The sequence below is a fragment of the Mycobacterium neglectum genome, from assembly GCF_002591975.1.
Classification (GTDB): domain Bacteria; phylum Actinomycetota; class Actinomycetes; order Mycobacteriales; family Mycobacteriaceae; genus Mycobacterium; species Mycobacterium neglectum.
In genome coordinates this window covers 1-57,671 of the sequence record NZ_NVQE01000008.1, presented here as the reverse complement: position 1 = coordinate 57,671, position 57,671 = coordinate 1, and the positions used below count along the sequence as shown (strand labels likewise).

The window sequence follows — 57,671 nt, the reverse complement described above, 5'->3', positions numbered from 1 at the left end:
GATCGTTGAACAGCGTGTGTCCCGTGCCTTTCTCCACTACACGTGCCAAAAGGTCACGCAGTGTTTGTTGCTCCTCCGACGTCAAGACCCCGAAGACCGCCTCATGGGCCGCGATCGCGTCGCTGACGACCGCCGATGCGACTTTCCTCCCCCGCCCGGTGAGATAGGCCTGCAGGATCCTCGCGTGTTGCGGGTCCTGCTTGCGCTCCACCAGGCCGCGACGCTCGAGTTCCTTGAGTGCGAGTTGCACCCCCTGCGGCGTGATCAACAACCGGCGCGCGAGTTGGGCGCCAGATAGTCCGGGCTCGTTGGCCAACTGGCGCAGGATGCCGATCTGCGCGGTGCTGACGCCGTGCTGACTGACCGCGTCGTTGACCGCCGTCAGCGAGAAGTACCAGGCCTGCTTGAGATGCCAGAGCAGATTGTCCGCCAGTTCCATGCTTGGGTCAGATGCCATGGCGCTACTTCCCGTCGTGTCTGTAGACGCGGCCGTCCTTCATCACGAATCGCACATCGAGTGTGGTGGCGATGTCGCGTGACGGGTCGCCCGGCACGGCGACGATGTCGGCGAGGTAACCCGGTGCGAGACGGCCTAATTCATTCTCGGCTTCGATGAGCTCGGCACTCGTGACCGTCGCCGCGCGGATCGCCTGCATCGGAGTCATGCCGCGGTCGACCAGCGCACACAATTCCTTGGCGTTCTGCCCGTGCGGTATCGCCGGGGCGTCGGTCCCGCAGGCGATGCGCACACCTGCCGCAATCGCCTTGGGCAGCATCGCCTGTGCTTGCGGGAAGACGACTTCGGCCTTCTTGCGAAGCTCTGGGGCAATCCGATCAATGGCCATCGCCTCGGTGAGATAGGTGGTCGACACCAGGAACGTGCCGGTATCGGCCATCAGCTTGATCGTGTCGTCGGTGGCGAGGAAGCCGTGTTCGATGCAATCGATGCCCGCGCGGATGCACGCACGGATGGCGCTGTCCCCCACCGCATGCGCGGCCACCCGGACCCCTGCGCGGTGGGCTTCGTCAGCGATAGCGGCGAACTCGTCGTCGGAGTACTGCTGCGCTCCTGGCGCTGTGCTGTGCGACATGACACCGCCCGACGCGGACACCTTGATCAGCTTTGCCCCGTGGCGGACCTGATATCGCACACACGCGCGGACTTCGTCGACGCCATTTGCGATCCCCTCGGCGACCGACAGCGGCATGATGCCCGGAGCCAGGCGCTGGAACACCGTGGGATCGAGATGCCCGCCGTAGGGTGTCACCGCATGCCCGGCCGCGTAGATCCGAGGGCCGACATGCCAACCCTGGTCGACGGCTCGCTGCAGGGCGACGTCAAGAAGATAGCCGCCCGTCTTGACCATCAATCCCAGATTGCGCACCGTGGTGAAGCCGGCTTCCAGCGTGGTGCGCGCGTTCACCGCACCACGGAGCGTGCGGTAGGCGGGGTCGTCCTGCACGCCGTGCATCGGGTTCGGCAGCCCTTCCGGACCGCCGGGACCGCCGATGAGCAGGTTGAGTTCCATATCCATCAGACCGGGCAGCAAGGTGACGTCACCCAAGTCGATGTCTTCGTCCGGATTCTGTGGCTCATCAACGGGATTGACCGCAGAGATCCGGTCTCCGTCCACGACCATCACGGCTGGCGACCGCACCTCGCCGGCCTCCACATCGGCCCACCGCGATGCGCGTAAGACGATCGTCACGGCACGGGCTCTGACACGCAGTCCAGCGTCGTCGCGCCCGAGTCGGGAACCTTCGGCTGCTTCCAGCACTCGACCGGAAACGACGCCTGGATCATCGAATAAAGTAGGTGCATCAGGTTGAGCACATCGTCGGGCAGGTCGTCCAGTGCGAACTTGTCGCAGTAGGCGATGGCTTCCTCGGCACGCGCGGTGATCGCATCGTAAAAGGCCTGCATCTCCTGCATCGGAGTGTCCAGCCTCTTGGCGTAACGCTCGGCCTCTGTACCCAGACACCAGTCCGAGTACTCCTCGAGGTCGGCGAACTCGGTTGGCAGCCTGTGTGATTCAGCGGTTGTCATGTCACACCACCGCGGTCTTGCGTCGGTACTCCTCCACCCACGCCGCGGTCTCGGCGTGGAGATGACGGATGAGCACCTCCTGGTCACAGAGGAGGAAGTTGTCGAGAACGCGTGACTCGACCATCGTCTGAGTGGCTTCGAGGGTGTTGGCGTCCTGCAGCCCGTACTCCTTGAAGGACACTGCGGCCAGTTCCTGCGCAATGCGCTCACGTGGTGTTCTCGCTTGCGGAAAGTACACCGTTCCCTCGAAGAGGTGCGTGTTGTGCGACGTCGGCCAGTAGTGATAGGTCAGGTACCAGCCCTGCCCCCAGAACAGGATCACGAAATTCGGGAACAACTGGAATGAATCCAGCCCCCACGGATCACATTTCGCGGGGTTGAGACCCACCGGCATCTCGCCGAGATCCGGCTGGTCCCACGGCCCGAAAAGCCCGCTCTGACAGATGTCTTCGATCGGTTTGCGCATCTCGTCGGCCATCTCCCAGGCTCGGATACCTGAGGTGCTGACCAGCCGATGCGGGCCCTCGATGCGGTAGTGCGGCGCCTCGAACCCCGCTTCCGCCGCGGCCTTGGAATAAGCGGTCGGCGACTGGTTCGCATGGAGCACGGGTGCGTGGTAGAACTCCTGAAACGCGTCCATGTAGAGCTTCCAGTTGGCCTTGACTTCGGAGCGGTAGTAGAACCGCGATGTCATCCGGTCAAATGGATAGCCTTCGAGGTTCGTGATCATCGGCCCGAGGAAGTCACGGAGCGACTGCTCGGGTTCGGGCGCGAAGTTGACGAAGATGAAGCCCTCCCACACCTCGCAGTGCACGGGCACCAGACCGTATCGGCTCTTGTCGAGGTCGAAGAACTCCCCCTCCTGCTGCACGAACGTGAGATTCCCGTCGAGGTCGTAACGCCACGCGTGGTATTTACAGGTGAACTGGCGGCACACCCCGCTCGTCTCTTCCAGCGGCATGTCGTTCCACACCAGCTTGTTGCCGCGGTGACGGCAGATGTTGTGGTACGCCTTGACTTCTCCGTTGGTCGTGCGCACCACGATGATGGAGGTGTTGACGACCTTGAGTTCCTTCGTGAAGTAGCTACCCTTGCGCGGAATCTGTTCGACGCGACCGACGTTCAGCCATGCGCGCCGGAAGACAGCTTTGCGCTCGACTTCGTAGAACTCGGGGTCCACCGAGTCCTCGTAGGACACGGGACCGGTCCCCAATTGCGGATAGTGCTCTGTCCAACTGCCTTCGGGTGGTTTGGGGAATCGCGCCATCGCCTGTTCCTGTCGATATCGCTGGGGCGTGCACGCGGAGCGCAAAGATGCCGTGCACGCGACGAGCAATTCTTATGGGCCCTGTAGCTGTGACGGTATATGGTCAATACCGCAATCGCAAGTAGTTGATACAGAAGATGGCAGGCCACGTGGGGATGACAAGCACCTCTGAACGCGAACCGAACTTCGCCCAACCATGGGCGCCCCATCGAGCGCGAATCTATCTCGGGGTCGCGATATTCACCGCCGCGGTGTTCATTCTGATGACCATCGCAATCAGTCTCGGACTCATCCCGCCGTCGTTCACCGTCGATGTCATCGCGAACCTGCTGTTCGGCATTCCGGTGATCCTGCTGCCGTTCGTCATCCTCTGGGATGCGCCGGGCGAGAAACGGTCTCGGCTCGACAAGGCCGCGGAACTCACGCTGTTCTACCTGCCCTACACAGCGTTCAGTCAGATCGGGTACGAATTGATGTTCCTGATCGGCCATCCGCTCGGAATGTGGGCGCCGACCACCGACCCCGGATGGAAATGGCTGTGGTGGCAGTACGGGTTGGCCGATACCCGCTATGTCAGCGGCAACCCATGGATGTTCGCCCTGGAGGTCGTCGGGGTCACCACCGGCATCGTCGTCATCACCATGTGGACGCGACTCATCCGGCCGAATCTGGAGACCGAGTCACGCATCCGGTGCCTGTGGGTGACGTTCGCCGGCATCGCGGTGCTGATGAGCAGCACTGCGGTGTATTTCCTGGCCGAGGTGGGCGCCGGGTTCAACGACATCGGACAAGGCGCATACGGGCTGTGGTTCAAGTTCATCGGCGAGAACATTCCGTTCATCGCCCTGCCGCCGCTGGTCCTGTACTCGATCCACCTCCAGATCGACTACCTGACCCGGCGGGCGGGGGCTCGAACTCCGGAAGCGGTGCGCGTCAAGGCAATTTGATTGCCGAGGTGTACATCTCGATGATCGGCCGGTAGAGGTCGACGTCGTCGAGTTCGCTGCCGAGCACCACCGCATCACTGGTGGCGACGAGCACCTGAGCGAAGGTCAACGGCGGGATCAGCAGGGTGCCCCCCAGCCGGTCCATACCTTCGACGATGAACTTCGCCAACGCTTCGACCACTTCTTGCCTTTTGGCAGCCACCCGGTCCCGCGCTTCGGGATTGCGCAACAGGTAGAGCGTGAACTCGTGACCAAGCGCAGCGTGCTCGGCGCCGCGATCGCGGCTCAACGTGCGCCATCGCTTCGCGATCTCCTCGAATTCGCGCGCGCCGACCTGCTTCGCCGACGCCATCACCTCGGCGAAGTTGTCGAAATAGCGACGCCAGTACCGGTCGCTCACCGCCAGGAAGAGCTCTTCCTTGGTCGCGAAGTGTTTGTAGATGGCGCCCTTGGTGTAACCCGCCGCGCGTGCGATGTCATCGAGACTTGCTGAGGTGAAACCCTTTTCGGCGAACACTTCTTCGGCGGCATCGAGCAGCAGTACGCGGGTGTGTTCGATGCGTCGTTCGCGCGTCCACCGCTCCACCATGACGGAAGTCTGCCACAGAATCTGAGAAACCCATTGGATACTCAGATACTGCCTGGTATCTTTCCGGCCATGTCCCTATCGCCGAGCCAGGAGACCTCGTGAGCGAATTGTCGAAGAAGTCCCCGGCCACCGAATCGACGAGTCGCACCGCGGTCCTCGGCACGGAGATCCCGCGTTCATCGAACGCCATCAAGATCTGGGCGACGGTCGGCGGCGTGTTCCTGGCGCTGACCCTGTACTTGTTCATCCGGTGGGTTTCCGGACCCTTCTTCGAGCCGGTGGCGGGCGGCCCGAGCGAGCCACCGCTGTACATGAAGATCCCGTTGATGGCCAATGCCGTCGTGCTCTGGATCGGCCTGCCGTTCGCGCTCTGGTTCTTCCTCATTCGACCCTGGTGGCGGGAGAGGCGCATCACTCTCGACGGCATGCTGTTGGTGTCGATGGGCCTGATGATGTTTCAGGATCCGATGCTCAACTACTACAGCACCTGGTGCACGTACAACGCGTGGCTGTTCAACCAGGGTTCCTGGGCACCGTACTTTCCCGGGTGGGTGGCACACGAAGAGCCGGGCCACACGGTGCCCGAGCCGCTGCTGACCAACATCCCGGGCTACATGTACGGCGTCCTGCTGCTCACCATCGTCGGATGCGCGGTCATGCGCAAGATCAAGAACCGTTGGCCGGGAATCAGCAATCTACGGCTGATCCTGGTCACCTATGCGATCGCGATCGTCTTCGACTTCATCATGGAGGGCCTCATCCTCCTGCCGATCGGCTTCTACTCCTACCCCGGCGCAATCCAGTCGTTGTCGATCAACGCCGGCACCTACTACCAATATCCGATCTACGAAGGCTTCATGTGGGGTGGTGTCCAGGCGGCGCTCTGTTGCCTGCGCTTCTTCACCGATGACCGAGGTCGCACTGTGGTCGAACGCGGACTGGACGGCATCCGCGGCGGAGTCGTCAAACAACAGTTCATTCGCTTCCTGGCGATCTTCGGCGGTGTCAGCGCGTGCTTCTTCCTCTTCTACAACGTGCCCGCGACCTGGCTCGGCATGCACGGCGATCCGTGGCCGGAGGATGTACAGAAGCGCTCGTACTTCAACCCGGGCATCTGCGGCGAGGGGACCGACCGACCCTGCCCGAATCCTGATCTGCCCCTGCCAACCAAGCATTCGGGATACATCAATCACGACGGTGAACTCGTGCTACCGGAAGGGGTGGAGATCCCGCCGGTAGTGCCGATTCAACGCGCGAACAGCGATGACGGTCAGTAAGTTGCGACCGATCGTCGAAACGGATTCACCGGCGCCGTTCTACCGCGCGGTCGGTGACGAGGTCGAGGTCTTCCTGGCGGCGGCCCGCCGCGGTTCGCCAGTGCTGCTCAAAGGACCCACCGGTTGCGGAAAGACCCGGTTCGTCGAGGCGATGGCTCACGAACTCGGTCGTGAGCTCATCACCGTCGCCGGCCACGAGGACATGACCTCGGCAGATCTGGTCGGTCGCTTCCTACTCAAGGGCGGTGAAACCCTCTGGGTGGACGGGCCCTTGACGCGGGCCGTGCGTGACGGCGCGATCTTCTATCTGGACGAGATCGTGGAAGCGCGGCAGGACACCACTGTGGTGATCCACCCGCTGGCCGACCACCGCCGTGAGCTTCCCATCGATCGGCTCGGCACGACGTTGCCTGCAGCGCAAGGGTTTCAGTTGGTCGTCTCGTACAATCCCGGATACCAGAGCGTCCTGAAGAACCTCAAGGAGTCGACGCGCCAGCGGTTCATTGCGATCGAACTCGGGTTTCCGCCTGCGGAGATCGAGACGGAGGTGGTGGCGCGCGAAGCCGGCGTCGACGCCGATACCGCACGTGCTCTCGTCCAGCTGGGCAACGCGATTCGCAACCTCGACGGCTCACCGTTGCGCGAGGTCTCATCGACGCGGATGTTGGTTCTCGCTGGTGGCCTAGTCGCCGAGGGCCTGAACCTGCGCAGTGCGGTCCAGTCAGCGGTCGTGCAGGTCCTGTCCGACGACGCGGATGTCGTCCGGGCGCTCGGCGAACTCGTCGACGCCGTCCTGCCCAAACGGTGAGCCCATCCAGCCCGGAACGGTTCCGGATCGTCGCCTCGTTCATTGCGGGCCGGTCGCTTGACATCGCCGAGGCACCCGCCGGCCAGAGCGCGCACACCAGCGGCAGGCTCATCTTGGTTTCGGCCGGCGCACCCGTCGAGCAGCAGCGCCGCGAGGTGCTCGTCCAAAGTGCGCTGCTCGGTGCGGGCAGTCTTGATGTGGGCTTGCTCAAGGGTTTACGGGGCCGACCGTCGGTAGCACGGCGATACCTGGCTCTGGAGGGCCGGCGAGTGCTGCGCGACCTCGCCGACCGGTTGCCTGGCACCGACGTGAATCCTGACGAGGACCCCGCCACTGCGACGGCCGACGAGTCACTCGATCTGGCGCGGACCCGCAGGAACATCGCCGATGCGCCGCCGTGGTTTGGCGCGCTCAGACCGTCGCTGCTGTTGAGGTCACCGGGAGATGCCGGCTCGTCCCCGAATGATGGAGATATGCGTCTGGAGTTCACCGCCGCGGAACCGGCTGAGGACGACGAAGACAACGAAAGCGACGACCCCACGCAGAGAAGCAAGATCCTGAAGATATTCGAGACGCCGGTCGTCACGACGGATGCGGTCGCGAACTTCCTGCGCAAGATCCTGGGCAGCTCGCGCTCGGAGGGCAGCAGCGACACCGCAGGTAGCGAAATGCAGATCCGCTCCGTCCGACGGACACCGTCGGCAGGTCCGAACGCCCGACCGCTTCCCACCAGGATCCGCTTCATCGACGACGGCAAGCCCGGTGCGGCAGTGGGCATCGGCGGAGCGCTACATCCGGAGTGGGACGTCTTCGGCAACCGGTACCGGCCCGACTGGTGCCGCGTCATCGCGTTTCCCCTGACGTCGGCCGCGGATGTGAGCTCGGCCGGTGTGACGCAGGACGACGTACTCCGGCGGCGGTTGTCTCGCATCGGTCTCGGCCCGAAGGTGTTGCGCGCCAGACCTGATGGCGACGAGCTGGACATCGAGGCGCTCATCGACCTGTTCGTCGATCTGCGCTCCGGATATTCACCGCCGGAACATGTGTATACCGAACGCCGCAAGCTGGCTCGCCATCTGGGCGTGCTCATTCTGCTCGACGCGTCCGGTTCGGCCACCGATACCGACTCCGAAGGCCTTGCTGTACACGAACATCAGCGGCGGGCGGCGGCGACTCTAGCCGCCACGCTCGAAGAGCTCGGTGACCGCGTCGCCGTCTACGCGTTCCGCTCACACGGCAGGCATGCCGTCCACCTACCCGCCATCAAGACCTTCGACCAACGGTTCGGTGCCGTCGGTCGGGCCCGGCTCAACCAACTTCGACCGTCGGGATACACGCGTCTCGGCGCCGGCATCCGTGGCGCAGGCGAGATCCTGAAGAATGATGCGGGTACCCCGAATCGGCTGCTGGTCGTCCTTTCGGACGGATTTCCGTACGACGATGGCTACGAAGGCCACTATGCGGAAGCCGACGCCAATAAGGCACTCGAAGAGCTGCGCACGGACGGCGTTGCCTGCCTTTGCCTTTCCATCGGATCCGACGCTGCCACCGATGCACTCGAACGCGTCTTCGGCTCCGCCGGCCATGCCAGCGCCGCGGTGCTGGCCGACTTGAGCCCGCGCATGGACGAGTTGTTTCTGGGCGCGCTTCGGGAACTCGCCGTGCCGAGGTGACTCAGCGCGCGGGAAGTCCCAACACGTGCTGGGCGATGATGTTGCGCTGAATCTCCGAGGTACCGCCCGCAATCGTCCCGGCGAAGCTGCCGATGTAGCGTGCGAACCAGCCCGCGGTGAATTGGCCCGGGCTATAGGGGTTGTACGGCGCGGTCATCGCCGGATCTTGCAGGCTGACGGCGCCGGTCGCGTCCAGCACGTGGCGATAGGCACCCTGTTCGGCCTCCGAACCCAGCACTTTGAGCACCGACAGCGCCGCGGTCGCACCCTCACCGCGGGCGGCCCGCGCCAGCGCAGCGGACCCGAGCAGACGTAGAGCCTCGTGGTCCATGGCGATCGTGGCGTAGCGATCGCGGTTCAAATCGCCGACTGGCCGATAGCTTTCGAGCGTCTGGCCCAATCGGTCGGAGAACGACATCCACATCATCGTGCGTTCGTGACCCAGCGATCCATTGGCCACCTGCCATCCAGCGTGCAACGGCCCCACCAGATTGGCCGCAGGGACCGTCACGTCGGAGAAGAAGACCTCGTTGAAGTCGAGGTCGTCGCGGCGGTACACCGACGCGAACGGTCGGCGCTCCACCCCCGGCGAGTCGGTGGGGATGATGAGCGCGCTGATGCCTTTGTGTTTGGGCGCATCCGGGTCGGTCCGGACGAACGTGAGGATGACGTCCGCATCATGCGCGCCCGAGGTCCAGACCTTCTGACCGTTGACGACGAAGTGGTCGCCGTTGAGGACGGCGCGCGTCGTCAACCCCGCCAGATCCGACCCCGCGCCCGGTTCACTCATGCCCAGCGATGCCGACATCTCGGCGCGCAGGATGGGCACCGCCCACCGCCGCTTCTGGTCCTCGGTACCGAAGGAAAGCAACGACGCGGCAATGATGCCGACACCCTGCGGGTTGAACGCGTGATAAATACGGCGTCGCGCGAGTTCTTCGCGGTGGACGAACTGTTCGAGGATGCCTGCGTTGCGACCGCCGAACTCGGGCGGATTACCCGGAAGCAACCACCCGTGGTCGAACTGCAGACGCTGCCACCGGCGCGACCACTCCGGCACGTGCGATGTCGAACGGGACCGCTCGGTCGCGGCCTCGGCCTCGGGCGGCAAGTGCTCGTCGAGGAATCTGACGAACTCCTCGCGAAACGCCTCGACCTCGGCGTCGAAGGTGAGCTGCACGAATCAACAGTATCAAGTACTTAACATTTGGTTCGTGGTGCGCTATGACTGGAAGGATGCTCGATTCAGAGAAGATCCTGATCACCGGCGCGACGGGCAAGATCGCATTCCCGATCGCGCGGGCGCTGGCGCAGCGCAACGAGGTGTGGGGTGCGGCTCGACTCAGGAATCCGGGCGATCGCGACAAGCTCACGGCCGCAGGAATCACCCCGGTCGCACTCGACATGAGCCTCGGTGACTTCTCAGCGTTGCCCGCCGATTTCACGTACGTGTTCCACGCGGCCGTCGATACCGGCTCAGACGACTGGCGGCAATGCGTCGACACCAACGCACAGAAGTCCGGCGAACTGTTGTACCACTGCCGCGCCGCAAAGGGTTTCGTCTTCTGCTCCACGGGCTCGGTCTACGGATATCAGGGACAACGGCCGCTACGGGAGTCCGATCCGCCCGGTGTTCCACTCCGCCCGAACTACAGCTTCTCCAAGATCGCCGCCGAGGCGGTCTGCACGTGGATCGCCAAGCAGTACGACATACCGCTGACGATCATCCGTATCTGCTCGACCTACGGACCCGAGGGCGGTGCACCTGCCGACCGGTTGGCCATGATGCTGGCACACAAGCCAATTCGACTCCATCCCGATAGACCCAACAACTACAACCCGATCTACGAGGACGACTACGTCGAGTTGGGCATCCGCGCGATGGAGGTCGCGGCGACACCGCCGATCGTGGTGAATTGGGCCGGCAGCGAGACGGTCAGCGCCGAGGACTACTGCGCCTACCTGGGTGAGCTCGTCGGTGTCGAACCGATCTTCACCTACACTGCCGACGCGCACACCCCGTTATGGCCCGACGTCACGTACATGCACGAGATACTCGGGGTAACCAAGGTGGGATGGCGCGACGGGTTCCGGCGCATGATCGCCGCTCGTCATCCTGACATCGCACTACTCGAACCCCCGGCGCCGTAAGGACATCCGATGGAACTGCCCGGCACACCGTCCGACGAGATCGACGACGTCCTGGCCACCGGCCGTGGCGACATCACCACCTTGTTCGTATCGATGGCCACCCGGCACCCCGACGGGGCTGACGCCGAGTACCTCCGCTGGCACACCCTCGATCACCGTCCCGAACAGCACCGGCTGTCGGCGGTGCGCGCTTCCCTCCGGTTGGTGTCCACACCCGCGTGCCGCGCAGCCCGCGCAGCGGAGACCGGCCCCTATTCCGCGATCGACCACGTCATGACGTACTTCTTCACCGACCCCGGCGGCATGGACGGCTTTCTCGCACTGGCGAAGGCGCTCATCGGTGGCAAGCGCAAGCTTCCGCTGCTGCCGCCGGTTGAACGCGGCGTCTACGACGTGCAGCGCAAGTCGTCCGCACCACGCGTCAAGGTCGGCGCCGACGTGCTGCCGTGGTGGCCGGTCAAGGGCGTGTACCTGCTGCTCGAACGCGGCGATGCGCGGCCAGATTCGTTACTCGCCGTCGACGGCGTGGCGGGAGTCTGGTCGGCGACGACGCTTGATGTCGATGCGAGGCTGGCGAGCGCACAGGTGGGCCAAACGATCACGTACTGCTTTCTCGACGACGACCCGCTGTCCACGGCGGAGAGGTTGGGACCGGTGTTGACGTCGCGATGGGGCCGGGGCGGCGTCGCACCGCTGCTGGCCGCTCCCTTCTACCTCGTCGTACCGCACGAATGGGATCGCTATGTGCCGTAGGAGGCTTTCATGCGGATCGGCTTGATGATCGGCTCTGACAAGGAACGCTCGCGCGCCGATCGGCTGGCCGGGCTTCTCCACGACGGAAAAGCCGCCGAGAGCGACGGTTTCGCGTCGTTCTGGATTCCCCAGGTGCCCGGCTACCTCGATGCGATGACAGCCGTCGCTCTACTCGGTCAGGTCACCGACCGCATCGAGATCGGCACAGCGGTGGTGCCCATCCAGACCCGGCACCCGCTCATCATGGCGCAGCAGGCGCTGACCACGCAGGTGGCCTGCTCCGGGCGGTTCACGCTCGGAATCGGGCCGTCACACCACTGGATCATCGCCGACCAACTCGGACTGCCCTACGACAAGCCGGCACTGCTGGTGCGCGACTACCTCGACGTGCTGGATGCGGCGTTCGCCGGTCCCGGTCCGATTGCAGTGGACAACAACAACTTCCGCGTGCACAGCCCGGTGGACGTCACCGAGGACTTCGACATGGGCGTGCTGGTCGCCGCGCTCGGACCCGCGATGCTGCGGATCGCAGGCGAACGCACTGGAGGAACCATCCTGTGGATGGCCGACGAACGAGCCATCGGCGACTATGTGGTGCCGCGCATCATGGACGCGGCGAACGCCGCCGGGCGCACCAAGACCCGCGTCGTGGCGGGTGTGCCTGTCGCACTCTGTTCGAGCAGCGAGGTCGATGCTGCCCGTGAATACGCCAGCGAGGTGCTCGGTCATGCCGACTTCTCCCCCAACTACGTCCGACTGCTCGAGCACGGCGACGCCGAAGACGTCGGGGACACCATGGCCGCGGGTGACGAATCGGCTGTCCTCGCGCGCCTGCGCAGCTACCGCGATGCCGGTGTCACCGATCTGGCCGTTCGAGTGGTGCCGCTGGGCCAGGATGCGGACGCTCGCAGCGCCGCTCGGCGCCGCACTCAGGAGTTCGTCGCCTCGTTGGTGGAAGAGTTGGCTTCTGGCGCATAGGCGCCCATGAACTCCATGGGCACGCCGCCCATGGTGCAGAAGAACAGGTCGACGCCCGGAATACCTGTGTCCAGTGCGGTGACATCGTCGGCGAACGTACTCGCCTTTTCCATAGCGCTCCCGAAGTCGTCGGTCATGAACGACAGCGCGGCAAGGCCCTCGGGCGCGATGTCGCGCAGGTGTGGCGGAACGTCGAGCACCTCGACCAGACCTGCGTCGCCGCTTCCGAGCATGGTGACATCGGCTCCGTCGGACGGCGGCCAGCCCAGCGTCTTCTCGAGGATCTCCCCCGGCACTCGCATCTGGAACTGGACCTCCATACCGACGACATCGGTCAGGAACGCAACGAACGTCTGCGCCGAATGGCTGCGCATCACCACGTGATGCAGGTGGGCAGGCACCGTGTACCCCTATGCGCCCAGCATGACGAGGCCGCCGTCGACGGCCACCAGTTGTCCGGTCATGAAATGTGACGCCTCACTGCAGAAGAAGACCAACGCCGGCCCCAGGTCGCCCACCGGGTCCCCCAGCGCGCCGCCGAGCGGAATGGTCCTCTTGATCTCGTCGTCGATGAACTTCGCGGCCGCTGGTCCGAGGAACTCGCGCAGCCGGTCGGCCCCGGGGGTCTGCACGGCAGGCGCGAGTGCGATCGCCGACACCTTCTCGGCCGCCCACGCTTTCGCGATCGACCGGGTCCACGCGGACACCGCCCCCTTGGTCGCGGCGTAGACGGCCGAGATAGGACTGCCCATCACGGCCTCACCCGATCCGAAGTTGATGATTCGGCCACCACCGTTGCGGCGCATCACCGCATAGGCCGCCTGGTTGGTGAAGATGGTGGCCTTGATGTTGGTGTCCATGAGGTAGTCGATCTCGTCGCCGGTGATCTGGCCGGGGATGCCCGGCTGCCACATGCCCGCGGCGTGCAGCAGCACATCGAGACCACCCATCTGCCCGACGGCCGCGGCCACCATGTCGTCGACGGCTGCGGCGTCACGCACGTCGCACTGCACCCACGACACACCGTCGACATCGGGCGGGGGCGTCGAGTGATACGTCGCCACCACCCGCGCGCCGGCACCGCTGAGCACTTCGACGGCCGCCGCGCCGATACCCGTCGCACCGCCGGTCACCAGTATTCGTCTGCCGTCCAGGTAACCTGTCACTCCTAGATAGTTAGACAAACGTCAACTATTTTCAAGCCCCAATTTAGCTGTTAGAGTGCGCCTGTGCCCAAGCCAGCCGTGGCAAATAGCGTTGACAGTGGTCAACGTCGTGCCTCTTTTCAGCGAGCGCGGTCGCACGAGACCAAGCGCGCCCTTGTGCAGGCGGCCATGGCACTGTGGCGCACCAACGGCTACGCACACACCACCGTCGCCGACATCTGCCGGGCCGCGGGCGTCTCCCGCGCACTGTTCTACTTCTATTTCCCCGCCAAAGAGGACGTGCTGTTCGAGGTCGGACTGCTATCGACGAGGGCGGCGCAGAAGAAGGTCCGCGCGATGCTCGACACCGACTACCAGGTCGAGAATGTGGTCGCAGCGGCATTGCGCAGCCTCGAGCGGTCGATGGCCCGCAATCCGAGGGACCTGATCGTCGAGACCATCCTCGAGGGGTACCGGCACGAGCACCGGATACTGGCAGCCGCCGAGCGCAGCGACATCGATGCCGACATGTTCGGCGATCTGTTCGCGAAGGCTCAAGCCGACGGCAAACTGGCGGCCCAGGTCGATGTGAAGCATCTGTCGCACCTCGCCGGGATGCACGTCAGCGAGGGTGTACGCCACTGGGCGTCAGGCAGTTTCGGTGGCCGGTCATTCTCCGAAGTGGTGACCGACGACATCGCGGCCCTGATCGCCGGATTCAACCTCAAGGCGCAGCAATGAAGGCGACCGTGATCACCGCACCCGGCGAAACCCGGGTGGTCGACGTGCCGAAACCAACGGCCGGGCCGAACGATGTACTGGTCCGAATGCGGGCGTGCGGAGTCTGCGGATCCGACGGGCTGTATATCTCGATGGGCGGTTTCGGCAAGGGACACATGCCGCTCGGTCACGAGCCTGCGGGTGAGATCGTCGAGATCGGCAGTGCGGTAGATGGTTTGACGATCGGCGACCACGTCGTCATCAACCCGATGGTCGCGCCCGGCGGAATCATCGGCAATGGCGGCCCCAGCGGCGCGCTCGCCGAGTATCTGCTCATCGAGGACGCCGTCCGCGGCAAGAGCCTGGAGGTGGTGCCCGACCACATCCCGTTCGAGGTGGCCGCACTCAACGAACCGATGGCAGTGGCCCGCCACGGTGTCAACCGGTGTGAACCGAAATCGTCGGACACGGTGGTGATCTTCGGTGCGGGCCCGATCGGATTGGGCGCCACCATCGGATTCAAATCCGCGGGTGTCAGCCATGTAGTGGTCGCCGACCTGATTCCCGCGCGACTGGAGAAGGCACTCGCCGTCGGTGCCGACGCCGTGATCAACTCCGCCGACGAGGACGTCGCGGCGCGGCTGGTCGACCTGCACGGTTCCGGCGAATCGATGTTTCCCGGGAAGGCGGGCACCGATATCTATTTCGACGCAGCGGGCGCTCCAGCGGTGATCAATGCGGCGCTCGGTGCAGCCAAGGCCGGTGCGCGGCTTTGCGTCGTCGCGGTGCACAAGGAACCCGTGACAGTCGACTTCCTCAACCTCATGAGCAACGAGATCACCATCGTCGGATCGATCGGCTACCCGGACGAGATCTTCGAAGTCACCACCGACCTCATTGCGAACTGGGAGAAATACGCGCTGATCGTCAGCCACACAATCCCGTTCGCCGAGGTCGACGAGGCGCTGAGGATGGCGTCCACCCCTGGGGCGGCAGACAAAGTCGTTGTCGTTTTCAACTGAGAGGAGCGCGCACATGGCGTGGGATTTCGAAACCGACCCCGAGTACCAGAAGGTGCTGGACTGGGCCGACGAATTCGTCCGCGAAGAGGTCGAGCCACTCGACCTCGCGTTTCCACATCAGCAGTTCGTGCCGCTGGAGGGCAAACGCCGCGATGCGGTCGACCCGCTCAAGGAGGAGGTCCGACGTCGTGGGCTGTGGGCCACCCATATCGGGCCCGAACTCGGCGGGCAGGGTTACGGGCAGCTGAAACTCGCACTTCTCAACGAGATCCTCGGCCGTTCGCAGTGGGCCCCGATCGTGTTCGGCTGTCAGGCCCCCGATACCGGAAATGCCGAGATCATCGCCCACTACGGCACCGATGAGCAGCGTCAGCGTTACCTGATGCCGCTGCTCAACGGTGAACTCTTCTCCTGCTACTCGATGACCGAACCACACGCAGGCGCCGACCCCACCCTGTTCACGACATCGGCGGTGCGCGACGGTGACGATTGGGTGATCAACGGTCAGAAGTTCTTCTCCTCCAACGCCAGCACGGCGTCGTTCCTGATCGTGATGGTGGTGACGAACCCCGAAGTCAGTGCCTACCAGGGCATGTCGATGTTCCTGGTCCCGACCGACACCCCGGGGGTGAAGATCGTCCGCAATATCGGGTTGTACGGCGAGCCCGAGGGCCAGGGCTCGCACGCGCTGATCCATTACGACAACGTCCGGGTGCCCGCCGAGGCACTGCTGGGTGGCGAGGGTCAGGCGTTCGTCATCGCCCAGACCCGTCTCGGCGGCGGACGCATCCACCATGCGATGCGGACCATCGGCATGTCGCAGCGGGCGCTGGACATGATGTGTGAACGCGCGCTGAGTCGCGAGACGCAGGGCAGCCGCCTTTCGGACAAGCAGTTCGTGCAGGGTTACATCGCCGACTCCTATGCGCAGCTGCTGCAGTTCCGTTTGATGGTGCTCTACACCGCGTGGGAGATCGACAAGTACAACGACTACAAGAAGGTCCGCAAGGACATCGCGGCGGTCAAAGTCGCGATGCCGACCGTGCTGCACGATATCGCCTGGCGGGCAATGCAAGTACACGGCGCGCTCGGCGTCACCAACGAGATGCCGTTCCTCGGGATGGTCACCGGCGCCGCAGTGATGGGGCTTGCCGACGGGCCGACCGAGGTGCACAAGATGACTGTGGCCAAGCAGGTGCTGCGGGACTACCAGCCCACTGATGACATGTGGCCCACCGAATGGGAGCCGCGCAAACGTGAAGCGGCGCGGGCGAAGTACGCGGACTATCTCGAGAATGAGGTGGGCAATCTGTGACCGACGAGAATATCGACACCGCTCGGCTCGCCGACTGGATGGACGGCGCGGGGCTGCCGGGTAAGGGTGAACCGCTCGAGGCGAGCTTCCTCTCCGGCGGCACTCAGAACGTCATCTTCCGGGTCAGCCGCGGTGAGAACGTGTGCGTCCTGCGCATGCCTCCCGCGGGAGCCCCGCCCGACAGGGACAAGGGCATCTTGCGGGAGTGGCGGATCATCGAGGCTCTCGACGGCACCGACGTACCGCATACCGCTGCCGTCGGCGTCTGCCCGGAAGCTTCGGTTCTGGGCCGTCCCTTCTATCTGATGGGGTTCGTCGACGGCTGGTCGCCGATGGACCAGCACGGCAAGTGGCCGGACCCGTTTGACGGCGACATGTCGGCCCGTCCGGGACTGTCCTATCAACTGGCTGAAGGCATTGCGCTGTTGTCGAAGGTCGACTGGAAAGCCAAGGGACTGGAAGACCTTGGCCGTCCGGACGGGTTTCACGAACGCCAGGTCGATCGCTGGACCACCTTTTTCGAACGGATCAAGGGCCGCGAAATCGACGGCCTTGACACTGCTACGAAGTGGCTGCGGAACCACCGCCCACTCGACTTCATCCCCGGCCTGATGCACGGCGACTACCAGTTCGCCAACGTCATGTATCGCCATGGCGCCCCGGCGCAGATGGCCGCGATCGTCGACTGGGAGATGGGCACCGTCGGCGATCCGAAGCTGGATCTCGGCTGGATGGTGCAGAGTTGGCCGGAGTCGACCGACGAACCGTCGGCGATGAGTTACGTCGACATGCGCGGGATGCCGTCCCGTGCCGACGTAGTCGAGCACTACGCGAAGGTGTCCGGCCGACAGGTCGACGACCTCGACTACTACCTGGTGCTGGCCAAGTGGAAGCTCGCGATCGTGCTGGAGCAGGGTTTCCAGCGCGCCGGCGACAACGAGAAGCTATTGGCCTACGGACCTGTCATCACATCGCTGATGCAGTCGGCGGCCGATCTCGCCGAGAGCAGCGACTACCGGTGAGAGCAGCGGTCTGCCCGGCGTACGGACCGCCGGATGTGGTCCGCATCGAAGAACACCAGTCCCCGGCCGTCGCGGCGGGGCAGGTCCGCGTTCGCGTCGGCGCCGCCGCGGTGAACTTTCCCGACGTGCTCCTGATCGCAGGCCAGTATCAGATCAGCGTCCCCACACCGTTCGTTCCCGGCAGTGAGTTCGCCGGCATCATCATCGAAATCGGCGAGCAAACAACCGGTTTCGCGGTCGGTGACCGGGTCACCGGCACCGGCATGTATGGAGCGTTCGCCGAGGAGGTCACCGCAGCCGCGGCTACGCTCGCCCGGATACCCGACGGCATCGACGACCACACCGCCGCGGCGTTCGGCGTCGCCCACCGCACGGCGTATCACACACTGCGTTCGGTGGCGCGGGTGCGATCAGGCGATGAGGTGATCGTGCTCGGTGCGGGTGGCGGAGTCGGCCTGGCGGCGGTTCAACTGGCGGTGCAACTCGGCGCATCGGTCACCGCGGTGGCGTCGTCGGCCGAGAAGCTCGACGTGGCAGCGTCCTACGGCGCCCGGCATCTGATCAATCATCGCTCGGCTCCGTTGCGGGATGCGCTGCGCGAGGCCCTCCCCGACGGCGCCGACGCGGTTGTCGATCCGGTCGGCGGCGAGCTGTCCGAACCCGCGCTGCGCTCGCTGCGGCGGGGTGGACGGTTCGCCACGGTGGGCTTCGCCTCGGGCGACATCCCCCGCATCCCACTCAACCTGGTTCTGGTGAAAGGCATTACGGTGCTCGGGTTCCAGTTCCAGGATGTCCCAACCGACGAGTTCACACGCAACGAGGACGAACTACGCAGCCTGCTGGTGAGTGGCAGTGTGCGCCCGCACGTCGGGGCTGTCTATCCGCTTGCTGAGACGGTCGACGCGCTCAAGCACGTCGCCGACGGCCGCGCCATCGGCAAGATCCTGATCGACCTGACCTGATCTAGCTGGCGGGGACCAGGTCGGCGGCGACGGAGGCCATCATCCCGCAGCGGAACGTCTCGCTGGCGGTGACGGAGTTGGCTTCCGGATCGTTGGCCGCCGCGAGCGCGCGAGACTTGAAAGCCCTTGCTGCAGAACTCAAGTGGTGCTGCGCGGAGTCGACGCTGTCATCGAGTTCGGCGGGCAGGCTTTCGCCCCACAGCGTCACCTCGGTGGCACCCTGATCGAGCGCGTTGCGCACATGCTGCAGCACACGGGGGTCGCTATCGAAAAGGTCGGCAGCGACAGCGACGGTCTGCGGGTGGGGCCGGTCTTCCCACTCATCCAGCACCGTCTGCAGATCGAGCGTCTGCGCGCCGAGGATGTACAGCGGACGCAGGTTGTCGGAGTTGCCGACGAGAACGGTGACGTCCCACCCGGCCATCACCCGGTCATAGATCCAGCCGCCCGCGCAGCGCACCGCGTCGAGCACCGTCGGCGCCACGACGTCGAGTCGGTACCTCACGTCGAGCTCCGCGGCGACAAGTCGCGCCCCAGCGACTCCGCGTACCCCTTGAATACCTCGACCAGCGGGATTGTGGGATCGAGTAGCCATAGGGTCTCCATTCCATTGATAAAGGCGAGTATCTCGACGGCCTTGTTGGCCGCGTCGACATCTGGGCGGTACCGGCCGTCGCTCTGGCCTTGTTTGATGAGATCGATGATGATGTTCACCGCTTCGCGGTAGCGGTGATGCAGTCGGTCGTGCAGCGGCGCATCGGGGGCGATGTTCTCGACCAGCAGCACCGTGAAAGTGCCGACCAGTTCGGGTGCTCGGTCGAACCGCTCGGGCACGCGGCCGAGTTCGGTGACCAGGTCGCCGGAGCGGTAATCCGCGTGGATCTCGTCGTCCGCGTCGCGGGCGTCGAGCACGGCGTTGAGCAACTGCTCCTTGGATTCGAAGTGGTGCAACAGTCCGGCCGGCGTCACACCGGCGTCCTTGGCGATCTGCGCCAGCGACGTGTTTCGCCAGCCTTTGCGCGCCAGCAGCCGCTCAGCCACGCCGAGTATGCGCTGCCTGCGATCCTCGCCTTTGGCGAGCAGGCTGTCATAAGGCCTGCGAAGAGCCGAGGACTCCTGGGCTGACACGGGGCTCCTTCGTTGAACCAACCTAGTGAACACACAGTAGGTAGGTTTACTCGCTGTGACAAGGGTCTCAGCGATATTGATCGCGAATTCGGCGCGCCAACCGACCGTCAGCGTGCGTGAACGCGCCGGATTCGCCAGGTCAGAGGCGTCTAGAGGCCGAGCGACTTGGCGATCATCACCTTCATGACCTCGCTGGTCCCGGCGTAGATCCGGGTCACTCGCGCATCGGTGTACAGCCGAGCGATCGGATACTCCATCATGTAGCCGTATCCGCCGAACAGCTGCAGGCAGCGGTCCACGACCCGCTGCTGCATCTCGGTGCAGAACAGCTTCACCCGCGCCGCGTCGGCGGGCAGCAACTCGCCATCGACATGCAGCATGATGGCCCGGTCGAGCATCGCCTGGGCCGCCTCGACCTCCGTCGAGCAGGACGCCAACTCGAACTTCGTGTTCTGGAACGAGGCGACCGGCGTGCCGAACGCCTTGCGGTTCTTGGTGTAGTCAATCGCCGCGGCGATCGCCGACCGCGCCTGCGACACCGATCCGACCGCGACGGTCAGGCGCTCCTGGGGCAGGTTGTGGCCGAGGTAGCCGAACGCCTCACCCTCGTCGCCGAGCATGTTCGCCGCGGGCACTCGCACGTCGACGAAGGACAGCTCGGCGGTGTCCTGCACCTTGCAGCCCATCTTCTCCAGCTCACGGCCGCGGGTGAAGCCGGGCATACCGTCCTCGACCACGAACAGCGTCAGCCCCTTGCGGCGGTTGTCCGGATCTGTCGCGGTGCGGGCCACCACGATCACCAGGTCGGCCTGCATTCCCCCGGTGATGAATGTCTTGGCGCCGTTGATGATCCAGTCCCCGCCCCCTGAACCGTCGCGCACCGCGGTAGTCCGCATTCCCGCCAGGTCCGAACCCGTGCCCGGTTCGGTCATCGCGACTGCGGTCAGCAGTTCGCCCGCCGCCAGCCCCGGGAACCACCGCTTCCGCTGCTCTTCGTTCGCATAGTGCAGGAAGTACGGCAGAATCACCTCGAGTTGGGTGCGCACCGTCGACAGGGTGACCAACGCGCGGGCCGCCTCCTCCTGCATGACGACGAAATAGCGGTAATCCGGTTCACCGCCGCCGCCGTATTCCTCGGGGATAGCCGTACCCAACAGGCCCAGCGATCCCATGTGCTTGAACACGTCGCGAGGCATGCGTCCGCCCTTCTCCCACTCGGGATAGTGCGGAACCACCTCCTTCTCGACGAAATCGCGGGCGAGCTCACGGAAGGCTTCGTGATCTTCGGTGAAAAGGTCTCGGCGCACGCGCTGTCCTTCCTAAGCGATGAGTTCTACAACGGTGGCGTTGGCTGTGCCGCCGCCCTCGCACATGGTCTGCAAACCGAAGCGAATACCGTTGTCGCGCATGTGATTGAGCATGCGGGTCATCAATACCGCACCTGAAGCACCGAGCGGATGGCCGAGCGCGATGGCGCCGCCGAGCGGGTTGAGTTTCGCCTCTTCGGCACCGGTCTCGGCCAGCCAGGCCAGCGGCACCGGGGCGAACGCCTCGTTGACCTCGAACACGCCGACCTCGTCAATTCGGATGCCCGCCTTGTGCAGCACCTTCTCGGTCGCGGGTATCGGGCCGGTCAGCATCAGCACGGGATCCGCCCCGGTGACCGCGCCTGCGCGGTAGCGCGCGATCGGTCGCAGCCCCATCGCGATGGCGTTTTCCGCGGTCATGATCAGCAGCGCGGCGGCGCCGTCGGAGATCTGTGACGAGTTGCCCGCGTGGATAACGCCGTCCTCTTTGAACGCGGGCTTCAGTCCGGCGAGCTTCTCGACGGTGCTCCCGCGCCGCACCCCCTCGTCGGCCACCACGGGCTCGCCGTCGGTGAACACCGGCATGATCTGCATTTCGAACGCGCCGCTGTCCTGCGCGGCGGCGGCCAACTCATGTGAGCGCACCGAGTATTCATCGAGCCGGGTCCGGTCGAATCCCCACTTCTGCGAAATCAACTCCGCGGAGATGCCCTGGTTGAATGAGAAATCGCCATAGCGTTCAAGCACTTTCGGGCCATACGGCATGCCGCTCGCCCTGGCCGATCCGAGCGGCACCCGGCTCATCACCTCGACCCCGCCCGCCACGACGACGTCCTGCTGACCCGACATGACGGCCTGCACGGCGAAATCCAGCGCCTGCTGGCTCGACCCGCATGCTCGGTTGACGGTTGTGCCCGGAATGCTCTCCGGCCAGCCCGCCGCCAGCACCGAATAGCGCCCGATGTTGCTCGACTGGTCGCCGACCTGCGATACGCAGCCCCACACCACGTCGTCGACGATGTCGGGATCGATGCCAGCCCGCTCCACCAGCGCGTTGAGCACGATGGCGGACAGGTCGGCGGCATGCATGTCCGCCAGTCCCCCATTGCGCTTGCCGACGGGGGTGCGCACCGCCTCGACGATCACGGTTTCACGCATCTTGCTACTCCGATCTGGGCGGCACGGCCCATCGACCAGTGAACGCCGCGTCGCGCTTCTGCGCGAACGCCGCGTAGGCCTCCGTTGAGTCTGCTGTGGCGAAGTTGCCCGGTTGCGCGCGGGCCTCGTTCGCCAGCGCTTCGCGCAATGTCACGACGGCGCCGTCGTTGAGCAGGGCCTTGCTCTGCGCCAGCGCGACAGGCGGGCCCGCCGCCAGGCGGCCCGCAAGTTCGGTGACGAACGCATCGATCTCATCGGCCGCCTTGATCCACGTCACCAAACCCAGCGACCGCGCCTCTTCCGCATCGATCATGTCGGCCAGCAGCACTAGCCGCTTGGCCTGCTGCAGACCCACGAGCTTGGGCAACAGCCACGACCCGCCGAGATCGACCGACAAGCCCCGCTTCGAGAAGATCTGGCAGAACCGCGACTCGGGCGTCGCCACCACGAGGTCACAACCGAGGGCGAGGTTCCAGCCCGCGCCGACAGCCACACCGGTCACCTTCGCAACGGTCGGAACGGTGAGTTCGTGCAGTGCGAGCGCCACCTCGGTGAGTCGGCGCAGCTTGTGCCGGGGATGAATGTCCTCGCCCGTGGAGATGTCGGCTCCGGAGCAGAACGCACCGCCCGCCCCGGTGATCACCAGCGCCCGCAACTCAGTGTCTCGCGCGGCGTCGCGCAGGGCGTCGGCCAGCTCCTCCCACAGCTGTGGGTTGATCGCGTTCTTGCGATCGGGCCGATTCAGCGTGAGCGTCCGAACGCCCGCGTCGTCGAAGATGAGCAACATTTGTTCTGAGCTCATGAGTACGTCGGCCCGATCACGCCGTCAGCCCGAAGCCTGCTGAGTTCTTCCGTGGTCAGGCCCAATTCACCGAGGACGGTGTCCGTGTGCTCACCCAACCCCGGCACCGCACCCATCGGCTGTTCGAATCCACTGATCACCGGCGGCGGACGCAATGCCTGGATGTCGCCCGCCGATGTGCCTACCGTGCGCCATCTATCGCGCGCGGTCAATTGAGGATGGACCACCACTTCGCTCGGCAGGTTGTAGCGCGAGTTACCGATGCCCGCGGCATCGGCAGTCTTCTGGATATCCGCGAGATCATGCTGCGCACACCAGGATCCGATGGCGTCGTCCAGGATCTCTCTGTGCTCGCAGCGCCCTGGGTTGGTGGCGAACCGCGGATCGTCGGCCAGGTCCGGCCGATCGATGATCTCCGTGGCGACCCGCTGCCACTCGCGGTCGTTCGTTGTCCCGAGCACCACCGTCTGACCGTCGCGGGTCCGAAACGCGCCGTAGGGCGCCACGGCGGGTGATCCGACGCCAAGGGGCTGCTGGTCGATCCCCGAGTGCTGGGTGTAGGTCAGCGCGTAGCCCATGACGTCGGTCATCACGTCGAACAGGCTCAGCTCGACCGAAGGTGCCACGCCGCCCGCTGAGCGATTTCCCCGCGCGAACAACAGCGCGAGGATCGAGATCGCGGCGTAGAGGCCCGTCGTGAAATCCGCCATCGCGGGCCCAGGCTTGGCGGGCATTCCGGGATAGCCGGTGATGGCACATGACCCCGATTCCGCTTGCACGAGAAGGTCGTACGCGCGCTTGTGGGAAATGGGTCCGCCCGGTCCGTAGCCGTCGATCTCTACGGGAATGACGTTGGGGTGACGTTGCGTGAGGTCGGCGGCGGAGATGCCCATCCTGGCCGTGGATCCCGGTGCAAGGTTGGAGACGAACGCATCGGCCTTGTCGAGCAGCCGGTGCAGCAGTTCCAAGCCCTGCGGCGATTTTGTGTTGAGAGTGACCGACTCCTTGCCCCGGTTGCACCACACGAAGTGGGCGGCGAGGCCCCCCGGACCGTTCACGACGTCGTCGTAGGCGCGGGCGAAGTCGCCGCCGTTGGGGTTCTCCACCTTGATCACGCGCGCCCCGAAATCGGCGAGCACGCGGGTACACATCGGGGCGGCGACAGCCTGCTCCATCGCGACGACGGTCACGCCCGCCAACGGCGCATTCATGTGGCTACATAACCATGCCGCCGTCGACCGGCAGCACCTGCCCGGTGATGTATGACGCCGCGTCGGAAGCCATGAAGACGAATGCGCCTGCGACCTCCTCGGGCCCGGCCCATCGCTTCAGCGGAATCCGGTTCATCATGTTGGCCGCGAACTTCTCGTTGGTGCGGATTGTCTCCGTCATGGGCGTCGCAGCAAGCGGTGCAAGGGCGTTCACCATGATGTTCTTCGAGGCCAGTTCGCGAGCGAGTGATTTCGTGAAGCCGATGAGGCCGGCCTTCGCCGCGGAATAGTTGACTTGACCGAGAGTTCCGGTGAGGCCCGCCGCCGACGTCACGTTGATGATGCGGCCGGTGCCGTCCGTCGGAATGTGCGGCAATGCGGCCTGGGTGCAGTGGAACGTGCCCATGACGTGAATGTCGAACGTCAACCGGAATGTCTCGTCCGTCAGCTTGCCGAACATCGCGGGCGACGTCACACCGGCGTTGTTCACCAGGATGTGCAGCGCTCCCCCGCCGAGCCCCGCGGCTTGCGCGGCCGCCGCGTCCGCGGCGCCTCGATCACTCACGTCCAGCGCGCACGAGTCGGCCTTGCCGCCATTCGCCCGGATGCGTTCCGCCACAGCCGATGCCGCGTCCGCATCGATGTCAGTTACCAGGACCGCGGCGCCCGCGTCAGCCAGTGCCGCCGCCACCGCCGCCCCGATGCCACCGCCCGCGCCCGCGCCGGTAACCAGCGCCGCACGACCGGTCAGGTCGAAATAGTTCGGCATCAGTAGCTCCTTGGCATTCCGAGGACGTGCTCGCCCAGGAAATTCAGGATCATCTCCTGGCTGACGGGCGCGATCTTCATCAGCCGCGACTCACGGAAGTACCGCGACACGTGGTACTCCTCGGAATAGCCCATGCCGCCGTGCAGCTGCAGGGCACGGTCCGCGGCACCGAATCCAGCATCGGCACAAAGGTATTTGGCGGTATTCGCCTCGCGCCCGCAGGGCTTCCCGTTGTCATAGAGCCACGAGGCCTTGCGCAGCACGAGTTCGGCGGCATCCAGGCGCGCCAACGAATCGGCAAGCGGGAACTGCAATCCCTGGTTCATGCCGATCGGACGGTCGAAGACGATGCGCTCATTGCCGTATTTCACGGCCTTCTCCAACGCCACCCGTCCGATGCCCAGCGCCTCCGCCGCGATGAGCATTCGTTCAGGGTTCAGCCCGTCGAGGATGTACTTGAACCCCTTGCCTTCCTCACCGACACGGTCTTTCTCCGAGACGATGAGGTCGTCGATGAAGACCTCGTTGGAGCTCACGGCATTTCGGCCCATCTTCTTGATCGGCCGGATGTCGACGTGGTCGCGATCCAGATCGGTCAGGAAGAGTGTCATCCCGTCGGTCTTCTTGGTGACCTGATCGAACGGCGTGGTGCGGGTGAGAAGAAGAATCTTCTCCGATTCCTGCGCCTTGGAGATCCACACCTTGCGGCCGTTGATGCGGTAGTTGTCACCCTCGCGTTTGGCAAAGGTGGTTATGCGCGAGGTATCCAGTCCCGCACCGGGTTCGGTGACACCGAAGCACACGTGCAGATCACCGTTGACGATGCGCGGCAGCGTCGCGGCCTTGAGTTCGTCGGAGCCATGCTTGACGACGGGCTGCATCCCGAAGATCGTGAGGTGGATGGCGCTGGCGCCGTTCATCGCCGCACCCGATCGAGCGACCTCCTCCAGCAACAGGGTCGCCTCGGTGATGCCAAGCCCGTGCCCGCCGTACTCCTCGGGGATGGTCATACCCAGCCAGCCGCCGGAAGAGATTGCGTCGTAGAACTCCTGCGGGAATTCGTGCGCCAGATCCTTTTTCATCCAGTACTCGTCGTCGAACCTGCTGCACAGCTCCGCGACGGACTTCCGGATGATCTGCTGATCCTCGGTCAGCTCGAAACTCATACCCCCGGCCACGTGTTCTCCTCTATTGCACGGCGATTTCGGCGTGCTGGGTCTCGCTGAGCGTTACCAGGCACGCCGAAATCGCAAAGACTCAGTCCTTGTTGCCGGTCAGTTCCTTGGCGTTCGCCGCGAAGTCGGCGAAGTTGGCGCCCGTCTTCTCCTTCTTCGAAAGCGCCTGGGTGCTGACGTCGTGGCCTTCGGCGGCTTTGCGCAGGGCTCCGACGGTGGCTTGTTCTTTGGTGATGTGGGTGAACGGGTCCCAGTGATACCAGCGCATGGCGTTCTCGTAGGTCATCTTGTTGATCTCGACGTCGGTGACGTTGTGCTCTTTGAGGACCTCGTCGAGTTGCTCGGGGGCACCGGGCCACATCGAGTCAGAGTGCGGGTAGTCGGCTTCCCAGCAGATGTTGTCGATCCCGACGTCGTTGCGCAGCTGCACACCGACATGATCGGAGATGAAACACGTCAGGAAGTGATCGCGGAACACTTCAGAGGGCTTCTGCTTGCCGAAATCCTGACCGGTCCACGTCGAATGCATCTCATAGGTGCGATCAGCACGCTCCAGGAAGTACGGAATCCAGCCGGTGCCACCCTCGGACAGGGCGATCTTCAGATCCGGGTACTCCTTGATCGGCCGGCTCCACAACAGATCCGCGGCGGCCTGCACGATGTTCATCGGCTGCAGGGTGATCATCACGTCCATCGGCGCATCCGGCGCGGTGATCGCCAACCGGCCCGAGGACCCGATGTGCACGTTGAGCACCGTGTCGGTGTCAACCAGGGCATCCCACATCGGCTTCCAGTAATCGAAATCGTGGAAGGACGGATACCCCATCGCCGAGGGGTTCTCGCTGAACGTCAACGAGTGCACGCCGCGTTTGGCGTTGCGCCGGATCTCGGCCGCGCAGGCTTCGGCATCCCAGATCACCGGCAACGTCATCGGAATGAACCGGGCCGGGTAAGCCCCACACCACTCCTCGACATGCCAGTCGTTGTAGGCCTGCACCAGCGCCAAGCTGAACTCTTGGTCCTCGGTGGCGAACAACCGCCCCGCGAACCCGGGAAACGACGGAAAACACATCGAACCCAAAATGCCGCCGGCGTTCATGTCCTTGACCCGCTCATCGACCTTGTAACAGCCCGGCCGGATCTCGTCGAGCCCCTGCGGCTCCAGGCCGTACTCCTCCTTGGGCCGGCCGGCCACCGCATTCAATGCCACGTTCGGGATCACAATGTCGCGGAACTGCCAGGTATCGCTGCCATCGGGGTTGTGCACCAACCGCGGCGCCTCATCCAGATACTTCTTCTGCAGATGATTTTTGAACATGTCGGGCGGCTCGACGATGTGATCATCAACGCTGATCAGGATCATGTCTTCTTTATTCACGCCTGTTCCCTCTCATCGAAGTCATGTGCGATACGACACTGACACCACACTAGTTACCCAGTGGTGTTCTCTATCTAAGGAAACTAGCTTCTCTTGCGACGAGAATCAATGTCCGGAAACGCCCGCATGGCCTTCTTGCAGCAGCGTTGGGCCCAAGTGACAGCCCACTGACCGGCACATCTATCGATCGGGATTGACCATCCAAAGGAAAGGTGGAAATCTATTGGCGAAATATGAGAACCTGATTCTCGTGAACGAGAGGAAGCGCCCGGTGCGTGTGCCCCCGCTCCCCGCGGACCAGTGGGATGACGCCGTCGACCACGCGTTGTCCGGCATGCTGCCCCCGGAGCGGCGCAACCCGGAGGCGGCGGGCAATCTGCTCGCGACGCTCGTCCGCCACCCCAAGCTGACCAGGTCCTTCCTTCGCTTCAACAACCATCTGATGTTCAGCTCGCCGCTGCCCGACCGGTTGCGCGAGCTCGCGGTCCTGCGCGTCGCGCATCGGCGCAACTGCGAGTACGAATGGCGCCACCACGTCCGCATGGGCGGCGAGGCCGGCCTCAGCGATGAGCTCATCGACGGCATCCAGCGCGGCGAAGCCGTCGACGAACTCGACCGCGCCGTCCTTGCCGCCGTTGACGAACTCGAAGACCAGTCAGAGGTCTCCGCCGCGACATGGGCGACGCTCTCGGAGCACCTCGACGAGCGCCAACGGATGGATCTCGTCTTCACGATCGGCTGCTATGGCGCACTCGCCATGGCCATCAACACTTTTGGCGTCGAACCCGACGAGGAGAGGTAACCACCGTGGCGTTTTTCAAGAAGCCGGATGTAGGCAGCTGGACCGAGAACTGGCCGGAACTGGGGACCGCTCCGGTCGACTACACCGACTCGATCGACCCCGAGCACTGGAAGCTTGAACAGCAGGCCATCTTCCGCAAGACCTGGCTACACCTCGGGCGCGTCGAACAGCTGCCCAGGACGGGCAGTTACTTCACCCGCGAGATGCCCTCTGTCGGCCCCGGCACGTCCATCATCGTCAACAAGGACAAGGACGGCACCATTCGCGCCTTCTACAACATGTGCCGCCACCGCGGTAACAAGCTGGTATGGAACGACTATCCGGGCGAAGAGGTCTCGGGCACCTGCCGTCAGTTCGTCTGCAAGTACCACGCCTGGCGCTACGACCTCAAAGGTGACCTCACGTTCATCCAGCAGGAGGGCGAGTTCTTCGACGTCGACAAGGCGGACTACCCGCTGAAGTCGGTGCGCTGCGAGGTCTGGGAAGGTTTCATCTTCGTCAACTTCGACGACGACGCCGAGCCGCTGGTGGACTACCTCGGCGAGTTCGGGGAGGGCCTGAAGGGATACCCGTTCCACGAGATGACCGAGCACTACAGCTACCGCTCGGAGGTCAAAGCCAATTGGAAACTGTTCATCGACGCGTTCACCGAGTTCTACCATGCGCCGATCCTGCACATGAAACAGGCGGAGAAGGAGGAGGCCGAGAAGCTGGCCAAGTTCGGCTTCGAAGCACTGGCCTACGACATCAAGGGCGATCATTCGATGGTGTCGTCGTGGGGCGGCATGTCCCCGCCGAAGGACATCAACATGGTCAAGCCCATCGAGCAGATCCTGCACAGCGGTCTGTTCGGGCCGTGGGACCGACCGGACATCGACGGGATCCTGCCCGACGAGTTGCCACCCGCCATCAACCCGGGTCGGCACAAGACCTGGGGGACAGACTCTTTTGAGTTCTTCCCGAACTGGACGCTGCTGTTCTGGGCGCCGGGCTGGTACCTGACGTACAACTACTGGCCGACCAGCGTCGACTCGCACATCTTCGAGGCCGACCTGTACTTCGTGCCGCCGAAGAACCTGCGCGAACGGCTCTCTCAGGAGCTGGCTGCGGTGACGTTCAAGGAGTACGCGTTCCAAGACGCGAACACTCTGGAGGCGACGCAGACGCAGATCGGCACCCGCGCCGTCACCGAGTTCCCGCTGTGCGACCAGGAAATCCTGCTACGCCACCTGCACATGACCGCCCATCAGTACGTGGACCGCTACAAGGCCGCCCTCGCCAACGGCAACGGAACGAACGGCAAGCACGCCGCCAGCGAGAAGGAGTCAGCGAATGTCTAAGCTGCCCGAGGAATTCGCCGATCTCGAACGGTTCAGCGACTGGTGCCTGCCCACCGAGGAGGAGCGCTACCAGAAGCGCCTCAACTCGACGATGGACGAAATGCAGGAGCTCTACGACGCCGGGATGAAGCGGCTCGAGGACATCATGGTCTACGTCGATGCCCGGTTCCCGCTCGCGGGTATGCCGGACGACGCCAAGGCGTTGGTCCATCTGGGACAGTCAATCGTGATGGTGAGCTTCCCGATCGAGGTGTGGAAACAGCCGCGCGTACTCGACAGCGGTGCGGCCTACATCAAGCTGATCAAGGAGCCGGTGGTCTAGGCGTGGCCTCTCCCACGACACTGACCGTCAAAGCCGCGGGTTATGTCGACGTCGACGCCGGCGAGATCGTCCGGCCCGCAGTCGTTCACGTCGCCGACGGCGTGATCGTCGGCATTGGTGGCGATGCGCCGGAGGGTTCGACCGTCATCGATCTCGGTGATGCGATCCTGCTCCCCGGCCTGATGGACATGGAGGTCAACCTGTTCATGGGTGGGCGCGGCGAGACGCCGGGCCTGTCCCAGGTCCAGGATGACCCGCCCACCAGGACGATTCGGTCGATCGGCAACGCCCGTCGCACACTGCGCGCTGGCTTCACGACCGTCCGCAACCTCGGCCTGTTCGTCAAGACCGGCGGCTATCTCCTGGACGTCGCACTGTCGCGCGCCATCGAAGCGGGCCTGGTCGACGGACCACGAGTCGTTCCCGCCGGCCACGCGATCACGCCGACGGGTGGGCACCTTGACCCGACGATGTTCGCCGCGTTCATGCCGGGGGCATTGGAGCTGACGATCGAAGAGGGCATCGCCAACGGCGTCGACGAGATCCGCAAAGCGGTGCGCTATCAGATCAAGCACGGCGCACAGCTGATCAAGGTCTGCGTTTCTGGCGGCGTGATGTCGATGACCGGAGAGGCCGGCGCGCAGCACTATTCGGACGAGGAACTGCGGGCGATCGTCGATGAGGCCCACCGGCGCGGCCTGCGGGTAGCGGCGCACACCCACGGTGCGGAAGCGGTCAAGCACGCCGTGGCATGCGGCATCGACTGCATCGAGCACGGCTTCCTGATGGACGACGAGGCGATCCAGATGCTGGTCGACAACGACCGATGGCTGGTGACCACCCGCCGATTGGCCGAGGCGATGGACGTGTCGAAGGCGCCAAAGGAGCTGCAGGACAAGGCCGCCGAGATGTTCCCCAAGGCTCGTACGTCGATCAAGGCGGCATACGAGGCCGGCGTTAAGATCGCCGTCGGTTCCGATGCTCCGGCGATCCCCCACGGCCGTAACGCCGATGAACTCGTCACCCTCGTCGACTGGGGCATGCCGCCCGCGGCAGTGCTGCGAGCGGCCACTGTGGTCGCCGCCGATCTGATCAACAAGCCGGACCTCGGCCGCATCGCCGAGGGGTGCCTCGCGGACATCATTGCCGTCCCAGGAGATCCGCTGGCCGATATCGGCGTTACACGAGACGTATTCTTTGTAATGAAGGGCGGTAAGGTCTACCGACATGACCAATCGAATTGAGGATCTGGTCGAGATCCAGCAGACGCTCGCGAAGTACGCGGTCACGATCACCCAGGGCGACATCGACGGGCTGATCTCGGTGTTCACCCCCGACGGCACGTACAGCGCATTCGGCTCCACCTACACGTTGGCGCGCTTCCCCGAACTCGTCGACGCGGCTCCCAAGGGTCTGTTCATGACGGGCACCGCACTGATAGACCTCGACGGTGAGGATCCGGACAAAGCCACGGGGACGCAGCCGTTGTGCTTCATCGAGCACTCCAAACACGATATGCGCATCGGTTACTACAACGACACCTACGTGCGCACCGATGACGGCTGGCGGCTGAAGACCCGCGCGATGACGTTCATCCGGCGCAGCGGAGAGCACGATTCCGGCCGCCCGCACGCGATCGGTCGGCCGGAGGCCGATGTCGCCGCCGGGGCGGCTCCGGAGGCCGATGTCGCCGCCGGGGCGACTCCGGAGGCCGATGTCGCCGCCGGGGCGACTCCGGAGGCCGAATGACCAGCGACCTGACGACCGGCACCGAATTCGAAACCGTCGCCGAGTTCCGGTCGCAGTTGGTCTCCTGGCTGGACGGCCATGACCTGACCCCGCCGCCCGGCGACCACTCACTCGACGCCCGGCACGCGCAGCACGCCCGTGTGCTCAAGGAGCTCTACGAGGCGGGCTGGATGCGCTGGGGCTGGCCCGAATCCGCAGGCGGACTCGGCGGTCCGATGATCCTGCGTGCGATCGTCGGCGAGGAGGTGGTCGGCCGTCGCCTCGATGACCCCGGACCGTACTCGATGCTCGAAGTGCTGACCCCGACGTTGATCGACTACGCGCGACCCGAGCTCGCCGCCGAGATGGTGCCCCGGCTGCTGTCAGGACAAGAGACCTGGTGCCAGGGCTTCTCCGAGCCAGGCTCGGGCAGTGACCTGGCATCGCTGACCACGCGCGCCGAGCAGCGTGGCTCCAATACTGGGGACTGGGTGATCAACGGACAGAAGGTGTGGACCAGCTTCGCGCAGTACGCGAAGCGGTGCGTCCTGCTCACCCGGACGGGTGAGGGGCATTCGGGGATCACCGCCTTCTTCGTCGACATGGACAGCCCGGGCGTGGACGTCCGCCCGCTGCGCACGATGCACGGCGTCGACGAGTTCTGCGAGGTCTACTTCGACGACGTGGTGGTGCCTGCCGATCGCATGCTCGGAAACCCCGGCGACGGCTGGCAACTCGCGATGGACCTGCTGCCGTATGAGCGCTCGACGTGTTTCTGGCAGCGCATCGCCTACCTGTACTCACGGTTCGACGCGCTGGTCGGTCGGGTCAAGCACCTCGGCCAGGCAGCGGATTCGGACCTGGGCGAAACGTATCTGGCGCTGCACACTTTGCGCTGCCGGTCCCGGGCCACCCAGCTCCGGCTGGCCGACGGCAACAAGCTCGGACCGGATACGTCGATCGACAAGGTCTTGTTGGCAGGCGCCGAACAGCGGCTCTACAACTCCGCGCACGATCTGCTGCCGGGTGTCATCGAGCTCGACGACACCGAATGGCGCACCGAATACCTGTATTCCCGGGCGGCCACCATCTACGGCGGTACCGCCGAGGTGCAACGCAACATCATCGCCCGCCGCCTGCTCGACCTCGGGAAGGAGTGAGCGTGCCTGGACAAGAGTGGGACACCGAATCTCTCGAATTGCTCGAGGACGGTCTGCGCAAGACGATGCTGTGCACCTCCGGCGCCGAACTGGATGCCGCACTGGCCGAGCTGGGCTGGGCCGAGATGCTGTCCGACATGTCCGAGGTCGCGATACCGCTCGTGTTTCGACTGCTGGGCGAAACGGGCTCGCACGCTTCGGTTCTCAACGACGTCGTGCTGCTGGCCTCCAGCCCTGACGAAGGCTCGCACCCCGCCCTGCCGTATGCAGGCGGCGGATGGGTGGTGTGGGACTACGCCGACGCCGACGAAAGCTCGGCCCTTGGCGGCCTGCCACTGCGCCGGGTGGAAGAAGGTGGGCATCCGCGACTCCCCGACGCTCGCCGGGCCGTCGGCTGGTGGTTGGTGGGTTCCGCTCGGGCCATGCTGTCCCTGGCCCGTCAGCATGCGCTGGACCGAGTCCAGTTCGGCAAACCGATCGCATCCTTCCAGGCGATCCGGCATCGGCTGGCGGAGACGCTGGTAGCGATCGAAGGCGCAGAAGCGACCCTTAGCCTGCCCGGCGACGACAATCCCGACCTGACCGCGCTGCTGGCCAAGGCGGCCGCGGGCAAGGCCGCACTCACCGCGGCCAAGCATTGTCAGCAGGTGCTGGCCGGCATCGGCTTCACCGCCGAGCACGATCTGCACCACCACATCGAACGCGCCCTCGTCCTCGACGGGTTGCTGGGTAGCTCAAGGGAACTCACGCGCAGGGCCGGTGCGGGTCTGCGGGCGCGTGGCTCGGTCCCCCGCCTCGCGCACCTCTAGCCCCTCTTCGCGACCGACCGTGTCTGCACGTCGGCACGCCGCATGAGGCGTGCATTTTGCGGTCGCTCGCGCAACCTGCGGGCCTAGACTTCACGGCGTGCCACCCGACGCGTCGAAGACCAGGGCAGGACTGCTGGACGCCGCAGCCCGCGCCTTTGCTCGCGACGGAGTGTTCAACGCGTCCCTCATCGACATCACTCGCCAAGCTGGACAGCGCAACCGGGCGGCGTTGACCTATCACTTCGGTTCACGCGACGGTGTGCTGTGCGCGGTAATCGATCGGCATGCGGCGTTCCTCGCACAACGTGAAGGTGAGCTGCTCGAGGTGGCGAGGCACCAGAAGGCGCTCGAACCCGTCATCGAGGCCCTGGTCCGACCGGCGGCCGAACTCGCGGAAAGCAATTGGCGCGGACGGTGCTGCCTGCTGATCATCGCCGAGTTGACCGGCGAGGATCGCGCGCAGTACAGCGCGGAGTTGCAGGACGTGCTGGCCAGCACCGGGGGCAATGAGGTATTCGCGCTATTGACCGAGCGCACCGGACAGCTGGCCGATGAACTTCGCACCGAACGGTTTTCGCTGATGGTGATGTTCATCCTGCGGGCGATCGCGGACCGTGCGCGGCTACTGGAGCGACGCACGCGGCACGGTCGGCCGCAGCTCGAGCACGAGCCGTTCGTCGCGAACCTGGTCGCGATGGCCGCCGCCGCCATGGCCGCGCCCGCGCCTCGTTGACATAAGCACCCCTGCTTACTAACCTGACCGCTGTGAAGGCAGTGCGCGTCGTCAAGCACGGCGACCCAGCAGAAGCGCTCGAGGTCTCCGATGTTCCGATCCCCGAACCCGGCCCTGGAGAAGTCCGTATCGCGGTGTCGGCGGCCTCGGTCAATTTCGGTGACATCGCCCGGTGCCGCGGCACGGTGGCCAGCGTCATGGGGCAGATCCCATTCACCCTCGGCATGGACGTGTGCGGCGTGGTCGACGCCGCAGGCGAGGGTGCCGACGAATGGGTTGGCCGACGGGTCGTCGCGATGACCAACCAGTCGCTCGGCGGCATGGCCGAGTTCGCGCTGGCGCCGGTGACCGGAACCTTCGACGCACCACCTGATCTCGACGATGTCTCCGCCGCAGCCTTCACGCTGCCCTTCCACGTCGGTTACCTGGCGCTGCATCGACGCGCGAAGCTGCTGGCGGGTGAGACCCTGCTCGTCGTCGGCGGCGCGAGCGCGGTCGGCACGGCGGTCATACAGCTCGGCGTCGCCGCAGGTGCCGACGTCATCGCCGTCGCCGGCGGCGCGGAAAAGGGGCGGCTGTGCGAGGAACTCGGCGCCTCCTTCATCGACCACACCGGCGCCGACCTCTTCGACGAGGTGATCGCACGCACCGACAAGCGAGGCGCCGACGTCGCCGTCGACCTGGTCGGTGGTGAGCGCACTGAGACCGTGTGGACATGCATGGCGCGCGAAGGTCGCTATCTACCGGTCGGTTTCAACGACGATCCCCAGTCTGGTCTCACCGGCCGCCCGCTGCGCAAGGTGTCGATGGGCAACATCTCGGTCCTCGGCGTCATCCTCGGCTACGGTGAGCTTCCCGTCGATTTCCGCCGTTTCGGGCTCAACATGTTCCCCGCCGAGGTCGGTCGAGAGGTGCACGCGGCACTGCTGGAACTCGTCGCCGCCCAGTCGATTCGGCCTGTGGTCGGCCGCACGATCGCCATGGAACAGGTCGCCGCGGCGCTCGACGACCATGAGCAGCGGCGCACCACAGGCCGCACGGTCGTGTTGGTCGCCGGTGACTAGCACACAAGCGCCGGGGCTGACGCCGGACGCAGTGATGTCGGCCGCGGTCGAAGCCGCCGGATCCGACGACTTCGGTCCACACGACTTCGTCGAAGGTCTCACGGTGCTCTGCGCATCGGTCGGCGAGCAGGCCAAGCTCAACGACATCGGCCGGTTCGCGTTGGAGCAGAACATCATCGGCGGTCTGGCGAACCGGTTGCGCATCCACGACTGGCTCAACCGACATCCCGCGATTCGAGACGAACCGATTGACGCACCCCTGGTGGTGATCGGCCTGTTCCGAGCGGGCACGACGTTCCTCAGTCAACTGCTCGACCAGGATCCGGCCAACCGCGCGCTGCTGCGGTGGGAGGCCGGCGACAGCGTGCCACCGCCGTCGCCAGAGACCTACCGCGCGGGCCCGCGGGTGGAGGCCGCCAACGAGGCCATCGACATGCTGGAGTCGCTGAACCCGCGGATGAGGGTCGTTCATCACGAGGACGCCGATGGTCCAACCGAGTGCATCACCCTGCTCGGCCAGGATTTCAAGAGCCTGACCTGGGAGGCGATGGCGAATGTGCCCGACTACAGCCAGTGGCTGCTCGCCGCAGACTACGCGTCGGCCTACGCCTACCACCGACGGGTGCTGCAGGTCCTGCAAAGCGGCGGACGCCGCGGCGTCTGGACGTTGAAGAGCCCCAATCACGCGATAGCGCTGCCCGCGCTGGACGCGGAGTACCCCGATGCGAAACTGATTCTGCTGCATCGCGATCCAGCCGTGCTCTGCGCCTCGGCATGCAGCCTGATCTCGACGCTCACCGGTACATTCAGCGACGCCGACCACATCGCATACATCGCCGAGCACTGGACCGGGCTGCTGGCCACCTCGATCGACCGGATCGAAGCGTTCCGGCGCGCGCATCCCGAGCGCGAGATCGTCGACGTCCACTACGCCGACCTCGTCGGCGATCCGATCGGTACCGTCGAGAAGATCTACGCCGCATGTGGACGTGATCTCGACGAGGGAGGCCGCGCAGCCATCGCCGAATGTGTGACGGCAAACCCGAAGGGACGGTTCGGCACCCACGGCTATCGACTCGAGGATTACGGGCTGGAGGCCGGTGAGATCAGGGAGCGGTTCGCGGAATACATCGCTCGATACGACGTCTCCCCCGAGGCCGGCCGCGCCTGAGACGTCTAGGCCTGCGCCGACTGTGCGGTTTCATCCGTGACGCGCCGGGGCGACCGTATGGAACCGCACAGTCGCAACCACGCTTTGTCCGGCCTCGCCTACTGGATGTTGGCCTTCATCTCGTCGAGGTTCACCAGCACCGGCCAACCGCCCACACTCAGTGCGTTGCCGTGGCCGGTCTGGTGGATGTCGAACACCGACTGGATGGCGGCGTAGAAGCCCTGGACGTCCAGGGTCTGGTTGACGGCCCGTTTGGCTTGGCGCAGAGCGAAAGTCGGCATCTTGGCGATCTGCTCGGCCAGCGCCCTGGTCTCGGAATCGAGCTGGTCGCGCGGCACCACCTTGTTCACCATTCCGGTGCTGGCCACTTCATCGGCCGTCATCGCACGACCCGTGAAGAGGATCTCCTTGGCTTTGCGGGGACCCAGTTCCCATGTGTGGCCGTGGTATTCGACGCCACCGATCCCCATCAGCACCACTGGGTCGGAGAACAGCGCGTCGTCCGCGGCCAGGATGAGGTCGCAGGGCCAGCACAGCAGCAGGCCGCCTGAGATGCACCGGCCCTGAACCGCGGCAATCGAGGGCTTGGGCACGTTGCGCCACCGCAACGTGTACTCGAGGTAGCGCCGGTGTTCATGCTCGATGATGAACTCCAGCGTGATCTTGTCCGGGACCGGTCCGCCCCCGCGCAGATCATGGCCGGCGGAGAAGTGTTTTCCGTTGGCGCGCAGGATGATCACCGCGACGTCGTGGTCCTCGGCGGCGCGGGTCCACGCGGCGTCCAACTCGTCGAGGAACTCGATGTTCTGGGCGTTGGCGGCCTCGGGCCGATTCAGCGTGATGGTGGCGATCTTGTCGCCGACCTCGTAGTCGATGTACACGTCAGTTCCTAATTGCGGGGTAGACCCAGCAGGCGCTGGGCGATGATGTTGCGTTGAATCTCGGATGTGCCGCCTGCGATGGTGCCGCCGAACGTGCGAACGTAGCGCTCGAACCAACCGCTTCTGTACAGGTCGAGGTGACGCGCGCTGTACGACCCCGAGAAGGCTGGAGAGGCGAAGGCGTCGACGCCAGCCGCGGCCAGCGCGTGCTCGGATGCCGCCTGCGAGGCCTCGGAGCCGAAGAGCTTGAGCACCGACAGCGCCGCCGCGTCCTCGTCGCCACGGGCGGCTTGCGCCAGCGCCACCGAGCCGAGTAGACGAAGGGCGTGGTTGTCCATGACCAGCGTGGCGTACCGATCCAGGTCCAGCCCGCTGGCGGGACGAAGGTCCTCGACGAGTTCTTCCAGGCGGTCGGCGTAGCTGAGCCACAGCATGTTCCGCTCGTGGCCCAGTGATCCGCTGGCCACCTGCCAGCCTCCGTTCAGCGGACCGACGAGGTTCTCGGCAGGCACTCGGACGTCGTTGAAGAAGACCTCGTTGAAGTCCACGTCGCCCTCGTCGCACATCGAGGCGAACGGACGCCGCACCACGCCGGGCAGATCGGTCGGGATCATCAGCACGCTGATGCCCTTGTGCTTGGCGGCATTGGGGTCGGTGCGAACGAAAGTCAAGAGCACATCGGCGTCGTGGGCGCCCGACGTCCACACCTTCTGCCCGTTCACCACGAACTCGTCGCCATCGGTGTCGGCGCGGGTGCGCAGCGACGCGAGGTCGGAACCCGCGCCCGGCTCACTCATTCCCAGCGACGCGGTCATTTCGGCCCGCAGAATTGGGACAGCCCAGCGCTGCTGCTGCTCGGGAGTTCCGAACGAGATCAGCGACGCGGAGATGATGCCAACGCCCTGCGGATTGAAGGTGAGGTAGGTCCTGCGACGCGCCAGTTCCTCCTGGTGGACGTACTGCTGCAGGATCGTGGCGTTGCGTCCACCGAACTCGGGCGGGTAGCCGGGCAGCAGCCAGCCGTTGTCGAACATCAGCCGCTGCCAGCGCCGGGCCCAATCAGGAACGTGGCTGCTGGACCCCGAACGTTCGAGCGCCTCGGCATCGTCGGGCAGATGCTTGTCGAGGAACGCGACAAACTCCGCACGGAACGCCTCGACGTCAGCATCGAAGGTCAGCTGCACAGCGCTCCCAGCAGATCAGATTTTTGGTAAGACTTCTGTTACCAGTAAAAGGAGAATACTATTCTCCGAGTGAGAAAGTTACAATCTCTGACACGTTGGCCGCGAGGGGGTCGAGGACCGCAATGGCAAGGCGTTCTCCGGTACAGTCAGTCCATGTTCTCCCCACTCGGGCAGCATCCGAGCAGCCGGTGACAATTCCCAGCGAAGAACCCGCCTGGAAGCAACGCGCGGTCGAGCGATCGATCAAAACCGCGAAGCTCCGGGCCGCGCAGCGCGTTCAGCGTTTCCTCGACGCCGCCCAGGCGATCATCATCGAAAAGGGCAGCACCGACTTCACCGTGCAAGAGGTAGTCGACCGCTCACGTCAGTCCTTGCGAAGCTTCTACCTGCAGTTCGACGGTAAACACGAGTTGCTTCTGGCCTTGTTCGAAGACGCCCTCTCCCGGTCTGCCGACCAGATCCGCGCGGCCACCAGTGGCCCGGACGAGCCGATCGAGCGGCTGAAGGTCGCGATCCAGCTGCTGTTCGAGTCGTCACGGCCGGACCCAACGGCCAAGCGACCACTTTTCACCGACTTCGCGCCGCGCCTTCTGGTGTCTCATCCGTCCGAGGTGAAGATCGCCCACGCGCCGCTGCTCGCCCTGCTGACCGAACTCATGGAAGAGGCCAGCGCCGCAGGTCAGCTGCGTGCCGATATCAACCCCAAGCGAATGGCTGCGATGACGATGCAGACCGTGATGTTCAACGCGGCCCAGTCCAGCGGCCAGGAGTCCGAAGACCCGGCAGCGCACCCCATCAGCGCGGACGAACTCTGGGACTTCTGCGCGCACGGCTTCGCGGCCAGGTAGCCTGAACCGGACCCGAGAATTACGTTCTCGTCCGAGAGAATCTGACTTACACTGGGCGGGTGCCCGATCTCTGGACCGATCTGCTCGGATGCCTGGACATCGTCGAAACGTCCACGGACAACGGCGGAACGGCAGAGTTCGAGGGCCGAAACCAGCAGCTGGATTACCACCGGGTGTTCGGTGGCCAACTCCTTGGCCAGTTTCTCCGGATCGCCTCGCTGACCTGCCCGGACAAGGTCGTCAAATCCCAGCACGCGGTGTTCACTCGGGAGGGCCGGGCCGACGAGCCGGTCCGCTATCAGGCCCTTCGTGCCCACGAAGGACGGTCGTTCGCCGCGGTCACCATCACCGCGACGCAGAGCCGTGGCGTCATCGCGACTGCGACGATCAGCATGCATGCCGTTGAAGGCGGCCCCGAGCGCCAAGACATCGAAGACGCCGGACCGGTGCTCGGCCCCGAGTATGAGATCCCGCTCGACTTGATCCCCTGGGAGACGCGGGCGGCGGTCGACCTCAACGTCGCCACAACCGGCCCGCCGCAATTCGAGTTCTGGATGCGCACGCCGGCGGTCGACCCCGAATTGGCGCAGGCCCTGGCGGCCTACGCCACGGATCTGACGCTGATCGGCACGGCGCTGCGTCCGATCGACGGCGCAGACCAGCGCGGCAATGGCACGACGTTCACCTCGGCCGTCACCTCGCACACCGTGTGGTTCCATCGCCCCTTCCGTACCGACGGCTGGTTGCTGTTGCGCCAGCACAGCCCGGCGCTGGCGCATGGCCGGAGCTTCGGTCGCGGCGACGTGCTCACCGAGGACGGCGTACTGGTCGCGTCGTACGGCCAGGAGGCCCTTTTACGCTTCGCGGACGCACAATGAGAAGCCGATTCTGTTAAGCGGAGAGTATAAATTGCCCGAAACGAGTCTGCTGTTGACACCATTGCGGCGCCGATGCCAGAGTTGTGAGACAGATTGCAGCCATTTGTCTTACAACTCCCTGGTCCAGCGAGAGGCGACCCGTGACGATCAGTGCTGAAAACTCCGACGTGCAGGATGCCGCGACAGCGGACGAGCTGTACTACGACCCGTACAGCGTCGAGCTGAACATGAACCCGTACCCGGTGTTCGCCCGAATCCGCGAAGAAGCACCGCTGTACTACAACGACAAGCATGACTTCTACGCGTTGAGCCGCTACGACGATGTCAACAAGGCGCTGATCGACCACGAGACGTTCATCTCCGGTCGCGGTGCCCTGCTCGAGATCATCAAGTCCGGTATGGAGATCCCGCCCGGCACACTGATTTTCGAGGATCCACCGCTCCACAACATCCAGCGCAACTTGCTATCGCGGATGTTCACGCCACGCAAGGTGTTGGCCCTGGAACCGCAGATCCGCGAGTTCACCGCCCGCTGCCTCGACCCTCTGGTGGGCACCGGCCGATTCGATTTCGTCAACGACCTCGGCGAGCAGATGCCCATGAAAGTGATCGGGATGCTGCTGGGCATTCCTGAAGAGCATCAGCGCCGGGTCGCCGACCACGGAGAAGCCACCCTGGAGAGCAAGGAACTCGACCTGATGGCCACCGGCGAGGTGTTCGCCGAGTTCATCGACTACCGCACCGAACATCCTTCCGATGACATCATGACGGACCTGCTGAACGTCGAATTCACCGACGAGACCGGTACCGTGCGGCGGCTGCGGCGAGAAGAGCTGCTCATGTACCTGACCGTCGTCGCGACGGCGGGGGCAGAGACCACGACCCGACTGATCGGCTGGGCGGGTAAGACGTTGGCCGAAAACCCCGACCAGCGTCGGGAACTGGTGGAGAACCCCGCCCTGATTCCACAGGCGATCGAGGAGATCTTGCGCTGGGAGCCACCGGCCCTGCAGATGGCCCGCTACGTCGCGCGTGACACTGAGCACTACGGTCAGACGGTCCCGGAGGGCAGCGCGATTCTGCTGCTGATCGGCGCCGCCAACCGTGACCAGCGGCGCTTCCCTCCGAATGGCGATGTGTTCGACATCCACCGAGAGCAGCACTCGCACATGACATTCGGCGCTGGCACCCATTTCTGCATGGGTAATGCGTTGGCGCGCCTCGAGGGTCGCATCGCGCTCGAGGAGATCCTCAAGAGATTCCCGACGTGGGAGGTCGACTGGCCGAACGCGCATCCTTCCCAGACCACGGCGGTTCGTGGCTGGAAATCCATGCCCACCTTCGTTTCCTGAATTTTTTCTGAATATCGATAACACCCACCACCACCGAAGGACACCAAAGACATGGCAGGACGTGTAGAAGGCAAGGTCGCGTTCATCACCGGCGCGGCACGCGGACAGGGTCGCGCGCACGCGGTGCGACTGGCCTCCGAAGGCGCCGACATCATCGCAGTCGATATCTGCAAGAAGATCGACACCGTCGACCTGATCGAGGCGTCCTCCCCCGAAGACCTGGCCGAGACCGCCGATCTGGTGAAGGGCCACAACCGTCGCATCTACACCGCTGAGGTCGACGTCCGCGATTACGACGCACTGAAGGCTGCGGTCGATGCTGGCGTCGAGCAGCTGGGTCGGTTGGACATCATCGTTGCCAACGCCGGCATCGGCAACGGTGGCCAAACACTGGACAAGACAAGTGAAGTCGACTGGACCGCCATGATCGACATCAACCTCGGCGGGGTATGGAAGACCGTCAAGGCCGGCGTGCCGCACGTCCTCGAGGGCGGCCGCGGCGGCTCGATCATCCTGACCAGCTCCGTTGGCGGCCTGAAGGCCTATCCGCACACCGGCCATTACGTCGCCGCCAAACACGGTGTGGTGGGCCTGATGCGCACCTTCGCCGTCGAACTCGGCGCCCAGAACATCCGCGTCAACTCGGTGCACCCGACCAACGTGAACACACCCTTGTTCATGAACGACGGCACTATGCGGCTGTTCCGTCCCGATCTGGAGAACCCGGGCCCCGAGGACATGAAGGTCGTCGGACAGATGATGCATACGCTGCCCATCGGCTGGGTCGAGCCCGAGGACGTCGCGAACGCCGTGCTGTTCCTGGCCTCCGACGAGGCGCGCTATGTCACGGGTGTGACCCTGCCCGTCGACGGCGGCAGTTGTCTGAAATAGGCTGACCCACAGTGACTGTCGCAGAGCTCTCGCTCCCACGGGGATGGGATGACATCACGCCGGATTGGATGACGGCCGCGTTAGCGCGGCACCATCCCGAGGCCGTGGTCGACGGGGTGAGCGTGGTGCTCCGCGACGACGGCACCAACAAGAGGGCGCGGTTGGCGCTGACGTATTCGGCTGGGTCAGGCCCGGCGACGGTGTTCGCCAAGGCCGTCGACCCCGACCACGCCGAGCTCGTCGCGCTGACGAGCGGGCTGTATCACGAACCGCGACTGTTCACCTCGGGCGTCGAGCTACCGCTCGACCACCCGACCGTCTACACGGCGCTGATCGACGAGGATCGCTCGAACTTCTTGATGGTCATGGAGGACGTCGTCGCCAGGGGTGCGGACCCGCGAGACTCGACTCGTCCGATGTCGATCGATCAGGTAGCGAGTGGGGTGCGCGGGCTCGCGCGCATGCACAGCCAGTTTTGGGGTGACCGCCTCGACACCTTTCCGACGCTCGGCTGGCTCGAACCGTTCGTCGCATTCGAAGGCATGCAGTACGCGCCGTTGCACATCGCCAACGAGCGGCTGGGCGACACCGTGGCGCCCGAGATTCTCGCGCTCAGTGGAACCGATCTCTTCGTCGATATCTGGGCCCGCTACATCGGCAGCCTGACCCGTTCCACCCAGACGCTGCTGCACGGCGACCCCCACATCGGCAACACGTACGTCCTGCCGAACGACGAGGTCGGGTTCCTGGATTGGCAGATGGCCCGGCGCGGAAACTGGTCGCTCGATCTCGGTTACTTCCTGCAAGGCGCGCTCACCATCGAGGACCGCAGGGCCGGAGAACGGGACCTGCTCAACGAATACCGCGGTGCCCTCGATCTGCCCGCCGACGAGCTGCCCGGCGCCGACGAGGTGTGGCTGCGTTACCGCGCATCCGTCGCGCACGGGCTGGCGATCTGGATGGCGACGCTGTCCGGCGGGGACGCCTGGCAGGGGGCCGACATCTGTCTCGCGTTGGCCCAGCGGTACGGCGCCGCATTCATCGACCTCGAGACGCGCACAGCGCTGGACGCCATCAGCACCTAGAACACGTCCCCGCTGCGCCCGCCCGTTCGCCGAAACCTCGGAGATCATGGTTGGAGGGTGGTTGCATAGGACCCGTCCGAAAGGGTGGGGTGTGAAGCGACTCAATGGCATGGATGCGATGCTGCTGTACAGCGAGACGCCTAATCTGCACACCCACACGCTGAAGGTGGCGATCATCCACGCCGCCGACTATCCGGGTGGGTTCGCCTTCGACGTGTTCACAAAGACCGTTGCACACCGACTGCACCTACTCGAACCGCTGCGATACCGGCTGATCGACATCCCGTGGAAACTGCACCACCCCATGTGGTTGGAAGACTGTCCGGTCGACCTCGACTACCACCTGCGTCGCGTGCAGGTGCCCGCTCCTGGCGGCCGTCGCGAACTCGACGAAGTGATCGGTCAGATCGCGAGCACACCGCTGGACCGCAGCCGCCCGCTGTGGGAGTTCCATTTCGCCGAGGGCATGGCCGACGACCGTTTCGCGCTCATCGGCAAGGTGCACCACACCTTGGCTGACGGGGTGGCCTCGGCCAATCTGCTCGCCCGTTTGATGGACCTGTCCGGCTCGGCCGCCGACGAAAGCGATGAGTACCCGGTGTGTGAGGACCCGTCGACGTCCGAACTACTGGCAGCGGCGGGCCGCGACCACGTCGCGCATGTCGCCGCGCTGCCCCAGTTGGCACGCGATGCCGCGCGGGGAATCTCTCGGCTGCGTCGGCGCACGAAAGAGCGCAGCGATCATCCGGACCTGGCCAAGATGTTCAAGACACCACCCACTTTCCTCAACCATGTGGTCTCTCCGGCACGGACGTTCGCGACGGCGTCACTGTCGTTGGCCGAAGTCAAGGAGACGGCCAAAGCGCTCGGCGTGACGTTCAACGACATAGTGCTGGCGACGGCGGCCGGCGGACTGCGTGAACTGTTGTTGCGCTATGACGGACGCGCGGACCGCCCGCTGATGGCGTCGGTGCCGGTCAGTACCGACCTGTCACCGGATCGGGTCACCGGCAATGAGATCGGCGGGCTGTCGGTGTCGTTGCCCATCCACATCGACGACGCACTCGAGCGGGTGCGGCTGACAGCGTTGTCGACCGCGCGGGCGAAAGAGGACTACGAACTCCTCGGACCGAAGCTGCAGGGGCAGATGATGGAGTATCTGCCCCCTCCGCTGACCCCGGTGCTACTTCGGTGGCAGTCCAAGCGAGCCGCACACAACAGGCTGATGAATGTCGCGGTGTCGAGCGTTCCCGGTCCACGCGAGCGCGGCCACATCGGCGGCGCGCCGGTCAGCGAGATCTACTCGATCGGGGTGCTCTCGGCGGGCAGCGCCTTCAACATGACGGTCTGGAGCTACGTCGACCAGGTCGACATCTCGATACTGTCCGATGACGAGACCTTCGACGACATCCACGAGGCGACCGACGCGATGGTCCACGGTCTGACCGAGATCCGTGCCGCCGCCGGGCTGCCGCCGCTGAGCACCGTCGACACCGCGATGGCGCCTGCGCCCGCGGTCGGTTAGGTCACGAGTTGCGAAGTTCGTTGCGCAGAATTTTGCCGGTACTACCCCGGGGCAACTCGTCGAGCACCGTGATCTCGCGCGGCACTTTGTAATTCGCGAGGTTGTCCCGTACGTGCTGTTTGAGAGCGTCCGGTGTCGTCGACGCCCCCGCCTCGAGCACCACGAACGCGACGAGCCGTTGACCGTACTGCTCGTCGTCGACCCCGAGCACCGTGGCCTCGGACACCTCTTCGTGCGCGGACAACGCCTTCTCGACCTCGATCGGGTAGACGTTCTCGCCACCGGAGACGATCATCTCGTCGTCGCGGCCCACCACGAACAGTCGGCCCTGCGCGTCGAGGTAACCCATATCCCCCGATGCCATGAAGCCGTCGTGGAAGTCCTTGGTCGTACCGGAGGTGTACCCGTCGAACAGTGTTCCGCTGCGGACGAAGATCTGCCCGGTCTCACCGGTGGGCACCTCGTTGAAGTCTTCGTCGACGATCCGGATCTCGGTGCCGTCAGCGGGTTTTCCCGCCGTATCGGGTGCGGCGCGCAGATCCGCCGGCGTCGCGGTCGCGATCATGCCCGCCTCGGTGGCGTTGTAGTTGTTGTAGATCACGTCGCCGAACTGGTCCATGAACTTGATCACCACATCGGGACGCATGCGTGACCCCGACGCAGTGGCGAAACGTAAAGACCTGGCGCTGTACCGGTTGCGCACATCCTCGGGCAGATCCATGATGCGGTCGAACATGACGGGAACCACCGCCAGACCCGTCGCGCTGTGGCGATCGATCAGCTCCAGCGTCGCTTCCGGGTCGAACCTGCGGCGAGTGACGATCGGGCAGGCCAACAGCGCCGCGAACAACAACTGCGAGAACCCCCACGCGTGGAACATCGGCGCGACGATCACAATGGGTTCCTCCGCGCGCCACGGGGTGCGGTCGAGCACCGCCTTCAGGTCACCCGTTCCGCCGCTGCCCGCAGATCGCTTGGCCCCCTTGGGTGTTCCGGTGGTGCCCGACGTGAGCAGAATGATGTCGCTCTTGCGCTCGCTGGGTTGCGGCCGCTGACCGGCGTGGCGTTCGATCAGCTTGTCCACGGTCAGTGGGGCGTCGGTGCGATCGGTCCAGCCCAGGATGCGCGTGGTGTCCGGTCTGCCTTCCAGCGCCCGGTCGACGATCGCGGTGAACTCCTCGTCGTAGATGACGGTGTCGGCGCCCTCGCGTTCGACGACCTCGGCCAGCGCAGGACCGGCGAAGGACGTGTTGAGAAGCAGCACGTCGGAGCCGATCCTGTTGGACCCCACCAGCGCCTCGATGAACCCGCGGTGGTTGCGGCACATCACCGCAATGGTTTTCGGGACACCTCCGGATTGGGCCTGCAGCGCGGCGGCCAACGCGTCACAACGGTCGTCGATCTGCTTCCAGGTGAGCGTGCCTCGCTCGTCGATCAGTCCGGGGCTGTCGGGACACCGCTGGGCAGCTGTCGCGAAGCCCGAGGTGGCGGTCATCCCCACCCTGCGCACCGCGGCGCCCATCCGGAGATAGCGGTCAGGGCGCATCGGTGCTATCAGCCGTGCGCGCCAGAGCGTTTGAAGGAGTCCCAAAGTGTCGGCCACGATCCGTCAGCCAAGCACAGGAAAGCGCCGTTCGCGGGCGAGTTCGTCAAGCGCCTCCTGCATCACGGCCCGAACGTGGAGATCGACCATGTCGATGTCGGGGTTCTCGCCGAACTCTGCCGCGATGTCAATGGGCTGCAGAATTCGGGTCACGATCTTGGACGGCAGCGGAACGTTCGGCGGGAAGAACACGGACAGTCCGAACGGGAAGCCAATGCTGATCGGCAGAATCTCGGCCCGCAGCCGATTGAGGCCCAACCGCCGGGCGATCGAGTCCCCACGAGCGAGGAACAGTTGGGTCTCCTGTGCACCGATCGAGACCATCGGCACGATCGGCACCCCGGTCTCGATCGCGGTCCTGACGTATCCCTTGCGGCCGTTGAAGTCGACGACGTTCTCGGTGAAGGTCGGACGATACGAGTCGTAGTCGCCACCGGGGAACACCAGTACGAGGGCGCCGTCCCGCAGTGCCTGAGCAGCGTTGTCCCGGTTTGCCTCGATGACGCCCGCACGATGCAGCAAGTCCCCGATGGGACCCAGGAAGATCATGTCATGCCCGAGTGTGTAGACCGGACGGTCGTAGCCGAACTTCTGGTAGAACTGCGGCGCGAAAACCAGCACGTCTGGTGTGAACATGCCGCCGGAATGGTTGGACACCACCAGCGCCCCGCCCGCCGTGGGCACATGCTCCAGATCGCGCACCTCCGCACGGAAGTAGCGCTTGATGAGTGGGCCGACCCGGTCCACGATCTGCCGCGTGAGATCGGGATCCCACTTGGCGACCTTTTTGTCCGCAGCGTCGCTCATGATGTGTTTGTTCCCAACTTCGTGCCCCGCTACCCGACGTAATACTGAGTAGTAGTACTCTCTAAAAAAGAGAATACCATATCCGCAGGTAGGAGGCATATGTCTGATGCCGTGCTCGTCACCGGAGGCTTCGGCCTGGTCGGATCGGCGACCGTGCGACGGCTGGCTGCCCTCGGTCGGCCGGTGGTCGTCGCCGACCTGGAAACACCCGCCAACGTCAAGGCCGCGCAGAAGCTCCCCGACGGCGTCCGCTTCCGGTGGACCGACCTCACCGACGCCGAGCAGGTTCAGCGGTTGGTGTCCGAAACCGCTCCGTCCGCGATCATCCATCTGGCCGCGATCATCGCGCCCGCGATCTACAAGCTGCCCAAGTTGGCGCGGCGGGTCAACGTCGATGCCACGAAGACGTTGGTGGGCATCGCCGAGGCGCAAGCGAATCCGCCGCGGTTCGTCCACGCGTCCAGCAATGCGGTGTTCGGCCCGCGCAATCCACACCTCACTCCGCTGCCGCTGACGACCGACGACCCGATGCGGCCTGTCGACATCTACAGCGGAACCAAGGCGGAGGCCGAGGAGATCGTCCGTTCGTCGAGTCTGGAGTGGGTGGTGCTGCGGTTCGGCGGCGTGCTCAGTGCCGATATGTCGGCGCTGCCGCTCAGTGCCGACGCGATGCTCTTCGCGAGCGCGTTGCCGACTGACAACAGGGTGCAGACCGTCGACGTCCGCGATGTCGCATGGGCGTGCGCGGCGGCAACCACCGCGGACGCCGCAGGCGAAATCCTGCTGATCGCCGGCGACGAGTCACACCGTCGGTGCTACGGCGATCTCGCACCGGCCCTCGTCGAGGCGTTGGGCATGGCGGGCGCGATCCCCCCGGGGCGACCCGGCAACCCAGACAGCGAGACCGACTGGTTCGTCACCGACTGGATGGACACCACGCGCGCACAGGAAGCGCTGCAGTTCCAGCACTACTCGTGGTCGGAGATGATGGCCGAACTCACCGCCACGTTCGGCTGGAAGCGCCACCCGGCGCGACTGATCGTGCCGATCGTCCGCGCGGTGATGACACGCAAAGGCGCGTACTGGAAGGCCCCCGGGATCTACGCCGATCCGTGGGGCGTCATTCGCGCCGAATTGGGCGACCCGTCGTGGGATCCGCCGAACGGAACGCGCTGAGCGCATAGTGTCGCGCCGTGGACAGTTACCAGGGGCGCACGGCAGTCATCACCGGAGCGGCGAGCGGAATCGGGTTCGCCACTGCACAGGAGTTCGCGCGCCGCGGCGCTCGCCTCATGCTTTCAGACATCAACGAGGCCGCCCTGCAGACGGCGGTGTCGACGCTGCGCGACGACGGGGTCGACGTACACGGCGTGGTCTGTGACACCCGCAAGCTCGACGACGTCGTGCATCTGGCCGACGAGGCATTTCGGGTGTTCGACAGTGTGCACGTGGTGTTCAACAACGCGGGCATCGCGTATGCGGGCTTGATCGCGGACACCAGCCACGACGACTGGCGCTTCGTGATCGACGTCGATCTGTGGGGCCCCATTCATGGCGTCGAGGCATTTCTGCCGCGGTTGATCGCGCAGCAAGAGGACAGCCACATCGTTTTCACGTCGTCCTTCGCCGGTCTCATCCCCAATGTCGGTCTCGGACCGTACTGCGTCGCCAAGTACGGCGTCGTCGCACTCGCCGAGACGCTGTCGCGTGAGGTGCGGGCCAATGGAATCGGGGTTTCGGTGCTCTGCCCGATGATCGTGGACACCGGCCTGATGGCCAACAGCCAGCGGGTCAGAAGCGAGGATTACGGCCCCGCCTCGACAGCCGAACCCCCGCAGGACCTGCCGTCAGCGGCGACTGACCCGGAGGTGCGCGTGGACGACGTCGCGCGGCTGACGGCCGATGCGATCCTCGCCAACCGTCTCTACGTCATTCCGCATCAGGCGTCGCGGCCGTCGATCCAGCGCAGGTTCGAGCGCATCGACCGCGCCTTCGACGAGCAGATCGCCGAGGGCTGGACCCACTGAGTCGATCGCCTCAATGCCGAGTGTCCAGTTATCCGACACATTAGGGCTGGAAGCGTCGTATAACTGGCCAATGGGACCCTAGCTCGGTCCCAGCTGATAGTCGCCGGTCTGCGGATGGTGGTACCAACCGCTGGCGGCCTGCGTTCCGCCGTCGACGTGGATGGTCTGCCCGGCGATGTAACTCGACATCTCGGATGCGAGAAAGATTGCGGCGCCCGCCATCTCGTCGACATGACCGGGTCGGTTCATCGGAATGCCGGGGGCCTTGTCGTCGCGCATGCTGCCACCGGACAGCGCGATCAGGCCCTCGGTCAGGGTCAGATCGGGCGCCAATGCGTTGACGCGGATATGGTGCGGCGCCAATTCGAGGGCCGCCGTCTTGGTGTAGTTGATGACGCCGGCTTTCGCCGCGGCGTACGCCGCGTAGCCCGGCGCCGCCCGGACACCCTCGATCGACGTCACGTTGATGACGCTGCCGGGTAGGCCGGCCGCCACCAGACGTCGCGTCACCCGTTGAGTACAGAGCAGCACATGGCGAAGGTTGCTCTTGTACAGCGCATCCCAGCCGTTCTCGCTGGTGTCCAGCAGAGGTGAGAAGAACACGCCACCGGCATTGTTCACAAGTATCGATACCTCGCCGAGTTCCTCGACGGTGCGCTGTAGGGCTGCATCGACCTGTTCACTGTCCCGAACATCGACCGCGAGGCCCAGCGCGCCGATACTGTCTGCCGACGATGCGCAGGTTTCGGCGTCGCGCTCCCAGATCGCGACCGAGGCACCGAACGCCGCCATCCCCGCGGCGATGCCGCGCCCTATCCCCGCTCCCCCGCCCGTGACGACCGCTACACGGCCGGTGAGCAGGATGTTGGACGGATCGATGGCCACCGGTCGAGGCTAGCCCGTCTTGGCCTTGCTCGGCCCCATCGCCGGAGCATTGCCGATCACGCCATGAGCCTGTAGGTCGGCGATCTCGTCGTCGGTGAGCCCGAGTTCGGAGAGCAATTCATGATTGTGCTGACCGAGCAGCGGAGCAGGCTCGATGTGGATGCGCTCCGGGCCGCGCGAGAACGTGAACGGCAGGGTGCTGTGCGGCGTGCGGGCATTCACCGGGTGTCCGACGTCCTCGAAGAAACCACGGGCCGCCAACTGCGGAATCTCGGTCTGGCGGTGCGGTTGCATCACCTTGGCCACCGGCACACCGCGTTCCCACAGCGCGTCGACGATGTCGTCGCCGGTACGGTCCACGCACCAAACGGCGATGTGCTCGTCGATGTCGTCGTGGCGGGCGCGCCTGCCCGCGGTGGTACTGAGTTCGGGATCCGTCGCCCAGTCGGCGCGCCCGACAGCGTCGCAAAGACCGGTCCATTGCTCGTCGGTGGTGACTGCGACCGCGACCCAGCAGTCGGCGCGGCCGAACTCGTCGATCTCGTTGGTGCGGTACAGGTTCTGCGGCGCCGCGGTCGGTCCGCGGTTACCGTCGCGTTCCAGTAGCGCACCGTAGGCGGAGTACTCGATGAGCTGTTCGGCGGCGACGCTGAGCGCGGCGTCGACCATGGCGGCCTCGAGGAGCACTCCCTGTCCGGTGCGGCTCCGGTGTTCCAGGGCCACCAGCAGCGCATTGAGTGCGTGGATGCCCGCGTTCGGATCACCGACCGAATAGGGCTCGTACGGATTGCGGTCGGGATACCCGGTGAGCCAACTGATTCCGGATGCCGCCTCGATCACGTACGCGAACGCGGGGTTGTCACGCCACGGGCCATCCAGGCCGAATCCGGGCATCCGCAGCATGACGGCGTCGGGTCTAATCGCCTGCACTGCAGAGAAATCGAGACCGATCTGGTCAACCACCCGCGGGGTGAAGTTCTCGACGATCACGTCGCAGGTGGCGATGAGGCGATTGAGGACATCACGTCCGGCATCGCTTTGCAGGTCGAGGGTCAAACCCTTCTTGTTGGTGTTGAGTCCGGAGAAGATCGGCGACTTCTCCCACCACTGGCCTTCGGTGATCGGTATGCCTGCGATGAGCCTGGTGCCGTCGGGCCGCCGCGTCGACTCCACGTGGATGACTTCGGCACCCAGCATGGCGAGGATGTGTGTGCACGACGGTCCCGCCCAGAACGTCGTCATATCCAGCACGCGCAACCCGCTGAACGGCAACTGTGTCCCCACCGTGAGCTCCGCGCGACGACCCCGAAGGCTATCCCGCGAGCGGTAGTGCTCGGTGTGTTCGCCCAGCCGTGGCGCAGGCTCGGGTGCGCGGAGCAACGGAGGCGTTGTCCGAAAAGGATGGCCGGGTTGGTCGAACCCGTCGCGGGGATTCGTCACGAAAGATCCGCGCTCGACGAAATGGTCGAGGCCGGCGACGTTGGCGCCGTTCGCGACCGGAGCGTTCGGGATCCGGAATGCGGTCGCCAGATCCCTGATCTCGTCGACGGTCTGGCTTTCGACCCAAGCGTATAGCTCGTAGGACTTCTCGTTGGCCTGCTGTGTGATGGACAGCGGCGAGTCCTCGTCAATCCAGTCCTGGTGTCCGGTCATCGCACACAGGTCGAACCACTGCTGAGCGGTGCCACAGCCGATGTCGATCAGACCATCCTTGGCACGGGCGATCCCGGGAACCGTCAACCGCCTGGCATCCCGCCACGGCCTGCCCAACATCTCGTAATAGGCAACCGGATAGTAGGTGAGCCCGAGGATCTGGGTCTCGAGCATCGAGACGTCGACGAGTTCCGCACCACCTCGCATACGAGATGCCAACGTCGCAGCGCTGGCGTAGGCGCCGGCCAGATACTCGCCGACTTGCCCGCCGACGTACACCGGTGCGCGATCGGCCGAACCACGGCCGAGGCCGACGATGCCCCCCGACCACGCCTGGAGCGTGAACTCCGTTGCGGGACGGTCAGACCAGGGACCGTCCAGCCCGAACGGTGTGATCGAGGTGACGGTCAGGTGCGGGTGTGCCGACCGGATCGCGGCAGGTGTGAGCACGACGTGTTCGGCGACGGCCGACCCGCGCGACCACACGACCGCATCGGCGGCGTCCAGCAGCCCGTTGACGTAGTCGATATCAGCATCCGGATCCGCGACCACGCTGTGTTTCGAGCACGCCAGAAAACTGAACAACGCACCGTCCTCGCCGGGCGCGATCTCCGCGCCGGAAGCCGACCAGCGGCGCAGTGGATCACCCTCGGGTGGCTCGACTTTGATGACCGTCGCTCCACCGTCGGCAAGCAGCTTCGTGCAGTACGCGCCCGCGATGCCGACAGACAGGTCGACGACGACATACCCGTCAAGCGGAGGGGCCACTAGTCCTTCTTCTTGCGGTTCGACTTGCTCAGCCGGAAATCCGGCGGGAACTTGCTGTCGTTGTCGTTGACCGCGGCGGCCAACCCGCTGTCGATCGACTCCATCATGTCGAGATCGTCCGTATCGTCATTGGCGACACCACTACCCATCGACTCGAAGAACGCCGACAACAGGCTGCCCATGTACTCGCCCTGGTGCTGCTTGTAGATCTCGAAGAACATCTTCTGCTGGAAGACGGTGTCCACGGGCCGATTTCGTGCGCACGCCCGCGCGTACTTATCGACCTCGGCCTCGAGCTGATCGCGCGACACCACCTTGTTGAGGAAGTTGCAGTCATACATCTCTGCGGCGGTGAAGGGCCGACCGGTGAAGACCATCTCCTGGAACTTGCGCAGTCCCATCATCTGCACCCAGGTCCACATCCGCGGTCCCCACCCGTAATAGCGGAACGACGGGTGCCCGAACAGGGCGTCGTCGGAGGAGATCACGAGATCGGCGTCGGCACACTGATAGAAGTGCCACCCATAGCAGTAGCCCTTGGCCTCGACGATGCTGATCTTCTTCAGTTCCTGCAGCGGCCGGTTGCCCGCCTGCACATTCGCATACCAGGCGCTGATCGTCGCACCGCTGCGGAACGTTCCCGACGGCGGGTAGTTGACCTCGCCGACACCGTCGTCCTCCAGACGAAGCTCAGCAAGCCTCAGGTCGGTGTTGTCGTAGCCCTCCATGAACTCCGGAAGGTCGGCACCGCTGCCCAGATTGTCACCGACACCACGGATCACGACGACCTTCACGTCGTTATCCACGGTCGCCGCACGCAGCAGGTCGGCGTACCGAAGCCGCGCCATCGATGTCGGCGCGTTCAGATACTCGGGACGGTTGAAGGTGATCGTGGCGATCTTGGTCTTCGGGTCCTTCTCGTAGAGGATGAGCTCTTCGGGGGACGGTCGACTGCCGTTCTCAGACACTGGTTCTCCTTCAGCTGATTCCGGCGGCGGCCTGCGCCGGCGAGGGGCTGGCCGTGAGCACTTCGGCTCCGGTGTCGGTGACAAGCACCGCATCGCGGCGGAACACCGCACCGACACCCGCTTCCCACACGTAGGCCGTGACGGCCAGTACCGACCCGGGGTCGAGACGCTCGTCGGCAGAAGTCTGCGGCAGGTCGGGCGAGATCACCGGCGGATCGAAGCCGAGACCGAGACCGTGGGCCACGGGTATCGGCGGCAGCGCCTCACCCGCGGCGTCGTAGGCCGCGAGCAGCTCACCAGCCGAAGCGCCGGGCCGGCACGCGTCGATCAACCTCTCCCACAGATCATTCGACCGACCGAAGAGCGCATCCGCACCGGGAACGTCACCGACCGGCCACGTCCTGCCGACCTCACCCACGTAGCCGTCGGCGAGCGCACCGGCGGCGAAGGCCACCAGGTCGCCCTCGGCGATCCTGCGGTCGCGCCGACCGACGCGCCAGGCGTGGTCGGGCGACGTGATCCACGCGCCGTCCTGGGTCGCCGAGGTGCTGTATCCGCCCGCGGTCATCGCCTCCATGAGGACACCGTTGAGTGCCTGCTCGGTGGTGCCCACCGCGAGCTCCGACACCGCTGCCGCAAGCCCGCGCTCGGCGACGCCGAGTGCGCCCCGTATGACGCGGATCTCGTCGGGCGTCTTGGTCCGCCGGGCGGCCTTCATCGCCACCTCGGCATCGACGAGTTCCGCGTTGGGAAACGCCATCGGCAGCAGCTGGCCGAATGTCGGTGACAGCGCATCAGTTCCGACCCGCTTCGCCTCGGCTGCACCCTTGACGTTCTTGAGGACCTCGATGATCGTCATCGGGTTCCACGCCAGACCGTAGAGGTGGTCGTGGCCGATCTCCTCGGGGATGCCTTCATCCCATGTGCTGTTGAGGTGAATCTCACCGGTGGCGCGCACCAATACGCAGATCGGCGCGAACGGGCGGGTGCCCGCGACCCAGAGTTGCGGTGCTCCCGTCACATAACGGACGTTGGCCTGGCGTCCCAGTACCAGGACGTCGAGATCGTGGGCGTTCATCGCAGCGATGGCGCGCTCACGCCGCCCGGTGCGCAGGGAGAGGTCGTCGGGGATGATCTCTTCAGCCATGGGTCAACTCAGTCCGTAAGGCGCGTAGGGGTAATCGGTGATGGACTGGTAACCGTCCTCGGTGATGATCACGATCTCCTCAGCGCGGTAGCCGCCGGTGCCGTCCTCCCAGACGACGGGCTCGAGCACGAGCAGCATGCCCGCCGGGAACACGAAGTTGTCGTCGAACTGCTCGCCGAGATCCGTTCCGATCATCGGCATTTCGGCGGCGTTGGTGCCGATGCCATGGCCGAGGTAGAAGTGCGGCAGCCACGGCTTGGTGCCGCCGTTGGCTGCAATCGCCGCGCGTGCCAGGTCGCCGGCGGTGGCGCCGGCTTTCGTCACGGCGAGCACGGCGTCGAGAATCGCACGCCACTTGGCGAAGTTCGCATTCTGTTCGGGCGTGGGATTCTCTCCCACCACCCACGTACGCCCCCAATCGGAGCAGTATCCCTCGAAGGTGATGCTGATATCGGTCCACAGCACGTCGCCTTTTGCCAACGGCTTCTCCGTCGGCAACAACGGCAGCGCCAGATCACCGGTGGTGGTCCAGACCGCACCGCTACTGCGGGTCGTCGGCATCACCTGCCAGATGGCCTCGATCATGTTCGTCGTGGCGCCGAGCTCGAAGGCCCGCCGGACGAATCGCGCCGAGAGGTCCAGCTGGCTGACGCCGGGGGCGACCGACGGCTGGACGTCGACGAGGGCCTGCTCGGTGATGCGGCAGGCCCTCCGGACAGCGGCGATCTGGTCCACGGTCTTGACCAGCTTGGCCGGGCCCACGACGAGCGCGGCATCCGTCGGCGGCCCGGCGGGGAACAGCCTTTCGGCGGCTCGTCGCATCGCCCCCGTGAGCTCGTCGACTGCGACGGAGGCACCCGGCGGGACCAGGCCCGCGAGCACTCTCGCGAAATGCTCGACGCCCTCGTCGAATTCGAGGTACAGCGGACCGTGCACATGGTCCTCCGGAACCTCTGTGTCGAACGCGCTGCCCTCACGGAACGGCATGTACAGGTGCGGATGCTCGTCGTCGGCGAGCACTACCGCGACCGGCCGCTCGACGTGCGACAGTCCGGCATCCAGTAGTGGCCAGCTGGCGCCGGTCGCGTACACCACATTGCCGTTGCCCAGCAGCACGAGCACATCGACGCCCTTGTCCTTCATGGACGCTCTGAGCCGCGCACCGCACTCGCGGTACATCCGGGAGTGATCGGGCAGGTCAGGGATATCGAGCAACGCCGAGCCCAGAGAGAGCACGGTCACGAGATACCCAGGAAGTTCTTGATGTTGGTGCTGACGATCTTCACCGCGTCCTCCGGGCCCACCGCCTCGACGACCGAGGCCAGTGACTTCTCGGAATAGCCGAACGTGCTCTCGTTGTGGGGGTAGTCCGACGACCACATCACGTTGTCGGCGCCGATACGGTCGATCAGTCGCAGTCCGAGCGGGTCAACCATGAACGAGGCGCTCATGTGGTTGGCCCAGTAATGGTGGACGTCGTGCTCGAGCTGATGATTGAACATGTGTCGGTAGGAGGCCAGCATGTGCTCAGCATCCTGCAAAGCAGTTGGCACCCAGGCGATCCCACCTTCGAACCAGCCGATTTTCAGTGTCGGATGCCGATCGAGGATCCCAGAGAACACGTACTTGGCGAACTGTTCACGGAAGGAGTCGACGTTGACCATCATGCCGACCACGACGCTGTTGTGCTCGCACGGCGTCTTCGGCGGCGTCTCGCCGATGTGGTGGCTGACCGGCAGCCCGGCGTCCTCGATCTCATCCCAGACAGCGTCCATGGCCACAGCGCCGTAGTCGTAGATGTTGCCCTCGTCGTCCTTGCCGGGGTTGAGTGGCAGCAGGAACGTTTTGAGGCCCAACGCCTTCAGCTCCTCGAGCGTGCTCCTGGTGCCCTTTGGGTCCCACCAGTTGATCAAGCCGACACCGTAGAAGTGACCGTTGGAACGTTCCTGCAGGTCGGCGATGTGCTCGTTGTAGATCCGGAACACCCGCTCGCGCAGCGACTTGTCGGGATAGTGGAACAGCGCCAGCACGGCGTTCGGGAAAGCCAGTTCCTTGTCGATGCCATCCTCTTTGAGCTCACGAATGCGTGCCTCGATGTTGTTGGAGGCGGCACCGGCGAGGTCGTCGTACTGCATGAGCACACGGCCGAAGTCCCCACCGGTCCAGGCCTTGCCCTTCATACCCACCATGTAGGCGCCGTCCTCATACCAGATGCGCGGGGCCGCACCCTTGAGTTCCTCTGGAAAGCGTTCGTAGAAGATGTCGTCGGCGACCGAGATGTGGTTGTCCGCGGAGAAGATCTCGGTCCCCGCCGGTAGACCTACGACGGTGCCGGTCGAGTGTCCCTGCCGGTTCTTGGGGGCGCCGAAACCCTCGGGGGGATAGAGCGTCTGGGGGTGGGGCGCTGTAGGGGTAGACATCGTTGGTACTCCAATC

The 57,671-nt window shown here is 64.9% G+C and carries 57 protein-coding genes (1 of these 57 running past the window's edge); 30 read left to right on the top strand and 27 right to left on the bottom strand.

The genetic code is table 11. The annotated features are described in order from the left end of the window. The 4 genes in view from CSQ99_RS08990 to CSQ99_RS08975 are tightly spaced (at most 22 nt apart) and all read right to left on the bottom strand, a layout consistent with a single transcriptional unit that may run on beyond the window. Positions 1–439 carry the 5' portion of a MarR family winged helix-turn-helix transcriptional regulator gene (locus tag CSQ99_RS08990; protein WP_099038723.1) on the bottom strand. The gene continues 14 nt to the left of window position 1, outside the view, so the window shows 439 of its 453 coding nt (coding positions 1–439); its start codon is at positions 437–439; the stop codon falls past the left edge of the window. Between the two features lie 22 nt (positions 440–461). Next, positions 462–1,709 (bottom strand): metal-dependent hydrolase family protein, encoded by a 1,248-nt coding sequence (locus tag CSQ99_RS08985; RefSeq protein WP_176560938.1) that lies wholly within the window; start codon positions 1,707–1,709, stop codon positions 462–464. Next, complete coding sequence (locus CSQ99_RS08980; RefSeq protein ID WP_099038722.1) at positions 1,706–2,047, bottom strand: hypothetical protein; 342 nt, start codon at positions 2,045–2,047, stop codon at positions 1,706–1,708. Before CSQ99_RS08980 ends, CSQ99_RS08985 begins: the two co-directional genes overlap by 4 nt. 1 nt (position 2,048) lies before the next feature. Then, positions 2,049–3,314 carry an aromatic ring-hydroxylating oxygenase subunit alpha gene (locus CSQ99_RS08975; protein ID WP_099038721.1) on the bottom strand — a complete coding sequence of 422 codons (1,266 nt, stop codon included), beginning with the start codon at positions 3,312–3,314 and terminating at the stop codon, positions 2,049–2,051. A 155-nt stretch (positions 3,315–3,469) separates the two neighbouring features. Here CSQ99_RS08975 and CSQ99_RS08970 point away from each other — a divergent pair, with 155 nt between their 5' ends. Further along, positions 3,470–4,261 (top strand): emopamil-binding protein, encoded by a 792-nt coding sequence (locus CSQ99_RS08970; RefSeq protein WP_099038720.1) that lies wholly within the window; start codon positions 3,470–3,472, stop codon positions 4,259–4,261. On the opposite strand, the gene CSQ99_RS08965 is transcribed toward CSQ99_RS08970, so the two are convergent. Further along, positions 4,248–4,850 carry a TetR/AcrR family transcriptional regulator gene (locus CSQ99_RS08965; protein ID WP_099038719.1) on the bottom strand — a complete coding sequence of 201 codons (603 nt, stop codon included), beginning with the start codon at positions 4,848–4,850 and terminating at the stop codon, positions 4,248–4,250. The genes CSQ99_RS08970 and CSQ99_RS08965 overlap by 14 nt on opposite strands. 98 nt (positions 4,851–4,948) lie before the next feature. Here CSQ99_RS08965 and CSQ99_RS08960 point away from each other — a divergent pair, with 98 nt between their 5' ends. Genes CSQ99_RS08960 through CSQ99_RS08950 form a run of 3 tightly spaced genes read left to right on the top strand, consistent with a single transcriptional unit; the run spans position 4,949 to position 8,608 of the window. After that, positions 4,949–6,127 carry a spirocyclase AveC family protein gene (locus tag CSQ99_RS08960; RefSeq protein ID WP_099038718.1) on the top strand — a complete coding sequence of 393 codons (1,179 nt, stop codon included), beginning with the start codon at positions 4,949–4,951 and terminating at the stop codon, positions 6,125–6,127. Continuing rightward, the gene (locus CSQ99_RS08955; protein ID WP_099038717.1) at positions 6,114–6,935 is read left to right on the top strand and encodes a CbbQ/NirQ/NorQ/GpvN family protein; all 822 of its coding nucleotides are present in this window, start codon (positions 6,114–6,116) and stop codon (positions 6,933–6,935) included. The genes CSQ99_RS08960 and CSQ99_RS08955 overlap by 14 nt, the downstream gene beginning before the upstream one ends. Further along, on the top strand, positions 6,932–8,608 hold the full coding sequence (locus CSQ99_RS08950; RefSeq protein ID WP_099038716.1) for a nitric oxide reductase activation protein NorD: 1,677 nt from the start codon (positions 6,932–6,934) through the stop codon (positions 8,606–8,608). The genes CSQ99_RS08955 and CSQ99_RS08950 overlap by 4 nt, the downstream gene beginning before the upstream one ends. Before the next feature lies 1 nt (position 8,609). Here the strand turns inward: CSQ99_RS08950 and CSQ99_RS08945 are convergent, their stop codons facing one another. Next, the gene (locus CSQ99_RS08945; RefSeq protein WP_099038715.1) at positions 8,610–9,788 is read right to left on the bottom strand and encodes an acyl-CoA dehydrogenase family protein; all 1,179 of its coding nucleotides are present in this window, start codon (positions 9,786–9,788) and stop codon (positions 8,610–8,612) included. 56 nt (positions 9,789–9,844) lie between these two features. Here CSQ99_RS08945 and CSQ99_RS08940 point away from each other — a divergent pair, with 56 nt between their 5' ends. From CSQ99_RS08940 to CSQ99_RS08930, 3 genes are read left to right on the top strand one after another with little or no spacing between them, the layout of a single operon-like run. Beyond that, positions 9,845–10,759, top strand: coding sequence for an NAD-dependent epimerase/dehydratase family protein (locus tag CSQ99_RS08940; RefSeq protein WP_099038714.1), 915 nt, complete (start codon positions 9,845–9,847; stop codon positions 10,757–10,759). Between the two features lie 9 nt (positions 10,760–10,768). Continuing rightward, on the top strand, positions 10,769–11,512 hold the full coding sequence (locus CSQ99_RS08935) for a hypothetical protein (protein WP_099038713.1): 744 nt from the start codon (positions 10,769–10,771) through the stop codon (positions 11,510–11,512). A gap of 9 nt (positions 11,513–11,521) precedes the next feature. Then, positions 11,522–12,490: a TIGR03564 family F420-dependent LLM class oxidoreductase gene (locus tag CSQ99_RS08930; RefSeq protein ID WP_099038712.1), complete on the top strand. Its 969-nt coding sequence runs from the start codon at positions 11,522–11,524 to the stop codon at positions 12,488–12,490. Here CSQ99_RS08930 and CSQ99_RS08925 read toward each other — a convergent pair. Both CSQ99_RS08925 and CSQ99_RS08920 read right to left on the bottom strand, forming a co-directional pair. Continuing rightward, positions 12,442–12,891: a VOC family protein gene (locus CSQ99_RS08925; protein ID WP_099038711.1), complete on the bottom strand. Its 450-nt coding sequence runs from the start codon at positions 12,889–12,891 to the stop codon at positions 12,442–12,444. The two genes, CSQ99_RS08930 and CSQ99_RS08925, sit on opposite strands and share 49 nt — an antisense overlap. A 9-nt stretch (positions 12,892–12,900) precedes the next feature. Then, entirely contained in the window at positions 12,901–13,656 is a 756-nt protein-coding gene (locus CSQ99_RS08920) for an SDR family NAD(P)-dependent oxidoreductase (RefSeq protein ID WP_099038710.1), read from the bottom strand. Between the two features lie 63 nt (positions 13,657–13,719). On the opposite strand from CSQ99_RS08920, the gene CSQ99_RS08915 reads away from it, so the two are divergent. The 5 genes from CSQ99_RS08915 to CSQ99_RS08895 are packed head-to-tail and all read left to right on the top strand — an operon-like array spanning position 13,720 to position 18,676. Continuing rightward, positions 13,720–14,376 (top strand): TetR/AcrR family transcriptional regulator, encoded by a 657-nt coding sequence (locus CSQ99_RS08915; protein WP_099038709.1) that lies wholly within the window; start codon positions 13,720–13,722, stop codon positions 14,374–14,376. Continuing rightward, entirely contained in the window at positions 14,373–15,377 is a 1,005-nt protein-coding gene (locus CSQ99_RS08910) for a zinc-dependent alcohol dehydrogenase (protein WP_099038708.1), read from the top strand. The genes CSQ99_RS08915 and CSQ99_RS08910 overlap by 4 nt, the downstream gene beginning before the upstream one ends. 13 nt (positions 15,378–15,390) lie before the next feature. Continuing rightward, positions 15,391–16,692, top strand: coding sequence for an acyl-CoA dehydrogenase family protein (locus tag CSQ99_RS08905; protein WP_099038707.1), 1,302 nt, complete (start codon positions 15,391–15,393; stop codon positions 16,690–16,692). 38 nt (positions 16,693–16,730) lie between these two features. After that, complete coding sequence (locus tag CSQ99_RS08900) at positions 16,731–17,714, top strand: phosphotransferase family protein (RefSeq protein ID WP_245908829.1); 984 nt, start codon at positions 16,731–16,733, stop codon at positions 17,712–17,714. Beyond that, complete coding sequence (locus CSQ99_RS08895; protein WP_099038705.1) at positions 17,711–18,676, top strand: NADPH:quinone oxidoreductase family protein; 966 nt, start codon at positions 17,711–17,713, stop codon at positions 18,674–18,676. The genes CSQ99_RS08900 and CSQ99_RS08895 overlap by 4 nt, the downstream gene beginning before the upstream one ends. 1 nt (position 18,677) lies before the next feature. On the opposite strand, the gene CSQ99_RS08890 is transcribed toward CSQ99_RS08895, so the two are convergent. The 9 genes from CSQ99_RS08890 to CSQ99_RS08850 form a co-directional block, all read right to left on the bottom strand. Further along, entirely contained in the window at positions 18,678–19,181 is a 504-nt protein-coding gene (locus CSQ99_RS08890; RefSeq protein ID WP_099038704.1) for a hypothetical protein, read from the bottom strand. Further along, complete coding sequence (locus tag CSQ99_RS08885; RefSeq protein ID WP_099038703.1) at positions 19,178–19,804, bottom strand: TetR/AcrR family transcriptional regulator; 627 nt, start codon at positions 19,802–19,804, stop codon at positions 19,178–19,180. Before CSQ99_RS08885 ends, CSQ99_RS08890 begins: the two co-directional genes overlap by 4 nt. Positions 19,805–19,953: 149 nt before the next feature. Then, positions 19,954–21,111 carry an acyl-CoA dehydrogenase family protein gene (locus CSQ99_RS08880; protein WP_099038702.1) on the bottom strand — a complete coding sequence of 386 codons (1,158 nt, stop codon included), beginning with the start codon at positions 21,109–21,111 and terminating at the stop codon, positions 19,954–19,956. Between the two features lie 12 nt (positions 21,112–21,123). Next, positions 21,124–22,269: a thiolase family protein gene (locus CSQ99_RS08875; protein WP_099038701.1), complete on the bottom strand. Its 1,146-nt coding sequence runs from the start codon at positions 22,267–22,269 to the stop codon at positions 21,124–21,126. Between the two features lie 4 nt (positions 22,270–22,273). Then, positions 22,274–23,071 carry an enoyl-CoA hydratase/isomerase family protein gene (locus CSQ99_RS08870; RefSeq protein WP_099038700.1) on the bottom strand — a complete coding sequence of 266 codons (798 nt, stop codon included), beginning with the start codon at positions 23,069–23,071 and terminating at the stop codon, positions 22,274–22,276. Continuing rightward, complete coding sequence (locus tag CSQ99_RS08865; protein ID WP_099038699.1) at positions 23,068–24,282, bottom strand: CaiB/BaiF CoA transferase family protein; 1,215 nt, start codon at positions 24,280–24,282, stop codon at positions 23,068–23,070. Before CSQ99_RS08865 ends, CSQ99_RS08870 begins: the two co-directional genes overlap by 4 nt. A gap of 4 nt (positions 24,283–24,286) precedes the next feature. Continuing rightward, positions 24,287–25,051: an SDR family NAD(P)-dependent oxidoreductase gene (locus CSQ99_RS08860; RefSeq protein WP_099038698.1), complete on the bottom strand. Its 765-nt coding sequence runs from the start codon at positions 25,049–25,051 to the stop codon at positions 24,287–24,289. Next, the gene (locus CSQ99_RS08855) at positions 25,051–26,217 is read right to left on the bottom strand and encodes an acyl-CoA dehydrogenase family protein (protein WP_099038697.1); all 1,167 of its coding nucleotides are present in this window, start codon (positions 26,215–26,217) and stop codon (positions 25,051–25,053) included. Before CSQ99_RS08855 ends, CSQ99_RS08860 begins: the two co-directional genes overlap by 1 nt. A gap of 91 nt (positions 26,218–26,308) precedes the next feature. Then, positions 26,309–27,604, bottom strand: a complete 1,296-nt coding sequence (locus CSQ99_RS08850; RefSeq protein ID WP_099038696.1) for an amidohydrolase family protein — start codon at positions 27,602–27,604, stop codon at positions 26,309–26,311. A gap of 271 nt (positions 27,605–27,875) precedes the next feature. Between CSQ99_RS08850 and CSQ99_RS08845 the strand changes: the two genes are divergently transcribed. The 10 genes from CSQ99_RS08845 to CSQ99_RS08800 all read left to right on the top strand — a co-directional run bounded on the left by CSQ99_RS08845 (position 27,876) and on the right by CSQ99_RS08800 (position 36,733). Further along, positions 27,876–28,406 carry a carboxymuconolactone decarboxylase family protein gene (locus tag CSQ99_RS08845; RefSeq protein ID WP_099038814.1) on the top strand — a complete coding sequence of 177 codons (531 nt, stop codon included), beginning with the start codon at positions 27,876–27,878 and terminating at the stop codon, positions 28,404–28,406. A gap of 5 nt (positions 28,407–28,411) precedes the next feature. Further along, a complete protein-coding gene (locus tag CSQ99_RS08840; protein WP_099038695.1) occupies positions 28,412–29,746 on the top strand; it encodes an aromatic ring-hydroxylating oxygenase subunit alpha in 1,335 nt (444 codons plus the stop codon). After that, a complete protein-coding gene (locus CSQ99_RS08835) occupies positions 29,739–30,068 on the top strand; it encodes a hypothetical protein (RefSeq protein WP_099038694.1) in 330 nt (109 codons plus the stop codon). Before CSQ99_RS08840 ends, CSQ99_RS08835 begins: the two co-directional genes overlap by 8 nt. 2 nt (positions 30,069–30,070) lie before the next feature. Next, on the top strand, positions 30,071–31,312 hold the full coding sequence (locus CSQ99_RS08830; protein WP_099038693.1) for a metal-dependent hydrolase family protein: 1,242 nt from the start codon (positions 30,071–30,073) through the stop codon (positions 31,310–31,312). Next, positions 31,296–31,817: a nuclear transport factor 2 family protein gene (locus tag CSQ99_RS08825; protein WP_099038692.1), complete on the top strand. Its 522-nt coding sequence runs from the start codon at positions 31,296–31,298 to the stop codon at positions 31,815–31,817. The genes CSQ99_RS08830 and CSQ99_RS08825 overlap by 17 nt, the downstream gene beginning before the upstream one ends. Next, positions 31,814–32,956, top strand: coding sequence for an acyl-CoA dehydrogenase family protein (locus CSQ99_RS08820; RefSeq protein WP_099038691.1), 1,143 nt, complete (start codon positions 31,814–31,816; stop codon positions 32,954–32,956). The genes CSQ99_RS08825 and CSQ99_RS08820 overlap by 4 nt, the downstream gene beginning before the upstream one ends. Positions 32,957–33,021: 65 nt before the next feature. Next, the gene (locus CSQ99_RS08815; RefSeq protein WP_099038813.1) at positions 33,022–33,765 is read left to right on the top strand and encodes an acyl-CoA dehydrogenase family protein; all 744 of its coding nucleotides are present in this window, start codon (positions 33,022–33,024) and stop codon (positions 33,763–33,765) included. Between the two features lie 97 nt (positions 33,766–33,862). Continuing rightward, complete coding sequence (locus CSQ99_RS08810) at positions 33,863–34,498, top strand: TetR family transcriptional regulator (RefSeq protein ID WP_099038690.1); 636 nt, start codon at positions 33,863–33,865, stop codon at positions 34,496–34,498. 32 nt (positions 34,499–34,530) lie between these two features. After that, on the top strand, positions 34,531–35,562 hold the full coding sequence (locus CSQ99_RS08805) for a quinone oxidoreductase family protein (protein WP_099038689.1): 1,032 nt from the start codon (positions 34,531–34,533) through the stop codon (positions 35,560–35,562). Next, positions 35,555–36,733, top strand: coding sequence for a sulfotransferase family protein (locus CSQ99_RS08800; RefSeq protein WP_245908825.1), 1,179 nt, complete (start codon positions 35,555–35,557; stop codon positions 36,731–36,733). Before CSQ99_RS08805 ends, CSQ99_RS08800 begins: the two co-directional genes overlap by 8 nt. A gap of 98 nt (positions 36,734–36,831) precedes the next feature. Here CSQ99_RS08800 and CSQ99_RS08795 read toward each other — a convergent pair whose 3' ends face one another. Both CSQ99_RS08795 and CSQ99_RS08790 read right to left on the bottom strand, forming a co-directional pair. Next, on the bottom strand, positions 36,832–37,614 hold the full coding sequence (locus CSQ99_RS08795) for an enoyl-CoA hydratase (protein WP_099038687.1): 783 nt from the start codon (positions 37,612–37,614) through the stop codon (positions 36,832–36,834). A gap of 8 nt (positions 37,615–37,622) precedes the next feature. Then, on the bottom strand, positions 37,623–38,798 hold the full coding sequence (locus tag CSQ99_RS08790; protein ID WP_099038686.1) for an acyl-CoA dehydrogenase family protein: 1,176 nt from the start codon (positions 38,796–38,798) through the stop codon (positions 37,623–37,625). A 122-nt stretch (positions 38,799–38,920) separates the two neighbouring features. Here CSQ99_RS08790 and CSQ99_RS08785 point away from each other — a divergent pair, with 122 nt between their 5' ends. The 6 genes from CSQ99_RS08785 (at position 38,921) to CSQ99_RS08760 (ending at position 45,377) form a co-directional block, all read left to right on the top strand. Further along, the gene (locus CSQ99_RS08785; RefSeq protein WP_099038685.1) at positions 38,921–39,646 is read left to right on the top strand and encodes a TetR/AcrR family transcriptional regulator; all 726 of its coding nucleotides are present in this window, start codon (positions 38,921–38,923) and stop codon (positions 39,644–39,646) included. A 59-nt stretch (positions 39,647–39,705) separates the two neighbouring features. Beyond that, positions 39,706–40,524, top strand: a complete 819-nt coding sequence (locus CSQ99_RS08780) for an acyl-CoA thioesterase (protein ID WP_099038684.1) — start codon at positions 39,706–39,708, stop codon at positions 40,522–40,524. A 140-nt stretch (positions 40,525–40,664) separates the two neighbouring features. Then, entirely contained in the window at positions 40,665–41,876 is a 1,212-nt protein-coding gene (locus CSQ99_RS08775) for a cytochrome P450 (protein WP_099038683.1), read from the top strand. A gap of 51 nt (positions 41,877–41,927) precedes the next feature. Continuing rightward, a complete protein-coding gene (locus CSQ99_RS08770; protein ID WP_099038682.1) occupies positions 41,928–42,767 on the top strand; it encodes a mycofactocin-coupled SDR family oxidoreductase in 840 nt (279 codons plus the stop codon). 11 nt (positions 42,768–42,778) lie between these two features. Then, positions 42,779–43,852, top strand: coding sequence for a phosphotransferase (locus CSQ99_RS08765; RefSeq protein ID WP_099038681.1), 1,074 nt, complete (start codon positions 42,779–42,781; stop codon positions 43,850–43,852). Between the two features lie 91 nt (positions 43,853–43,943). Next, positions 43,944–45,377 carry a WS/DGAT/MGAT family O-acyltransferase gene (locus tag CSQ99_RS08760; RefSeq protein ID WP_099038680.1) on the top strand — a complete coding sequence of 478 codons (1,434 nt, stop codon included), beginning with the start codon at positions 43,944–43,946 and terminating at the stop codon, positions 45,375–45,377. Position 45,378: 1 nt separating this feature from the next. On the opposite strand, the gene fadD12 is transcribed toward CSQ99_RS08760, so the two are convergent. Further along, complete coding sequence (gene fadD12, locus CSQ99_RS08755) at positions 45,379–46,923, bottom strand: acyl-CoA ligase FadD12 (protein ID WP_245908828.1); 1,545 nt, start codon at positions 46,921–46,923, stop codon at positions 45,379–45,381. 63 nt (positions 46,924–46,986) lie between these two features. Next, a complete protein-coding gene (locus CSQ99_RS08750; protein WP_099038679.1) occupies positions 46,987–47,787 on the bottom strand; it encodes a lysophospholipid acyltransferase family protein in 801 nt (266 codons plus the stop codon). A gap of 99 nt (positions 47,788–47,886) precedes the next feature. Here CSQ99_RS08750 and CSQ99_RS08745 point away from each other — a divergent pair, with 99 nt between their 5' ends. Both CSQ99_RS08745 and CSQ99_RS08740 read left to right on the top strand, forming a co-directional pair. Further along, positions 47,887–48,963 (top strand): NAD-dependent epimerase/dehydratase family protein, encoded by a 1,077-nt coding sequence (locus CSQ99_RS08745; RefSeq protein ID WP_099038678.1) that lies wholly within the window; start codon positions 47,887–47,889, stop codon positions 48,961–48,963. Positions 48,964–48,980: 17 nt separating this feature from the next. After that, entirely contained in the window at positions 48,981–49,814 is an 834-nt protein-coding gene (locus CSQ99_RS08740) for an SDR family NAD(P)-dependent oxidoreductase (RefSeq protein WP_099038677.1), read from the top strand. A 78-nt stretch (positions 49,815–49,892) separates the two neighbouring features. Here CSQ99_RS08740 and CSQ99_RS08735 read toward each other — a convergent pair whose 3' ends face one another. From CSQ99_RS08735 to CSQ99_RS08710, 6 genes are read right to left on the bottom strand one after another with little or no spacing between them, the layout of a single operon-like run. Beyond that, a complete protein-coding gene (locus CSQ99_RS08735) occupies positions 49,893–50,699 on the bottom strand; it encodes an SDR family NAD(P)-dependent oxidoreductase (protein WP_099038676.1) in 807 nt (268 codons plus the stop codon). A 9-nt stretch (positions 50,700–50,708) separates the two neighbouring features. Then, positions 50,709–53,120, bottom strand: a complete 2,412-nt coding sequence (locus CSQ99_RS08730) for a CaiB/BaiF CoA-transferase family protein (protein ID WP_099038675.1) — start codon at positions 53,118–53,120, stop codon at positions 50,709–50,711. Further along, positions 53,120–54,181: an enoyl-CoA hydratase/isomerase family protein gene (locus CSQ99_RS08725; RefSeq protein ID WP_425437799.1), complete on the bottom strand. Its 1,062-nt coding sequence runs from the start codon at positions 54,179–54,181 to the stop codon at positions 53,120–53,122. The genes CSQ99_RS08730 and CSQ99_RS08725 overlap by 1 nt, the downstream gene beginning before the upstream one ends. Continuing rightward, the gene (locus tag CSQ99_RS08720) at positions 54,099–55,235 is read right to left on the bottom strand and encodes a M24 family metallopeptidase (RefSeq protein WP_099038673.1); all 1,137 of its coding nucleotides are present in this window, start codon (positions 55,233–55,235) and stop codon (positions 54,099–54,101) included. The genes CSQ99_RS08725 and CSQ99_RS08720 overlap by 83 nt, the downstream gene beginning before the upstream one ends. Positions 55,236–55,238: 3 nt before the next feature. Then, the gene (locus CSQ99_RS08715; protein ID WP_245908827.1) at positions 55,239–56,414 is read right to left on the bottom strand and encodes a M24 family metallopeptidase; all 1,176 of its coding nucleotides are present in this window, start codon (positions 56,412–56,414) and stop codon (positions 55,239–55,241) included. A 59-nt stretch (positions 56,415–56,473) separates the two neighbouring features. Then, on the bottom strand, positions 56,474–57,655 hold the full coding sequence (locus CSQ99_RS08710; RefSeq protein WP_099038671.1) for an amidohydrolase family protein: 1,182 nt from the start codon (positions 57,653–57,655) through the stop codon (positions 56,474–56,476). Positions 57,656–57,671 lie beyond the last annotated feature (16 nt).

Bases quoted from the DNA above. Each gene is read 5' to 3' on its own strand.
- CSQ99_RS08980 (WP_099038722.1), bottom strand. From the start codon at position 2,047: ATGACAACCGCTGAATCACACAGGCTGCCAACCGAGTTCGCCGACCTC.
- CSQ99_RS08975 (WP_099038721.1), bottom strand. From the start codon at position 3,314: ATGGCGCGATTCCCCAAACCACCCGAAGGCAGTTGGACAGAGCACTAT.
- CSQ99_RS08970 (WP_099038720.1), top strand. From the start codon at position 3,470: ATGACAAGCACCTCTGAACGCGAACCGAACTTCGCCCAACCATGGGCG.
- CSQ99_RS08965 (WP_099038719.1), bottom strand. From the start codon at position 4,850: ATGGTGGAGCGGTGGACGCGCGAACGACGCATCGAACACACCCGCGTA.
- CSQ99_RS08955 (WP_099038717.1), top strand. From the start codon at position 6,114: ATGACGGTCAGTAAGTTGCGACCGATCGTCGAAACGGATTCACCGGCG.
- CSQ99_RS08940 (WP_099038714.1), top strand. From the start codon at position 9,845: ATGCTCGATTCAGAGAAGATCCTGATCACCGGCGCGACGGGCAAGATC.
- CSQ99_RS08935 (WP_099038713.1), top strand. From the start codon at position 10,769: ATGGAACTGCCCGGCACACCGTCCGACGAGATCGACGACGTCCTGGCC.
- CSQ99_RS08930 (WP_099038712.1), top strand. From the start codon at position 11,522: ATGCGGATCGGCTTGATGATCGGCTCTGACAAGGAACGCTCGCGCGCC.
- CSQ99_RS08910 (WP_099038708.1), top strand. From the start codon at position 14,373: ATGAAGGCGACCGTGATCACCGCACCCGGCGAAACCCGGGTGGTCGAC.
- CSQ99_RS08905 (WP_099038707.1), top strand. From the start codon at position 15,391: ATGGCGTGGGATTTCGAAACCGACCCCGAGTACCAGAAGGTGCTGGAC.
- CSQ99_RS08900 (WP_245908829.1), top strand. From the start codon at position 16,731: ATGGACGGCGCGGGGCTGCCGGGTAAGGGTGAACCGCTCGAGGCGAGC.
- CSQ99_RS08875 (WP_099038701.1), bottom strand. From the start codon at position 22,269: ATGCGTGAAACCGTGATCGTCGAGGCGGTGCGCACCCCCGTCGGCAAG.
- CSQ99_RS08870 (WP_099038700.1), bottom strand. From the start codon at position 23,071: ATGAGCTCAGAACAAATGTTGCTCATCTTCGACGACGCGGGCGTTCGG.
- CSQ99_RS08865 (WP_099038699.1), bottom strand. From the start codon at position 24,282: ATGAATGCGCCGTTGGCGGGCGTGACCGTCGTCGCGATGGAGCAGGCT.
- CSQ99_RS08860 (WP_099038698.1), bottom strand. From the start codon at position 25,051: ATGCCGAACTATTTCGACCTGACCGGTCGTGCGGCGCTGGTTACCGGC.
- CSQ99_RS08855 (WP_099038697.1), bottom strand. From the start codon at position 26,217: ATGAGTTTCGAGCTGACCGAGGATCAGCAGATCATCCGGAAGTCCGTC.
- CSQ99_RS08835 (WP_099038694.1), top strand. From the start codon at position 29,739: ATGTCTAAGCTGCCCGAGGAATTCGCCGATCTCGAACGGTTCAGCGAC.
- CSQ99_RS08825 (WP_099038692.1), top strand. From the start codon at position 31,296: ATGACCAATCGAATTGAGGATCTGGTCGAGATCCAGCAGACGCTCGCG.
- CSQ99_RS08820 (WP_099038691.1), top strand. From the start codon at position 31,814: ATGACCAGCGACCTGACGACCGGCACCGAATTCGAAACCGTCGCCGAG.
- CSQ99_RS08815 (WP_099038813.1), top strand. From the start codon at position 33,022: ATGCTGTGCACCTCCGGCGCCGAACTGGATGCCGCACTGGCCGAGCTG.
- CSQ99_RS08785 (WP_099038685.1), top strand. From the start codon at position 38,921: ATGGCAAGGCGTTCTCCGGTACAGTCAGTCCATGTTCTCCCCACTCGG.
- CSQ99_RS08770 (WP_099038682.1), top strand. From the start codon at position 41,928: ATGGCAGGACGTGTAGAAGGCAAGGTCGCGTTCATCACCGGCGCGGCA.
- fadD12 (WP_245908828.1), bottom strand. From the start codon at position 46,923: ATGCGCCCTGACCGCTATCTCCGGATGGGCGCCGCGGTGCGCAGGGTG.
- CSQ99_RS08750 (WP_099038679.1), bottom strand. From the start codon at position 47,787: ATGAGCGACGCTGCGGACAAAAAGGTCGCCAAGTGGGATCCCGATCTC.
- CSQ99_RS08745 (WP_099038678.1), top strand. From the start codon at position 47,887: ATGTCTGATGCCGTGCTCGTCACCGGAGGCTTCGGCCTGGTCGGATCG.
- CSQ99_RS08725 (WP_425437799.1), bottom strand. From the start codon at position 54,181: ATGCGGTGCTTGTCACCGACACCGGAGCCGAAGTGCTCACGGCCAGCC.
- CSQ99_RS08720 (WP_099038673.1), bottom strand. From the start codon at position 55,235: ATGGCTGAAGAGATCATCCCCGACGACCTCTCCCTGCGCACCGGGCGG.
- CSQ99_RS08715 (WP_245908827.1), bottom strand. From the start codon at position 56,414: ATGTACCGCGAGTGCGGTGCGCGGCTCAGAGCGTCCATGAAGGACAAG.
- CSQ99_RS08710 (WP_099038671.1), bottom strand. From the start codon at position 57,655: ATGTCTACCCCTACAGCGCCCCACCCCCAGACGCTCTATCCCCCCGAG.